At 59.5% G+C, this 57404-nt stretch carries 52 protein-coding genes and 1 pseudogene (1 of these 53 running past the window's edge); 28 read left to right on the plus strand and 25 right to left on the minus strand.

The genetic code is table 11. From position 1 onward, the window contains the following. Nucleotides 1–29 precede the first annotated feature (29 nt). Nucleotides 30–1229 (minus strand): tyrosine--tRNA ligase, encoded by a 1200-nt coding sequence (gene tyrS, locus HU727_RS23560; protein ID WP_186532871.1) that lies wholly within the window; start codon nt 1227–1229, stop codon nt 30–32. Nucleotides 1230–1441: 212 nt separating this feature from the next. Between tyrS and HU727_RS23565 the strand changes: the two genes are divergently transcribed. Continuing rightward, on the plus strand, nt 1442–2866 hold the full coding sequence (locus HU727_RS23565; RefSeq protein ID WP_186532872.1) for a peptidoglycan DD-metalloendopeptidase family protein: 1425 nt from the start codon (nt 1442–1444) through the stop codon (nt 2864–2866). Nucleotides 2867–2869: 3 nt separating this feature from the next. Continuing rightward, nucleotides 2870–3961, plus strand: coding sequence for an anhydro-N-acetylmuramic acid kinase (locus HU727_RS23570; protein ID WP_186532873.1), 1092 nt, complete (start codon nt 2870–2872; stop codon nt 3959–3961). 69 nt (nt 3962–4030) lie between these two features. Here the strand turns inward: HU727_RS23570 and erpA are convergent, their stop codons facing one another. Next, complete coding sequence (gene erpA / locus HU727_RS23575) at nt 4031–4381, minus strand: iron-sulfur cluster insertion protein ErpA (protein WP_007918905.1); 351 nt, start codon at nt 4379–4381, stop codon at nt 4031–4033. A gap of 147 nt (nt 4382–4528) precedes the next feature. Next, nucleotides 4529–5563 carry an N-acetyl-gamma-glutamyl-phosphate reductase gene (argC, locus tag HU727_RS23580; protein WP_186532874.1) on the minus strand — a complete coding sequence of 345 codons (1035 nt, stop codon included), beginning with the start codon at nt 5561–5563 and terminating at the stop codon, nt 4529–4531. Between the two features lie 134 nt (nt 5564–5697). On the opposite strand from argC, the gene hemJ reads away from it, so the two are divergent. The 6 genes from hemJ (at nt 5698) to coq7 (ending at nt 10182) form a co-directional block, all read left to right on the plus strand. Next, nucleotides 5698–6126, plus strand: coding sequence for a protoporphyrinogen oxidase HemJ (gene hemJ, locus HU727_RS23585; RefSeq protein ID WP_186532875.1), 429 nt, complete (start codon nt 5698–5700; stop codon nt 6124–6126). A gap of 32 nt (nt 6127–6158) precedes the next feature. Further along, the gene (locus tag HU727_RS23590; protein ID WP_186532876.1) at nt 6159–7127 is read left to right on the plus strand and encodes an NAD(P)H-dependent flavin oxidoreductase; all 969 of its coding nucleotides are present in this window, start codon (nt 6159–6161) and stop codon (nt 7125–7127) included. A gap of 79 nt (nt 7128–7206) precedes the next feature. Next, entirely contained in the window at nt 7207–8157 is a 951-nt protein-coding gene (locus tag HU727_RS23595; RefSeq protein WP_186532877.1) for a DUF805 domain-containing protein, read from the plus strand. Between the two features lie 61 nt (nt 8158–8218). Then, entirely contained in the window at nt 8219–9007 is a 789-nt protein-coding gene (locus tag HU727_RS23600; protein WP_186532878.1) for an SDR family NAD(P)-dependent oxidoreductase, read from the plus strand. Between the two features lie 56 nt (nt 9008–9063). Next, nucleotides 9064–9402, plus strand: coding sequence for a histidine triad nucleotide-binding protein (locus HU727_RS23605; RefSeq protein ID WP_110603586.1), 339 nt, complete (start codon nt 9064–9066; stop codon nt 9400–9402). 132 nt (nt 9403–9534) lie between these two features. After that, nucleotides 9535–10182: a 2-polyprenyl-3-methyl-6-methoxy-1,4-benzoquinone monooxygenase gene (gene coq7, locus HU727_RS23610; RefSeq protein WP_186532879.1), complete on the plus strand. Its 648-nt coding sequence runs from the start codon at nt 9535–9537 to the stop codon at nt 10180–10182. Between the two features lie 111 nt (nt 10183–10293). Here coq7 and speD read toward each other — a convergent pair whose 3' ends face one another. Next, entirely contained in the window at nt 10294–11088 is a 795-nt protein-coding gene (gene speD / locus HU727_RS23615; RefSeq protein WP_024014530.1) for an adenosylmethionine decarboxylase, read from the minus strand. A 237-nt stretch (nt 11089–11325) separates the two neighbouring features. Beyond that, nucleotides 11326–11748, minus strand: coding sequence for an OsmC family protein (locus tag HU727_RS23620; protein WP_046045394.1), 423 nt, complete (start codon nt 11746–11748; stop codon nt 11326–11328). 237 nt (nt 11749–11985) lie between these two features. Here HU727_RS23620 and crp point away from each other — a divergent pair, with 237 nt between their 5' ends. After that, nucleotides 11986–12630 carry a cAMP-activated global transcriptional regulator CRP gene (crp, locus tag HU727_RS23625; protein ID WP_186532880.1) on the plus strand — a complete coding sequence of 215 codons (645 nt, stop codon included), beginning with the start codon at nt 11986–11988 and terminating at the stop codon, nt 12628–12630. Nucleotides 12631–12640: 10 nt separating this feature from the next. Here crp and HU727_RS23630 read toward each other — a convergent pair whose 3' ends face one another. From HU727_RS23630 to HU727_RS23645, 4 genes are all read right to left on the minus strand, one after another. Beyond that, on the minus strand, nt 12641–13342 hold the full coding sequence (locus HU727_RS23630) for a lipoate--protein ligase family protein (protein WP_186532881.1): 702 nt from the start codon (nt 13340–13342) through the stop codon (nt 12641–12643). A 127-nt stretch (nt 13343–13469) separates the two neighbouring features. Then, complete coding sequence (trpC, locus tag HU727_RS23635; RefSeq protein WP_186532882.1) at nt 13470–14309, minus strand: indole-3-glycerol phosphate synthase TrpC; 840 nt, start codon at nt 14307–14309, stop codon at nt 13470–13472. Next, entirely contained in the window at nt 14306–15355 is a 1050-nt protein-coding gene (trpD, locus tag HU727_RS23640) for an anthranilate phosphoribosyltransferase (RefSeq protein ID WP_186532883.1), read from the minus strand. The genes trpC and trpD overlap by 4 nt, the downstream gene beginning before the upstream one ends. A gap of 9 nt (nt 15356–15364) precedes the next feature. Further along, nucleotides 15365–15958, minus strand: coding sequence for an aminodeoxychorismate/anthranilate synthase component II (locus HU727_RS23645; RefSeq protein WP_186532884.1), 594 nt, complete (start codon nt 15956–15958; stop codon nt 15365–15367). 407 nt (nt 15959–16365) lie between these two features. Between HU727_RS23645 and estP the strand changes: the two genes are divergently transcribed. Together estP and HU727_RS26195 are read left to right on the plus strand one after the other, a co-directional pair. Continuing rightward, nucleotides 16366–18273, plus strand: coding sequence for an esterase EstP (gene estP / locus HU727_RS23650; RefSeq protein WP_186532885.1), 1908 nt, complete (start codon nt 16366–16368; stop codon nt 18271–18273). Nucleotides 18274–18341: 68 nt separating this feature from the next. Then, nucleotides 18342–18428 (plus strand): annotated as a pseudogene (locus HU727_RS26195) (metal ABC transporter ATP-binding protein); the annotation flags it as partial. Between the two features lie 17 nt (nt 18429–18445). Here HU727_RS26195 and trpE read toward each other — a convergent pair. The 10 genes from trpE to HU727_RS23700 all read right to left on the minus strand — a co-directional run bounded on the left by trpE (nt 18446) and on the right by HU727_RS23700 (nt 30892). After that, entirely contained in the window at nt 18446–19927 is a 1482-nt protein-coding gene (gene trpE / locus HU727_RS23655) for an anthranilate synthase component I (protein ID WP_186532886.1), read from the minus strand. Between the two features lie 70 nt (nt 19928–19997). Beyond that, nucleotides 19998–20816, minus strand: coding sequence for a phosphoglycolate phosphatase (locus HU727_RS23660; protein WP_186532887.1), 819 nt, complete (start codon nt 20814–20816; stop codon nt 19998–20000). Next, the gene (gene rpe / locus HU727_RS23665) at nt 20813–21487 is read right to left on the minus strand and encodes a ribulose-phosphate 3-epimerase (RefSeq protein ID WP_186532888.1); all 675 of its coding nucleotides are present in this window, start codon (nt 21485–21487) and stop codon (nt 20813–20815) included. Before rpe ends, HU727_RS23660 begins: the two co-directional genes overlap by 4 nt. Nucleotides 21488–21601: 114 nt before the next feature. Further along, on the minus strand, nt 21602–22750 hold the full coding sequence (locus HU727_RS23670) for an iron-containing alcohol dehydrogenase (RefSeq protein WP_186532889.1): 1149 nt from the start codon (nt 22748–22750) through the stop codon (nt 21602–21604). A 286-nt stretch (nt 22751–23036) separates the two neighbouring features. Further along, on the minus strand, nt 23037–23861 hold the full coding sequence (locus HU727_RS23675; protein ID WP_186532890.1) for an ABC transporter permease: 825 nt from the start codon (nt 23859–23861) through the stop codon (nt 23037–23039). 12 nt (nt 23862–23873) lie between these two features. Further along, on the minus strand, nt 23874–25121 hold the full coding sequence (locus HU727_RS23680; RefSeq protein ID WP_186532891.1) for an ABC transporter permease: 1248 nt from the start codon (nt 25119–25121) through the stop codon (nt 23874–23876). A 178-nt stretch (nt 25122–25299) separates the two neighbouring features. Next, complete coding sequence (locus tag HU727_RS23685) at nt 25300–26343, minus strand: ABC transporter substrate-binding protein (protein ID WP_186532892.1); 1044 nt, start codon at nt 26341–26343, stop codon at nt 25300–25302. Nucleotides 26344–26393: 50 nt separating this feature from the next. Next, a complete protein-coding gene (locus HU727_RS23690) occupies nt 26394–27518 on the minus strand; it encodes an ABC transporter ATP-binding protein (RefSeq protein ID WP_186532893.1) in 1125 nt (374 codons plus the stop codon). 332 nt (nt 27519–27850) lie between these two features. Beyond that, nucleotides 27851–28480: a response regulator gene (locus HU727_RS23695; protein WP_186532894.1), complete on the minus strand. Its 630-nt coding sequence runs from the start codon at nt 28478–28480 to the stop codon at nt 27851–27853. An 18-nt stretch (nt 28481–28498) separates the two neighbouring features. Next, nucleotides 28499–30892, minus strand: a complete 2394-nt coding sequence (locus tag HU727_RS23700) for a PAS domain-containing sensor histidine kinase (RefSeq protein ID WP_186532895.1) — start codon at nt 30890–30892, stop codon at nt 28499–28501. A gap of 73 nt (nt 30893–30965) precedes the next feature. Between HU727_RS23700 and HU727_RS23705 the strand changes: the two genes are divergently transcribed. Next, the gene (locus tag HU727_RS23705; RefSeq protein ID WP_186532896.1) at nt 30966–31955 is read left to right on the plus strand and encodes an alpha/beta hydrolase family protein; all 990 of its coding nucleotides are present in this window, start codon (nt 30966–30968) and stop codon (nt 31953–31955) included. 118 nt (nt 31956–32073) lie between these two features. On the opposite strand, the gene HU727_RS23710 is transcribed toward HU727_RS23705, so the two are convergent. Genes HU727_RS23710 through HU727_RS23720 form a run of 3 tightly spaced genes read right to left on the minus strand, consistent with a single transcriptional unit; the run spans nt 32074 to nt 34530 of the window. Then, a complete protein-coding gene (locus tag HU727_RS23710) occupies nt 32074–32841 on the minus strand; it encodes a TerB family tellurite resistance protein (RefSeq protein WP_186532897.1) in 768 nt (255 codons plus the stop codon). Nucleotide 32842: 1 nt separating this feature from the next. Next, nucleotides 32843–33514, minus strand: a complete 672-nt coding sequence (murU, locus tag HU727_RS23715) for an N-acetylmuramate alpha-1-phosphate uridylyltransferase MurU (protein ID WP_186532898.1) — start codon at nt 33512–33514, stop codon at nt 32843–32845. Then, nucleotides 33511–34530, minus strand: a complete 1020-nt coding sequence (locus HU727_RS23720; RefSeq protein WP_186532899.1) for an aminoglycoside phosphotransferase family protein — start codon at nt 34528–34530, stop codon at nt 33511–33513. Before HU727_RS23720 ends, murU begins: the two co-directional genes overlap by 4 nt. A gap of 130 nt (nt 34531–34660) precedes the next feature. On the opposite strand from HU727_RS23720, the gene HU727_RS23725 reads away from it, so the two are divergent. From HU727_RS23725 to HU727_RS23775, 11 genes are all read left to right on the plus strand, one after another. Next, nucleotides 34661–37462 (plus strand): LPS-assembly protein LptD, encoded by a 2802-nt coding sequence (locus tag HU727_RS23725; RefSeq protein WP_186532900.1) that lies wholly within the window; start codon nt 34661–34663, stop codon nt 37460–37462. Continuing rightward, nucleotides 37443–38759, plus strand: coding sequence for a peptidylprolyl isomerase SurA (surA, locus tag HU727_RS23730; RefSeq protein ID WP_186532901.1), 1317 nt, complete (start codon nt 37443–37445; stop codon nt 38757–38759). Before HU727_RS23725 ends, surA begins: the two co-directional genes overlap by 20 nt. Beyond that, nucleotides 38756–39745, plus strand: a complete 990-nt coding sequence (gene pdxA / locus HU727_RS23735) for a 4-hydroxythreonine-4-phosphate dehydrogenase PdxA (protein ID WP_186532902.1) — start codon at nt 38756–38758, stop codon at nt 39743–39745. The genes surA and pdxA overlap by 4 nt, the downstream gene beginning before the upstream one ends. Beyond that, nucleotides 39742–40560, plus strand: a complete 819-nt coding sequence (gene rsmA, locus HU727_RS23740) for a 16S rRNA (adenine(1518)-N(6)/adenine(1519)-N(6))-dimethyltransferase RsmA (protein ID WP_186532903.1) — start codon at nt 39742–39744, stop codon at nt 40558–40560. The genes pdxA and rsmA overlap by 4 nt, the downstream gene beginning before the upstream one ends. A 113-nt stretch (nt 40561–40673) precedes the next feature. Beyond that, entirely contained in the window at nt 40674–41054 is a 381-nt protein-coding gene (gene apaG / locus HU727_RS23745) for a Co2+/Mg2+ efflux facilitator ApaG/CorD (protein ID WP_186532904.1), read from the plus strand. After that, nucleotides 41054–41935, plus strand: a complete 882-nt coding sequence (locus HU727_RS23750; protein ID WP_186532905.1) for a symmetrical bis(5'-nucleosyl)-tetraphosphatase — start codon at nt 41054–41056, stop codon at nt 41933–41935. The genes apaG and HU727_RS23750 overlap by 1 nt, the downstream gene beginning before the upstream one ends. Before the next feature lie 33 nt (nt 41936–41968). Beyond that, nucleotides 41969–42298, plus strand: a complete 330-nt coding sequence (gene glpE, locus HU727_RS23755) for a thiosulfate sulfurtransferase GlpE (RefSeq protein WP_186532906.1) — start codon at nt 41969–41971, stop codon at nt 42296–42298. Between the two features lie 296 nt (nt 42299–42594). Continuing rightward, the gene (locus tag HU727_RS23760) at nt 42595–44517 is read left to right on the plus strand and encodes a PrkA family serine protein kinase (RefSeq protein WP_186532907.1); all 1923 of its coding nucleotides are present in this window, start codon (nt 42595–42597) and stop codon (nt 44515–44517) included. 114 nt (nt 44518–44631) lie between these two features. Then, complete coding sequence (locus HU727_RS23765) at nt 44632–45903, plus strand: YeaH/YhbH family protein (RefSeq protein ID WP_039757709.1); 1272 nt, start codon at nt 44632–44634, stop codon at nt 45901–45903. After that, nucleotides 45900–47462, plus strand: coding sequence for a SpoVR family protein (locus HU727_RS23770; protein WP_186532908.1), 1563 nt, complete (start codon nt 45900–45902; stop codon nt 47460–47462). The genes HU727_RS23765 and HU727_RS23770 overlap by 4 nt, the downstream gene beginning before the upstream one ends. 63 nt (nt 47463–47525) lie before the next feature. Then, nucleotides 47526–48749: a multifunctional CCA addition/repair protein gene (locus HU727_RS23775; RefSeq protein WP_186532909.1), complete on the plus strand. Its 1224-nt coding sequence runs from the start codon at nt 47526–47528 to the stop codon at nt 48747–48749. Nucleotides 48750–48838: 89 nt separating this feature from the next. On the opposite strand, the gene folK is transcribed toward HU727_RS23775, so the two are convergent. Next, the gene (gene folK, locus HU727_RS23780) at nt 48839–49354 is read right to left on the minus strand and encodes a 2-amino-4-hydroxy-6-hydroxymethyldihydropteridine diphosphokinase (protein ID WP_186532910.1); all 516 of its coding nucleotides are present in this window, start codon (nt 49352–49354) and stop codon (nt 48839–48841) included. After that, nucleotides 49345–49701 (minus strand): dihydroneopterin aldolase, encoded by a 357-nt coding sequence (gene folB, locus HU727_RS23785; RefSeq protein WP_186532911.1) that lies wholly within the window; start codon nt 49699–49701, stop codon nt 49345–49347. Before folB ends, folK begins: the two co-directional genes overlap by 10 nt. 74 nt (nt 49702–49775) lie before the next feature. On the opposite strand from folB, the gene plsY reads away from it, so the two are divergent. Further along, nucleotides 49776–50345, plus strand: a complete 570-nt coding sequence (gene plsY / locus HU727_RS23790; RefSeq protein WP_186532912.1) for a glycerol-3-phosphate 1-O-acyltransferase PlsY — start codon at nt 49776–49778, stop codon at nt 50343–50345. Nucleotides 50346–50368: 23 nt separating this feature from the next. Here plsY and tsaD read toward each other — a convergent pair whose 3' ends face one another. After that, complete coding sequence (gene tsaD, locus HU727_RS23795) at nt 50369–51394, minus strand: tRNA (adenosine(37)-N6)-threonylcarbamoyltransferase complex transferase subunit TsaD (RefSeq protein ID WP_186532913.1); 1026 nt, start codon at nt 51392–51394, stop codon at nt 50369–50371. A 199-nt stretch (nt 51395–51593) separates the two neighbouring features. Between tsaD and rpsU the strand changes: the two genes are divergently transcribed. The 4 genes from rpsU to HU727_RS23815 form a co-directional block, all read left to right on the plus strand. Next, complete coding sequence (gene rpsU / locus HU727_RS23800; protein ID WP_002551877.1) at nt 51594–51809, plus strand: 30S ribosomal protein S21; 216 nt, start codon at nt 51594–51596, stop codon at nt 51807–51809. Between the two features lie 485 nt (nt 51810–52294). Next, complete coding sequence (gene dnaG / locus HU727_RS23805) at nt 52295–54259, plus strand: DNA primase (RefSeq protein ID WP_186533029.1); 1965 nt, start codon at nt 52295–52297, stop codon at nt 54257–54259. A 67-nt stretch (nt 54260–54326) separates the two neighbouring features. Then, the gene (rpoD, locus tag HU727_RS23810) at nt 54327–56174 is read left to right on the plus strand and encodes an RNA polymerase sigma factor RpoD (RefSeq protein WP_186532914.1); all 1848 of its coding nucleotides are present in this window, start codon (nt 54327–54329) and stop codon (nt 56172–56174) included. 126 nt (nt 56175–56300) lie between these two features. Next, nucleotides 56301–57404: the 5' portion of a bifunctional diguanylate cyclase/phosphodiesterase gene (locus HU727_RS23815; RefSeq protein WP_186532915.1), read on the plus strand. 2643 nt of this gene lie beyond the right edge of the window; the window shows 1104 of its 3747 coding nt (coding positions 1–1104); it begins with the start codon at nt 56301–56303; its stop codon lies beyond the right edge, outside the window.

Consider the following 57404-nt stretch of genomic DNA (forward strand, 5'->3'; position numbering starts at 1 on the left):
AAATTTGCCGTCAACCCCTATTTACAACTTTATTCAGATTTCAACGTGATGCGTGCAAAAGCCTTCTTGCCGGCCTGGCAAACATGCGTCGCGCCCAGTACATATATAAAGGAGCGATCAACTACCTCACCATCAACACGCACTCCGCCGGCAGCCAGCAGATCCCGTGCCGCGGCCGAGTTCTTCACCAGGCCTGCCTTATTAAGGACAGCAGCGATAGGCATGTCTTCAGCCGAAGCCAGCTCGATCTCCGGCAAATCATCCGGTAGCTCACCATCCTTCATACGGTTACCCGCGCCACGATGAGCGTTTGCCGCAGCTTCATCACCATGGAAACGCGCAACGATTTCTTCAGCCAGCTTGATCTTGATGTCCCGCGGATTCGCGCCGGCCTCAACGTCAGCCCGCAATGCATTGATCTCATCCATGGAGCGGAAGCTGAGCAACTCGAAGTAACGCCACATCAGCACATCCGGAATAGACACCAACTTGCTGTACATCACACCCGGCGCTTCCTGAATACCGACGTAGTTGCCCAGAGACTTGGACATCTTCTTCACGCCATCCAGACCTTCAAGCAACGGCATGGTCAGAATGCACTGAGCCTCCTGATCATAACCCCGCTGCAGCTCACGCCCCATCAGCAAGTTGAATTTCTGGTCGGTTCCGCCCAGCTCGACATCCGCACGCAGCGCTACCGAGTCATAACCCTGCACCAGCGGATAAAGGAACTCGTGGATAGCGATTGGCTGATTAGTGGTGTAGCGCTTGTCGAAGTCATCGCGCTCGAGCATGCGAGCAACGGTGTACTGCGAAGTCAGACGGATGAAATCCGCCGGACCCATCTTGTCCATCCAGGTGGAATTGAAAGCAACTTCGGTTTTCGCTGGATCGAGGATCTTGAAGACCTGGGTCTTGTAGGTCTCGGCATTTTCCAGAACCTGCTCACGGGTCAGCGGCGGACGCGTAGCACTCTTGCCACTGGGGTCACCGATCATCCCCGTGAAGTCACCTATAAGGAAGATCACCTGATGCCCCAGCTCCTGGAACTGGCGCAGCTTATTAATAAGCACGGTGTGACCCAAGTGCAGATCCGGAGCGGTAGGATCGAAACCAGCCTTGATACGCAGCGGTTGGCCGCGCTTGAGCTTCTCGACCAGCTCGGACTCGACCAACAGTTCTTCCGCACCACGTTTAATCAGCGCTAGCTGCTCTTCAACCGACTTCATAACAGACCCGCAAGGCTCAGATTCAAAGGGAACCAACCATACAAGAACGCGCGTCAATTACAAGTTTTGCCCGGCGCACGGACACCAATCCACGGACAGAAAGCCTGTAGACTTGCTTCAGAGATGATTTGGTTATATTTTATACAGTTATTTCATCTTCATCATGTCATTCATCTTTTCCAATTCATCTATTTCAAAGTCAAAAATTACCTATGACCACAGAACCGTCTAAAGCGCCCCCGCTTTACCCGAAGACCCACCTGCTTGCCGCAAGTGGAATCGCCGCCCTTCTCAGCCTGGCGCTCCTGGTATTTCCATCCAGCGATGTTGAAGCCAAAAAGACAACCCTGAGTCTTGAACTGGAAAGCCCTGCTGAACAACTGACACAAGATCAAGACGCTGCTGACGCGGCTCAAGCCACAAACGAGCCCGCAGCCTCACCTTTTGCACAAATCGAAAACAGCGACGAAAACGCACCGCAAACTGCTGAAACCGCGCCAGCACCTGCTCCACTTGCAGAAAAACCGAAAGAGCCCGGCCACCGTGAAGTCGTCGTATCCAAAGGCGACACGCTGTCTACCCTCTTTGAAAAGGTCGGCCTGCCGGCGGCGTCCGTCCATGAAGTGCTTGCCAGTGACAAACAAGCCAAACAGTTCAGCCAGCTCAAGCGCGGCCAGAAGCTCGAATTCGAACTGAGCCCGGAAGGTCAGTTGACCAGCCTGCACAGCAAGGTCAGTGACGTAGAGACCATTACCCTGACCAAGAACGACAAGGGCTATTCGTTCAACCGTGTCACCGCCAAACCAACCGTTCGCACCGCTTACGTCCACGGCGTTATCAACAGCTCGCTGTCACAGTCGGCTGCGCGCGCCGGCCTCTCCCACAGCCTGACCATGGACATGGCCAGCGTCTTCGGCTACGACGTCGATTTTGCGCAGGACATCCGTCAGGGCGACGAATTCGATGTGATTTACGAGCAGAAAGTCATCAACGGCAAGGCTGTCGGCACCGGCCCGATCCTGTCCGCGCGCTTCACCAACCGCGGCAAGACTTACACCGCCGTTCGCTACACCAACAAGCAAGGCAACAGCAGTTACTACACCGCCGATGGCAATAGCATGCGCAAGGCCTTCATCCGTACGCCGGTTGACTTCGCCCGCATCAGCTCGAAGTTTTCCATGGGCCGCAAACATCCGATCCTCAACAAGATCCGCGCTCACAAAGGCGTTGATTATGCAGCGCCACGGGGCACGCCAATCAAGGCTGCCGGTGACGGCAAGGTGCTGCTCGCCGGCCGTCGTGGCGGTTATGGCAATACCGTAATCATTCAACACGGCAATACTTACCGTACGCTATACGGCCACATGCAAGGCTTTGCCAAAGGCGTTAAAACCGGCGGTACCGTCAAGCAGGGCCAGGTGATTGGCTATATTGGCACTACAGGCCTTTCTACCGGCCCGCATTTGCACTATGAGTTCCAGGTCAACGGCGTGCACGTCGACCCTCTGGGCCAGAAGCTGCCGATGGCCGATCCAATCGCCAAGTCTGAGCGTGCTCGCTTCCTGGCGCAGAGCCAGCCGCTGATGGCGCGCATGGATCAAGAGAAGGCCACGATGCTGGCTTCGAGCAAGCGTTAAGCCATGGCCCTGTATATCGGTGTGATGTCCGGAACCAGTCTCGACGGGCTGGACATTGCCCTGATCGAACAGACCTCGGCGATCAAACTGATCGCCACACACTACATTCCCATGCCTGAATCCCTGCGCGCCGAGCTGCTTGGCTTATGCGCCAGCGGCCCCGACGAGATTGCCCGTTCTGCGATAGCCCAGCAAAACTGGGTGCAACTCGCCGCCTCGGGCATTAATACCCTCCTCGCTCAAGAGCAGCTGAAACCCGACGCCATCCGCGCCATTGGGAGTCACGGCCAGACCATCCGCCACGAACCGGCGCGTGGATTTACCGTGCAGATTGGCAATCCGGCCCTGTTGGCCGAGTTGACCGACATAACCGTCGTCAGTGATTTCCGCAGTCGCGATGTGGCAGCCGGCGGTCAAGGCGCGCCTCTGGTTCCGGCCTTCCACGAAGCTTTGTTTGAAGAGCGCACCGGTAATCAGGCGGTCTTGAATGTCGGCGGTTTCAGCAATCTCAGTCTGATTGAGCCGAACAAGCCTGTAGCCGGTTTCGACTGTGGCCCCGGGAATGTTCTGATGGATGCCTGGATTCAGCAGCAGCGCGGCGAGAACTATGACCGAGACGGGCTATGGGCGGGCACAGGCACTGTTCAACCGGCCCTGCTCAAGGCCTTGCTCAGCGACCCTTTCTTCACTACCAAGGGTCCGAAGAGTACGGGCCGCGAAGTGTTCAATCTGTCCTGGCTGGAACAGCATCTTTCGCGTTTGGCGCCTTTCGCTGCGCAAGACGTGCAGGCCACGCTGCTCGAACTGACTGCGCTGACGATCGTCGAATCGCTGCAAAGCGCCCAGACGGACACCCAGGAACTGCTGGTCTGTGGCGGCGGCGCGCACAATCGAACGCTCATGAAGCGCCTGGCGGAGCTATTGCCCAACGCCAAGGTCGCCAGCACCGCCACCCATGGTGTTGACCCGGACTGGGTAGAAGCCATGGCTTTCGCCTGGCTCGCCCATTGCTGCCTGGAGGGGATCGCCGCCAACCGCCCGAGTGTCACTGGCGCCCGCGGCCTGCGGTTACTCGGCGCCATCTACCCGGCATAAGCTCCACAAACGAAAACGCCGCAGATCCGAAAGGCTCTGCGGCGTTTTGCTGTGTACAGTGAAGCGCGATCAGATCGAGAACGAAGATCCGCATCCACAGGTGGTGGTGGCGTTAGGGTTCTTGATCACGAAACGCGAACCCTCCAGGCCTTCCTGGTAATCCACTTCGGCACCGGCCAGGTACTGAAAGCTCATCGGATCAACCACCAGACTCACACCTTCGCGCTCCACGATGGTGTCGTCATCGGCCACATCTTCATCGAAGGTAAAACCGTATTGAAACCCTGAACAACCGCCGCCCGTAACGAATACGCGCAGCTTCAAGCGATCATTCCCCTCTTCATCGACCAGGCTCTTCACCTTGTGCGCAGCACCTTGAGTGAATTGCAAAGCCGTGGGGGTGAAGGATTCGACGCTCATGCTGACTATCTCCCGGCGTTACGCCGCCATAATGCGTGATGACGCGCATTATCCGCTTGTCCTAGAAAATTGGTCAACTATTAGAGGAGCAGCGGCAAGCTTCAAGCGGTGAGCTTCAAGCTTGCGACTTACAACTGGTAGCTGCTTCTAAGGCAGCATGCCGGCGTGGGACAGACCGAAGCGCTCATCCAGCCCGAACAGAATGTTCATGTTCTGCACCGCCTGGCCCGAGGCGCCTTTGACCAGATTGTCGATTACCGAAAGTACCACCACCAAGTCAGCGTCCTGGGGACGATGCACGGCGATACGGCAGACGTTGGCACCACGCACGCTACGAGTTTCCGGGTGACTGCCCGCCGGCATAACGTCGACGAACGGCTCGTTGGCGTAACGCTTTTCAAACAGCGCCTGCAGATCCACCGAACGATCAACCACGGTTGCGTAGAGCGTGGAGTGAATACCGCGAATCATCGGCGTCAGGTGCGGCACAAACGTCAGACCGACTTCCTTGCCCGCCGCACGACGCAGGCCTTGGCGTATTTCTGGCAAATGACGGTGACCTTTTACCGCATAAGCCTTCATGCTTTCCGATGTCTCGGCATACAGAGAACCGACGGCCGCTCCCCGACCGGCACCGCTGACACCCGACTTGCAGTCGGCGATCAGGCGTGAAGCGTCGGCCAGACCCGCCTCAAGCAATGGCAGGAAACCCAGTTGTGTTGCGGTTGGGTAGCAGCCCGGTACAGCGATCAAACGCGCGTTCCGGATCTGCTCACGATTGACTTCCGGCAACCCATAAACCGCTTCATCGAGCAGCTCCGGCGCGCCGTGCGGCTGGCCGTACCATTTGGCCCATTCGTCGGCATCCTGCAGGCGGAAGTCAGCCGACAGGTCGATGACTTTAGTGCCCGCTGCGAGCAGTTCGCCTGCCAGTGCGTGGGCCACGCCATGGGGAGTCGCAAAGAACACCACATCGCAAGCACCGAGGGTTTTGATGTCCGGCACGCTGAACGCCAGGCCGTCGTAATGGCCGCGCAGGTTTGGGTACATGTCAGCGACGGCGAGACCGGCCTCGGATCGGGAAGTGATCACCACCACTTCTGCCTGCGGATGCTGTGCCAACAGACGCAGCAGTTCGACACCGGTGTAACCCGTGCCGCCGACGATACCGACCTTGACCATAAACCTGCCCTCAACGAACCCACTGGAAAGCCGTCGATAATAGGGGCCGCGCGCGCCTGCGACAACCGCCAAGGTGACGCGCGGACGCTCAAGCCTCTACTATCTGGCTACCGTGAATGAGGGAATAACCAAAAATGCTCTATCTATGGCTCAAAGCGTTTCACATCGTCAGCGTCGTCTGCTGGTTTGCCGGACTGTTTTATCTGCCGCGCCTGTTCGTTTATCACGCACAAAGCGAAGACACGATCAGCAAAGAGCGCTTCAGCGTCATGGAGCGCAAACTGTATCGCGGCATCATGGGCCCGGCGATGATCGCTACGCTGATCTTCGGCGGCTGGCTGATCTACCTCAACCCGTCGCTCTTCAGCCAGGGCGGCTGGATCCACGCGAAACTGACCCTGGTCGTGTTGCTGATCGGCTACCACCACATGTGCGGCGCGCAGGTGAAACGCTTCGCTCGTGGCGAAAACACCCGCAGCCATGTCTTTTATCGCTGGTTCAATGAAGTGCCGGTTCTGATATTGCTGGCTATCGTAATTCTGGTCGTGGTCAAGCCGTTCTAACTTCAATCAGTACAGATCTCTGGGGTGTTCATATGTCGCTGCCCGCTCTGCTCGAACAACGTCTGCGTCTGCCCGTGGTGGCGGCGCCGATGTTCCTGATCTCCAATCCCGAACTGGTGCTCGCCTGCTGCTGCAACGGCGTGGTCGGCAGTTTTCCGGCGCTCAACCAGCGTGAAAGCAGTGGGTTCAAGGCGTGGCTGGAGCAGATCGAAGCGGGCCTCGCGACGCTGGAAAATCCGGCCCCTTATGCGGTAAACCTGATCGTTCACCACAGTAACCCGCGCTTACAGGCGGATCTGGACATCTGCGTCGAACACAAGGTACCGATCGTTATCACCAGCCTCGGCGCGGTGAAAGAACTGGTCGATGCGGTGCACGGCTATGGCGGCCTGGTTTTTCATGACGTCACCACGCGTCGCCATGCCGAGAAAGCCGCTGAAGCGGGTGTCGACGGTCTGATCGCTGTCGCGGCCGGTGCCGGTGGTCATGCCGGCACCTGGAGTCCGTTTGCGTTGATTGCCGAGATTCGTCAGTTCTTCGACAAGACGCTGCTGCTTGCAGGATGTTTGAACCACGGCCATGAGATTCTGGCCGCGCAGTTACTTGGCGCGGATTTGGCCTACTTCGGTACGCGATTTATTGGCACCACTGAAAGTCACGCGCCTGACGCTTATAAAGAGATGCTGCTGACAGCCAAGGCTGCCGACATCATTCATACTCCAGCGGTGTCAGGGGTGCCGGCCAGTTTCATGCGCCAGAGTCTGCAGGCTGCCGGTTTCGACATGGCGGCGCTGCAGGGCAAGGGCGAAGTAAACTTCGGCGACAAACTCAAACCAATCAATGACGAAGCCAAAGCCTGGAAGACCGTGTGGTCGGCAGGCCAGGGTGTCGGGCAGATCGATGATCTGCCGAGTGTGGATCAACTGATCGCACGTCTCGACGCCGAATATCGTCAGGCCCAGACGCACGCTGCACAGTTGCCACAACGCTGGCCTCGCTGAAAGAGACCCGGCCAGCCACAAGCGGGCTGGACTTACCCTGAATATCCGCCAATTCAATCGCGACAAGGATGCCTCGGCCATGAGCGAACCCCGTTACAAGATCGTCTTCGACGGCGCGCTCCAGCCCGGCGTCGACCTCACCACCGCCAAACTGGATCTGGCGGACCTGTTCAAAAGCGACGTGGCCGCCATTGAGCGCCTGTTCAGTGGCCGCGCCGTCGCCCTCAAGCGCGACCTGTCCCACAGCGATGCCCAGACTTATCTGCAAGCGCTGAACAAAACCGGGATCGACGCGCGGATTGAAACGGAAACCGCCATTGAGCTGAGTCTGGCAGACGTACATGAAAATCCCGCCGCAGTCACCGAGCCGGACTCACCCTATGCGCCACCGCGCGCAAGCGTCGGCGAAAATATGCCACCGTTTGCCGCACTCAAGCCATTCAGTGTCGAAGGCCGCATCGGTCGCCTGCGCTTTCTGGCATGGACCATGGTGTTGAGTCTGGTGACCCTTCCCATCGTCGGTGTGTTCGCCTTGCTTGCTTTGGGACTGGTCAGCGGCGACTCGACCACCGGACTGATCATCGGCGGGATTGTCGCGTTCTTCCTGTTCATCGGCTTCTTGATCGTCAGCATCCTCTTCAGCGTGCAGCGCCTGCACGATATCGGCTGGTCAGGCTGGCTCTGGCTGTTGAATCTGGTGCCGTTCGTGGGCGGCTTTTTCCCGCTGGTGATCATGGTCGTCCCCGGCAATAGCGGCGCCAACCGTTATGGTCCGCCACCTCCACCCAACAGCACGGCGGTCAAAGTGCTGTGCTCGTTGTGGATTGTGTTCTTGGCGCTGATTTTTGCCGGAGGGATACTCGGTGGGTTCTCGGCCGTCCAGCAGGAATACGAAAGCAACCTGGAAAGCAGTTATGACAGCGGCTCGGTGAACACCGATGAAATCGAGGTCGAGGTCGAACCCCCGGCAATTTCCGCGGACGATGCAGCCGAAGCGGCGCAGCCCCCTGTAGACTCTGCGAAAGAATGAACAGCGCTCCCCGCCGTGACAACCGCGTCACTGGCGCGGAGCTGTTGCGATGGAGAATTGCATGACCCGTTACGCTCTGATCACTGGCGCCTCCAGCGGCATCGGCCTTGCCATGGCCGAAGCGCTAGCCCGGCGCGGCCGCAGCCTGATTCTGGTGGCAAGACAGCGTGATCAGCTGGAAAGTATTGCCATCGAATTGACCCAGCGCTTTGATGTGGAAGTGTTGTTTCGCGCCTGCGACCTCGGTGAACCCTTGCGCCTGTCCGGCTTTTTGCTGGAACTGGAAGAAGGAGACCGGCAGATAGACCTTCTGGTCAATTGCGCCGGCATCGGCACGTGCGGCCCGTTCCTGGCGCAGGACTGGATGACCGAGCAGGACCTTATCGAGGTCAACATCCTCGCCCTCACCCGCCTGTGCCATGCGGTGGGTAACAGCATGGCGCTGCAGGGTGGCGGACAGATCTTGAACGTCGCCTCGGTGGCCGCTTACAGCCCGGGCCCGTGGATGAGCACTTATCACGCCAGCAAAGCTTACGTTCTGCACTTTTCTGAAGCCCTGCGCGTCGAGCTCAAGCAAAGCGGCGTGAAGGTGTCGGTATTGTGTCCCGGTCCGACCCGCACGGCGTTCTTTCGCACCGCGCAACTGAACAGCGAAAAAATCGAGAAAAGTGGCTCTATGATGAGTCCGGAAGAGGTCGCGCTGCATGCCGTGCGGGCTCTGGACAAAAACCGCGCGATCATCATTCCGGGACGACGCAACCGCTGGCGCGCGTTCCTGCCGCGATTGGGTTCACGCTGGCTCAATCGCACGATTGTCGGCATGGTCAATAAAACTTACTGCCCCCGCTAGAAAACGACTTCTAACGCGGCGCATTCGATTCAGCCCAACACAACGGAGAAACAGCAGTGGATACTCTGTTCACCAAGATCATCAACCGGGAAATCCCGGCCAGGATCATTTACGAGGACGACCAGGTTCTGGCGTTCCACGACATCGCCCCGCAGGCTCCGGTGCACTTTCTGGTGATCCCGAAGAAACCGGTGCGCACACTCAATGACCTGACCGAGGACGACAAGGCTTTGGCCGGGCACATTCTGTTCACTGCGCAGCGTCTGGCGCTGGAACTGGGTTGCGAGGAAGGCTTTCGCGTGGTGATGAATTGCAATGAACTCGGTGGACAGACTGTCTATCACATTCATATGCACGTGCTGGGTCAGCGCCAGATGAACTGGCCGCCGGGCTGAAGCGACCTGTGTGCAGGAGCTGCCGGTGGCTGCTCCTACAGGAAGCGTTTCAATTCTCGCCAATGACCCAGCGCAAACCTTCGCCGGCCGATTCGGTTAAACTGGCCGTCGAGATTCTTCCCGGAGGTCAGCATGACTACCCAACGTCACTACTCGCCCATTGACCGTCTGCTACTGCAAGCTGATGCCGCGATGCGTACTTTGCTGCCATTCAGTGGCCAACCGTACCGTCCGTCGCCAGCGATTTTGCAGCCGGAAACGCAAATGAGCGATGAAGACACCCGCCACGTCGCGGGCCTGATGCGCATCAACCACACCGGTGAAGTCTGCGCACAGGCGCTTTATCAGGGACAGGCGCTGACCGCAAAGTTGCCGCAGGTGCGCCAGGCCATGGAGCACGCGGCCGAGGAAGAGATCGATCATCTGGTCTGGTGCGAGCAACGCATTCACCAGTTGGGCAGCCACACCAGCATTCTGAATCCGCTGTTTTATGGCATGTCGTTCGGGATCGGCGCGGTGGCCGGTCTGATCAGCGATAAAGTCAGTCTCGGGTTCGTCGCGGCAACCGAGCATCAGGTGTGCAAGCATTTGAACGAGCATCTGGAGCAACTGCCGGCCGAGGATGAAAAATCCCGGGCGATTCTTGAGCAGATGCGCATCGATGAAGAACATCATGCGGAAAGTGCGCTGGATGCGGGCGGGTTTCGCTTTCCGGCGCCGGTGAAGTTCGGGATGAGTGTGTTGGCGAAGGTGATGACCAAGAGCACTTATCGGATCTGAGATGTGTATTGCCCGACACTGTCCCATCGCAGGCAAGCCAGCTCCCAGAGGGTTTTGTGTGAAGCATGAAAAAGGCGACCAAGAGGTCGCCTTTTTTTGTGCCTGGGAATCTTAGGTCGGCATGTTACGCGCGTAGAAGATTTCCAGCATTTCGTGTTTCACACGGTCGGTCACCTGGGCACGCTGCTCAGGCGAAAGATTGCTGGTAGCGTCGCCGAACAGGTAGTTGTCCAGTTCGAAGTTCTTCAGCAGCATTTTGGTGTGAAACAGGTTTTCCTGATACACGTTCACGTCGGTCATCTGATACGCGTCGCGCGTGTCTTCGGACAGGTAGTTCTGGATCGAGTTGATCTCGTGGTCGATGAAGTGCTTGTTGCCTTCCACGTCACGGGTGAAGCCGCGCACACGATAATCCACGGTCACGATGTCCGAATCGAACTGGTGAATGAGGAAGTTGAGTGCTTTGAGCGGTGAAATGACACCACAAGTCGACACATCGATATCCACACGGAAGGTCGCGATACCGTCGTCCGGATGGATTTCCGGATAGGTGTGCACCGTGATGTGGCTCTTGTCGAGGTGGGCCAGAATAATTTCGGGCAACGGGCCCGGCGATTCCTCGATCTGGCTGTCAGTCGGGGTTACCGGCTCTTCCGAAATCAGAATCGTGACGCTGGCGCCTTGGGGTTCATAGTCCTGACTGGCGATGTTCAGGATGTTGGCACCAATGATCTCGACAACTTCTGTGAGAATCTGCGTCAGGCGTTTCGCGTTGTACTCTTGATTGATGTACTCGACGTAAGCCTGCTGGTCCTGCGGGGTCTCCGCGTAGCAGATGTCATAGATGTTGAAGCTCAAGGTCTTTGTCAGGTTATTGAACCCGTGGAGCTTGAGTTTGCTTTTCACCGTTAAAAACTCTCTATGTATGCGGCGCAGCCGCGTGATCAAGCATGCCCGTCAAGTGCGAACAACGCACCTGCGTAGGACGGTTAACACCTCTTCGCGATGGCGATTTTGGTTATCTGTTCAGGCGGATGACCTGTCGGCTGACCGATCACTGCCCTGAAAAAAGTGGCGCATTATGCAGACGTCAGCGGGGGATCGCCAGAGTCTGCACAGCTTTTATGATAGTTGAATGTCGGTTCAGCCGAGTTCGATGATTTCGTAGTCATGGGTGATCGCCACGCCAGCGGCGCCGAGCATGATCGAGGCCGAGCAATATTTCTCGGCGGACAGCTCAATGGCACGCTTGACCTGGGCCTCTTTCAAGCCGCGGCCCTTGACCACAAAGTGCATATGGATCTTGGTGAAGACCTTCGGATCTTCAGTAGCGCGCTCGGCATCGAGGAAGGCTTCACAGCTTTCAACGGCCTGACGCGACTTCTTCAGGATGCTGACCACATCGAAATTGCTGCAGCCGCCGACACCCAGCAGAAGCATTTCCATCGGGCGGACCCCGAGATTACGGCCACCGGCATCCGGCGGACCGTCCATCACCACGACATGGCCGCTGCCGGATTCACCGAGGAACATGGCTTCGCCAGCCCATTGGATGCGTGCCTTCATCGCCCTGACTCCACTGTAAAAAAAAGGGTCGCCAGCTTAGCACAGCGCTTTGCCCCGGCAGGAATGAGGTCCTAGGACGGATGCCTTCTGGCTGTAGGTAATTTCTCGAATTTTCGACGAAGTGTCTGGTAAGCTGGCGCCAATTCGCTGGCGCCAAATTCGCCAGCCCTGTAGCGACCGCCTTCAGCGCCTCATAAAAACTCAAACATCACCGTGCAGTCTTTTCGGGATACAACCATGGTTGCTATTACCCCCACACCCAAAATCAAGAACATCGACAAGCTGTTGATGCATTGCCAGCGCCGTCGTCATGCGGCCAAGAGCAATATCATTTGCGCCGGCGACCGCTCGGACACGCTGTACTTCATTATCAAGGGTTCGGTCACCATCCTGATCGAAGACGACGATGGTCGCGAGATGATCATCGCTTACCTCAATGCCGGAGATTTCTTCGGCGAACTGGGGCTTTTCGAGCAAGCGGGCCAGGAGCAGGAACGCAGCGCCTGGGTGCGAGCCAAGATTGAATGCGAAACAGCGGAAATCAGTTACGCCAAGTTCCGCGAACTGTCGCAGCAGGATCCAGACATTCTTTACGCGCTCAGCGGACAGATCGCACAACGCTTGCGCAATACCACGCGCAAAGTCGGCGACCTGGCGTTTTTCGACGTCACTGGTCGAGTCGCCCGTTGCCTGCTGGAGCTTTGCAAACAGCCGGACGCAATGACTCATCCTGACGGCATGCAGATCAAAGTGACTCGTCAGGAAATCGGCCGGATTGTCGGTTGCTCGCGGGAAATGGTCGGTCGTGTGCTCAAGGATCTTGAAGAGCGCAATCTGGTCGACGTGAAAGGCAAGACCATGGTGGTCTTCGGTACGCGGTAAGCGCCTGATATCAGGCGCTGTAGATCTGCGCCAGCGTCAATCTGAACAATTCATCGAGACGCGCCAACGCCTGTGGCGCGTTGAATTTCTCATGCAGGGCGATGTGGCTCTCAGCCCTCACCCGCTGCTTCAGGCCGCAGGCTTCGTTGAAGCGATTGACCGCTGCAACCATCGATTCGCGTTCGTCATCCATCAGCATCGCACCGTGCACCAGGCCAACCGGACGCTGCCCGCCCTGACTCTGGCGCCAGCGCTGAGCAGTGCCGACCATTTTGCGACCGTCGAGATTGACGTTGAAGCGCCCATCGCAGAAAGCACCGTCGATTTCGCCCACTGATGACGTGCCGCCCAGTTCATCGAGCAACTGACAGATCGGATCGCACAAACGGCGGTAGGCGGTTTCGATGCGGTTCAGATCCCCTTCGCTGCGGGGCGGTGCGTAGACCAGTGCGATGTTGACGGTCGATGCAGATTGCGGGACGGGCTCACCGCCGGTCTCGCGCAGCAATACCGGCCAACCGGCGGCCGCCGAGACTTCGCAGGCATGATCGAAACCGGGCAGGCGATTGAGCCGGCGCGGCATGACCAGCGCGCGGTCGGTGGGTTGCCATAACAGCAGGCCGAACTCCGCGTCCCCGGCGCAGACCGACGCCAGCAAGTCTTGCTCGGCTTGCAGGCCGGATTCGATGGTCAAGGGGGTTGGCAGCGACATAACAGGCTCCGGCAACATGGAAATCTTTAGCGATTTCGATGGCCCCTTCGCGAGCAGGCTCGCTCCCACAGGAGGAAATGCATTCCAAATGTGGGAGCGAGCCTGCTCGCGAATGAGGTCGACTCGGTCAGTCGAGGGTCGAACCGCTTACGACTGGACCGCCACGCTCCGGGAAGAACAGGCGCTGCAACTCGGTGCCCGGATTCTCCGCGCGCATGAACGCTTCGCCGACCAGGAACGAATACACATCGCTGATTTCCATCAGTTCGACATCGGCGCGATTGAGAATGCCGCTCTCGGTAATCACCAGGCGATCACGCGGAATACGTGGCAACAGGTCCAGCGTCGTTTCCAGGCTGACCTCGAACGTATGCAGGTTACGGTTGTTCACACCTACCAGCGGCGTGTCGAGGGTTTTCAGCGCGCGCTCCAGTTCGTCACCGTCGTGCACTTCCACCAGCACATCGAGACCGACACCCTTGGCCACCGAGGCCAACTCAGCCATTTTCACGTCATCCAGCGCGGACACGATCAACAGCACGCAATCGGCGCCCAAGGCGCGGGCTTCAACGATCTGGTAAGGATCGATCATGAAGTCCTTGCGGATTACTGGCAGCTGACATGCAGCGCGGGCCTGTTGCAGATAAGCATCGGCGCCCTGGAAGAAATCGATGTCGGTCAGCACAGACAGACAGGTTGCCCCGCCTCTCTCGTAGCTTTTGGCGATGTCGGCCGGTACGAAGTCCTCGCGGATCACGCCTTTGCTCGGCGAGGCCTTTTTGATTTCGGCGATCACTGCAGGTTGTTTTTTCTTCGCTTGCGTCAGCAATGCCTGAGCAAAACCACGGGGTGCATCGGCCGCCTTGGCCAGACTTTCCAGCTCGCTCAGGCTGACACGAGCGCTACGCTCGGCGACTTCCTGAACCTTGCGCGCCAGAATGTTTTCCAGAACCGTCGGTACACTCATCCTTCATTCTCCACTTTGAATACCGCGGTAAAGGCACCCAGCTCCTCGAGTTTCTCCCGAGCGAGGCCGGTGTGCAGGGCATCGTGCGCAAGCTCGACGCCCTGTTTCAAACTGATGGCCAGGTCTGCCGCGTAGAGCGCCGCACCGGCATTGAGCACGATCATCTCGGCGGCTTTCTGGCCGTTTTCGGTTTTACGCTTGCCGAGGGCATCGCGGATCAGCGCCAGCGACGCTTCGGGGCCTTCGACCGACAAACCGTGCAGGCTCTGGCTCTTCATGCCCAGATCTTCGGGCTCGACCCAGTATTCGGTGATCTCGTTGTTTTTCAGCTCGGCGACGAAGGTCGGCGCGGCGAGGCTGAATTCGTCCAGGCCATCCTTGGAGTGCACCACCAGCACGTGTTTGCTGCCCAATCGCTGCAAGACTTCGGCCAGGGGCCGGCACAGCGCCTGAGTGAACACGCCCACCACTTGATGCTTCACGCCGGCCGGATTCGTAAGCGGGCCGAGCATGTTGAACAGCGTGCGCAGGCCGAGATCGCGGCGCGGGCCGGCAGCGTATTTCATCGCTTTGTGATGCGTCTGGGCAAACATGAAACCGATGCCGACGTTGTCGATGCAACGGGCAACCTGTACCGGCGTCAGGTTGAGATAGATGCCGGCCGCTTCCAGCAGATCGGCGCTGCCGCTTTTGCCCGACACTGCACGATTGCCATGCTTGGCCACGGTGCAACCGGCCGCTGCGACAACAAAGGAAGACGCCGTCGATACGTTGAAGATGTTGGCACCGTCGCCGCCGGTGCCCACCACATCGACCACGCCGTCGAGGGTCTTGAGTTCAACCTTATCGGCCAGCTCACGCATCACCGATACCGCGCCGACGATCTCGTCGATGCTCTCGCTCTTCATGCGCATGGCCATCATGAACGCGCCGATCTGTGCGTCGCTGCACTGGCCGGTCATGATCTCGCGCATCACGTCGCGCATTTCCTCGGTGCTGAGGTCGAGGTGATCGACGATACGGCTCAGGGCTGTCTTGATATTCATGGGAAGTCCTTAGCGCGTGCCGCCGGTTTGTTTGAGGAAGTTGGCAAACAGTTCATGGCCCTGCTCGGTAAGGATCGACTCAGGGTGGAACTGCACGCCTTCGATGTTCAGGGTCTTGTGACGCAGGCCCATGATCTCATCGACCGAGCCGTCATCGTGTTGCGTCCACGCGGTCAGCTCCAGGCAATCGGGCAACGTATCGTGCTTGACGATCAACGAGTGGTAGCGAGTAACGGTCAGCGGATGATTGAGGCCGGCGAAGACGCCCTTGTCCTCGTGGAATACCGGGCTAGTCTTACCGTGCATCACTTGGCGGGCACGCACTACGTCGCCGCCAAAGGCCTGACCGATGGATTGATGCCCGAGGCAGACGCCAAGGATCGGCAGTTTGCCGGCGAAGTGCTTGATCGCGTCGATGGAGACACCCGCCTCGGTGGGCGTGCAAGGCCCGGGGGACACCACGATGCGCTCGGGATTCAGCGCTTCGATTTCGGCGATGGTCAGCTCGTCATTGCGCACGACTTTGACCTCGGCACCCAGTTCGCCGAGGTATTGCACAACGTTGTAGGTAAAGGAGTCGTAGTTGTCGATCATCAGCAACATGGCGTTTCGAACCTCTTGAATTCTGACTTGATGACAGCCTTCAGATGACTTGCCCGCAGGGCGTTGCACGATGTCGGACGCGCAGGCGGCGCCGGCACAGCAGCATTTCAAACAGACAAGGAAGGCAAAGCGATACAGATCCGGCCAAGCCGGCAGAAAAGATTCAGGCGCGCCAACGCCAGCGGGCGTGTGCCTTGATGACTTGATCCAGAAGTTTGCTGGTGATCAACACGGGGAAGGTCTCGTTCATACGTTCCGGCACAGTAACTTAGCTGGGCGGAGCGTGCAATATGGCGGGGCCTGCGGGTTATAAAACCGAAGAAGGAATCGCGACCGATGGCAAAAGGCCGGAAGTTTTTGGTACTGTCGTTTCGTTCACCTACAACAATAAATAAACGGACTTGCTCATGATCAAACAGACGTTGTTTGTACCGCTGGCCGGTTGCCTGCTCGCACTGGCCTGTGCCCAGGCGAATGCCGCCCCCAATCCCTATTCGAATTTCGTGGTTTTTGGCGACAGCCTCAATGATGCCGGGACCTTCGCCGACGCGGGTGGCCCGGCGGGCTCCACCGAGCGCTACACCAACCGTACCGGGCCGGTGTATCAGGATGGCAGCGGTGAATCTTACTCGTTGAATTCCACGCAGTTGCTGGGTGGACGCCTTGGCTTCACGCCGGACCAGACAGCCTCTTCAAGTTCAGCAGTGCGTGCCGAAAATGGCCAGCCCGACGGCAACAACTGGGCGGTCGGAGGTTATCGCACCGACCAGATTCTCGATTCAATCACGACGCAATCGGCCACCGGCGAACGCACTCGCCCCGGTTATCTGCCTTCGAACGGTTTTCGCGCCGACCCGAATGCGCTGTATTACATTTCCGGCGGCGGCAATGACTTCCTGCAGGGGCGCATCCTGAGTCTGCCCCAGGCCAACGCCGCCGCCGACCGATTGGCTGACAGCGTGCAAACCCTGCAGACGGCCGGAGCCAAATACGTGATGGTCTGGCTGCTACCCGATGTCGGGCTGACCCCGGCTATCAACGGCACGCCGCTGCAGGCATTCAGCAGTACGCTCGCCACCCAGTTCAACAGCCAGCTGGTAACTCGTCTGCAAGGCATCAACGCCGAAGTCATTCCGCTGAATATTCCGGTGCTGCTGTCGGAGGTGTTTGCCGATCCGGGCCGTTTTGGCCTGGCCACTGATCAGAACCTGACGGCGACCTGTTTCAGCGGCGGCAGTTGCCCGGAAAACGCCCGCTACGGAATCAACAGCGCCACGCCGGACCCGACCAAACTGATCTACAACGACGGCGTGCATCCCACCGAGTCCGGACAAAAACTGATCGCCGACTACGCCTATTCCCTGCTCGCCGCACCGTGGGAACTGACGCTGCTACCGGAAATGGCTCACTCCACCGTCCGTGCGCATCAGGATGAACTGCGCAGTCAATGGCAGGCGGACTGGGAGAACTGGCAAGCGGTCGGCCAATGGCGCGCCCTTGTGTCGGCAGGCGGTCAGCATTTGGATGTCGACAGCCAAAGCAGTGGCGCCAGCGCCGACGGCAGCGGCTACAACCTCAACGTAGGCGGCAGCTATCGTCTGAATGACGCCTGGCGCGTGGGCGTCGCAGCGGGGTTCTATCGTCAGAATCTGGAAGCAGGACATAACGATTCGGACTACAAGCTGAACAGCTACATGGCCACAGCGTTTGCCCAGTTCCAGCAAAATCGCTGGTGGGCGGATGCGGCGTTGACCGGCGGCAAACTCGACTACGACAACCTCAAGCGCAAGTTCGACCTGGGCGCCAGCGAGGGCGCGGAAAAAGGCGATACCGACGGCAGCCTGTGGGCGTTCAGCACCCGCATCGGTTATGACATCGCCCAGCCGGGCAGCGAATGGCACCTGTCGCCGTTTGTCAGCGCCGATTACGCGAGTGTCGATGTCGACGGTTATTCAGAAAAGAGCAACCGTGCGACGGCGCTGACCTTTGATGACCAGACCCGCGATTCGAAACGCCTGGGCCTGGGGATCCAGGGCAAGTACAACTTCACGCCACAAACCCAGGTGTACGGTGAATACGCGCATGAGCGTGAGTACGAAGATGACGTGCAGAAGGTCAACATCGCGCTCAACACCCTGCCGGCCAACGACTTCACCCTCGAAGGCTACACGCCGGCCAGTCACCTGAACCGCTTGAGCCTGGGCGTCAGCCACAAGCTCACCGCTGATCTGGCGCTGCGTGGCGGTTATTCGCTGCGCAAAGACGATGAATTTACCCAGCAGGGCTTGAATGTTGGGGTGGTGTTGGATTTTTAGATCGCAGATGTAAAAAAAAGCGGCGCCCTTACAGGCGCCGCTTTTTTATGCCCCAACACAAACCCCATGTGGGAGCGAGCCTGCTCGCGAAGGCGCTGGGTCAGCCAACATCAACGCTGACTGACACACCCTCTTCGCGAGCCAGCTCGTTCCCACATGGGAACTTCGTGTCTCAGGCGTCCGGAGTCTGCTCGGCCAGGGCCACGGCGCGGAACATTGCGCGGCGCTTGTTCAGGGTTTCTTCCCATTCCAGCGCTGGCACCGAGTCGGCGACGATGCCGCCACCGGCCTGAACATGCAGTTCACCGTTCTTGATCACCGCCGTGCGGATCGCAATCGCAGTGTCCATGTTGCCGTTCCAGGCGAAGTAACCCACTGCGCCGCCATACACGCCACGCTTGACCGGCTCAAGTTCGTCGATGATTTCCATCGCACGAATCTTCGGCGCGCCAGATAGGGTGCCGGCCGGCAGAATCGCCCGCAATGCATCCATCGCTGTCAGCCCGGCTTTCAACTGGCCGGTGACGTTGGAAACGATGTGCATCACGTTGGAGTAACGCTCGATTACCATCTTCTCGGTGAGTTTCACCGAACCGATTTCCGAAACACGACCGGTGTCGTTACGGCCCAGATCGATCAGCATCAAGTGCTCGGCAATCTCTTTTTCGTCCGACAGCAGGTCTTCTTCCAGCGCCACATCCGCCTCTTCGGTCGCGCCACGTGGGCGGGTGCCGGCGATAGGGCGCACAGTGATCAGGTTGTCTTCGACCCGCACCAGCACTTCCGGCGAACTGCCGACCACATGGAAATCGCCGAAGTTGAAAAAGTACATGTACGGCGTCGGGTTGAAGCAACGCAGTGCGCGGTACAGATCGATCGGCGCAGCCTTGAAGTCGATCGACATGCGCTGCGACGGCACAACCTGCATGCAATCGCCGGCCAGGATGTATTCCTTGATCGTATCGACGGCTTTTTCGTAATCGCTCTGGGTAAAACTCGAACGGAACACGGGGTCAGCCGATTGCTGCTTGCTGAAATCCAGGCCACGGCGTGGGGTAATCGGCTGGCGCAATTGCTCGAGCAAATCCTGTAGACGCGCCTGGCCTTGCTCGAAAGCATCATCCCGGGAAGGATCGGCCAGCACGATTGCGTGCATCTTGCCGGCCAGGTTGTCGAAGACCACGACGGCGTCGGAGACCATCAGCAGAATGTCCGGCACGCCCAGCGGATCGGGATTGGGGCACTTGCCCAGACGCTTCTCGACATAGCGCACGCAGTCGTAGCCGAAGTAACCGACCAGGCCACCGTTGAAGCGCGGCAGACCGGCGATGGTCGGCACGTTGTAGCGCGCCTTGAAGGTTTCGACGAATGCCAGCGGATCTTCAACCTCGTGGCTTTCGGTTTCGACGCCGTCGACCGTGATGCTCACGTGATGATCATGCACCCGCAGCACGGTGCGGCACGGCAGGCCGATGATCGAGTAACGACCCCACTTCTCGCCGCCCTGAACCGATTCCAACAGGTAGGAGTTGGGCTGGTCGGCGAGTTTCAGGTAGATCGACAGCGGCGTGTCGAAGTCGGCCAGGGTTTCGCAGGCCAGCGGGATGCGGTTGTAGCCGTCAGCGGCCAGACGCAGGAATTCTTCGCGGATCATAGGGTGCCTCGTGGTGTGAGGTGCAATCGGTCAGGTATGCAAACGTGCCGGCAGGCCGGCCAGAAATCAGTCAGGCGCGCCAACGCCAGCGGGCCAGGGCCTTGATGACTTTCATCCAGAGTTTGCGAGTGACCACCACGATGGCGTTTCCAGAAGGGGGCTGAACAGCGTCGGGCAACGTTATCTCAGCGGCTGTAACGAGGCAACCGGGAATTAGCTTGCGCAGATCGTCGATCACCAGAGCCGGGGATTCCTCGGCAATCGGTCGGCCATGGTTGTAGCCGTAGCTCAGCGCCACACACTTGACGCCCGCCGCTTTCGCCGCCAGCACATCGCTGCGCGAGTCGCCGACGAACAGCGATTGCGAGGCCGGGATGTTGGCCATTTTCATCACGAAGAACAGCGCCGCCGGGTCGGGTTTTTTCTGCGGCAGGGTGTCGCCGCCGATGATCCACTTGAAGTAGCGGCCGATTTTCATCTGATCCAGCAGCGGCGCGACGAAACGCTCCGGCTTGTTGGTGATCAACGCCATGGCCACGCCTTGTTTGTGCAGCCATTTGAGGGTATCGCGCACGCCGGGATAAACCACGGTCAGCTCATGGCTGGCGCCGTAGGCGTCCATGAAGATTTCCAGTGCACGCTCGGCCTCGGCGTCATCCACGGCCGAATGATCGATGCCACCGGCCAGCGCCCGGCGCACCAGCACCGGCGCGCCGTTGCCGACCCACTCGCGCACCGATTCGATGCCCGCAGGCTCGCGGCCAAGGGAGAGCAGCATGGTATCCACCGCGGCTGCCAGGTCTGGTACCGAATCGATCAGCGTGCCATCCAGATCGAACATCACCAGCCGCGGCAGTTTCCCCGGGAACAACTGCTCGAAACCGCTCATGGGCGCGCCAGTGCCAGTTCGGAACGCATCTTCTCGATGACTTCCTGATAGTTCGGCGCATTGAAGATTGCCGAGCCGGCGACAAACGTGTCGGCGCCAGCGGCGGCGATTTCACGGATGTTGTTGACGTTGACGCCACCGTCGATTTCCAGACGGATGTCGCGCCCCGAAGCATCAATGATCGCCCGCGCTTCGCGCAGTTTGTCGAGGGTGCCGGGGATGAACTTCTGCCCGCCGAAGCCCGGGTTGACGCTCATCAGCAAGACCATGTCGACCTTGTCGATCACGTACTTGAGCACGTCCAGCGGGGTTGCCGGGTTGAACACCAGACCGGATTTGCAGCCGCCCTCGCGGATCAGTTGCAGGGAGCGATCGACGTGCAGCGTGGCTTCCGGGTGGAACGTGATGTACGTGGCGCCGGCCTCGATGAAGTCGCCGACGATGCGATCCACCGGGCTGACCATCAAGTGCGCGTCGATCGGCGCGGTGACGCCGTATTTGCGCAATGCCGCGCAAACCATCGGCCCGATGGTCAGGTTCGGCACGTAGTGGTTGTCCATGACGTCGAAGTGAACGAAGTCGGCGCCGGCGGCAAGAACGTTGTCCACTTCCTCGCCGAGGCGGGCGAAGTCGGCGGAAAGGATCGACGGAGCAATTACGAAGGGCTGCATGACGCACCTGTTCTGAGCTAAATCACGATGGCGCGCATTGTATACCTCAAGTTTGTGCGCACGCACCGTGACCGCGATGATTGGGTTGTGCCATGAGCGCGGCCCGGCTTCGGTTCAGTAGGCGGCGCGGTAGATCTTCTCGATGTCGACGGCGCTGAGTTTGCGCGGATTGTTGCGCATCAGACGCTCAATGCCGGCGGCCTCGACAGCCATCGCCGGGATCGCCTCTTCCGGCACGCCGAAACTGCGCAGCCCGGCGGGGATTTCCACCGCCGCACACAGCTCGGCCATCGCCTGCACGGCTTTGTCCGCCGCTTCGTTGGCGCTCAGGTGAGCGGTTTTCACGCCCATGGCTTCGGCAATATCCTGCATGCGTTCGACGCAGGCCATTTTGTTCCAGGTCATGACATACGGCAGCAGCAAGGCGTTGCTGACCCCGTGGGCAATGTTGAACCGCCCGCCCAGCGGATAGGCCAGCGCATGCACCGCGCCCACTCCGGCATTGCCGAACGCCATGCCGGCCATCAGGCTGGCAGTGGCCATGTCTTCGCGCGCCTGCAGGTTCGCGCCATTGGCGTAGGCCTTGGGTAAAGCATTGGCGATCAGCTTGATCGCGCCGATGGCGAGGGCATCGGTGATCGGTGACGCGTTCACCGACAGATAGGATTCGATGGCGTGCACCAGCGCATCGACGCCGCTGGCGGCAGTGACGCTGCGTGGGCAGGTCAGGGTCATTTGCGGACTGACCAGCGCCACGTCCGGCAACAGATAATCACTGACAATGCCTTTCTTCAGCTGCGCTACCTTGTCCGAGAGAATCGCGACGTTGGTCACCTCCGAACCGGTACCGGCCGTGGTCGGGATGGCGATCAGTGGCGGGCCTTTGCGCGGCACCTGATCAACGCCGAACAGGTCTTCCAGCGCACCGTGGTAACCGGCGTAGGCGGCGACACTCTTGGCAATGTCTATGGCGCTGCCGCCACCAAGGCCAATCAAGCCGTCGTGCCCTCCTTCGCGGTAAGCGCGCATGCAATCTTCGACGATGGCGATTTCCGGGTCGGGCAGCACGCGGTCGAAAATTTCGTACTCACGCCCGCCGAGCTGCACCAGGGCCAGTTCAACGGTGCCGGATTTGACCAGCGCGGCGTCGGTAACGATCAGTGGGTTGTCGACGTCCAGCCGCGTGAGCTCGGCCGCCAGCTGTTCGATGGCTGCGGCGCCGGTGATCAGTTTGTGAGCGATCTTGAACTGGGACAGACTCATCGGGCGCAGCCTCTTATAGAGATAGGAGCTGAGCACAAGATTAGCTGGGGATTTGGGGTTGTCTGCTATTCAGGGTGTGAATGGCTGACCGGTAAAAGATCAAGAGCCCCTCACCCTAGCCCTCTCCCGGAGGGAGAGGGGACTGACCGAGTTGTCTCTCGAAGTACATCGACCTGAATTACCGAGTTTGAACTCCGGCCGCGAAAGCCACGAAGATCTACTCCCTTCCCCCTCGCCCCCTTGGGGGAGAGGGCTGGGGTGAGGGGGTAAGCTTTTGACCTTGATCCTAGACTTGTGCGGTGCGCAGTTTCTCGCTGCGGCCGCGTAGCCATTCCAGGGTCAGCAGCAGGATGACCGAGAATGCGATGAGCAACGTCGCAGCAGCGGCAATCGTCGGGCTGAGGTTCTCGCGGATCCCGCTGAACATCTGCCGAGGCAACGTCGCCTGCTCGGGACCGGCGAGAAACAGCGTCACCACCACCTCATCAAACGATGTCGCGAACGCAAACAGCGCCCCGGAAATCACCCCCGGCGCAATCAGCGGCAAGGTCACCCGACGGAACGCCGTCAACGGCGATGCCCCGAGGCTGGCCGCTGCCCGCACCAGATTGTGGTTAAAACCCTGCAACGTCGCCGACACAGTAATGATCACAAACGGCACACCCAGCACCGCGTGCACCACGATCAGCGAAAAGAAGCTGTTGCCCAGGCCCAGTGGCGCAAAAAACAGGTAGCTCGCCACACCGATGATCACCACCGGCACCACCATCGGCGAAATCACCAGCGCCATCACCAGCGCTTTGCCTGGAAAGTCGCCACGGGTCAGGCCGATCGCCGCCAGCGTGCCGAAGATCATCGCCAGCACGGTCGCGGCCGGGGCGACGATGATGCTGTTCTTCAGGGCGCGCATCCATTCGGCCGAGGCGAAGAAGTCGTGGTACCACTGCAATGAGAAGCCCTGCAGCGGATACACCAGGAAACTGCCCGAGTTGAACGACAGCGGCACGATCACCAGCACCGGCAAGATCAGAAACAACAGGATCAGGCCGCAGAGAATCCGCAGGCTGTAGAACCACACCCGTTCGATGGGCGACATGTAAGGACTCAGCATTTCCTATTCCCCTTAGCTCAGGCGCAGGCGACTGGCGCCGACCAGCCAGCTGTAAATCAGATAAAGCACCACGGTCGCCAACAGCAGCAAACCGCCCAGCGCCGTGGCCATGCCCCAGTTGATGCTGGTGTTGGTGTAGAACGCGACGAAGTAGCTGACCATCTGATCGTTCGGGCTGCCGAGCAGCGCCGGGGTGATGTAGTAGCCGATAGCAAGAATGAACACCAACAGGCAACCGGCGCCGACTCCGGCGTAGGTCTGTGGGAAATACACCCGCCAGAAACTGGCGAACGGGTGGCAGCCGAGCGAGATCGCGGCGCGCATGTAGGTTGGCGAGATGCCTTTCATCACGCTGTAGATGGGCAGGATCATGAACGGCAGCAGGATGTGCACCATCGAGATGTACACGCCGGTGCGGTTGAACACCAGTTCCAGCGGTTTATCGATGATGCCCATCGCCAGCAGCGCACTGTTGATCAAACCACCGGATTGCAGCAACACGATCCAGGCCGCCACCCGCACCAGAATCGAAGTCCAGAACGGCAGCAGCACCAGAATCATCAACAGGTTGCTCTGGCGCGAAGGCAGGTTCGCCAACAGATAAGCCAATGGATACGCGAGCAACAGGCAGATCACGGTAATTACCAGGCCCATCCAGAACGTGCGAGCGAAGATGTCGAGGTAGATCGCCTGATCCGGCGTGGCCGGGGCCAGTTCGCCGAGGTCGTCGATGCGGTGATCGACCGATGCCAGCAGGTAATAAGGCGTGATGCTGCTGGTGTTACGTTTCACCGCTTGCCAGTAGGCAGGGTCGCCCCAGCGCTCGTCGAGCGCTTCCAGGGCTTCTTTATAGGAGGCCGGTTCGCTGGCGAAAGGCAGCGCGCGGGCGGTTTTGGTCAACAGGCTGCGATAGCCGGCCAACTCCATGTTCAAGCGCTTGGACAGATCGCCCAGCGTCTGGTTCTTGCGTGCTTGGGCGAGATCTTCGCTGGCAGCCTTGTAGACCGGTTCGGCGGGCAGGCCGCGGCCGTCCCAACCGGCGATGGCCGCCACGGTGCGCGGCATGCCGCCGACCACTTCCGGGTTGCCGACGCTTTTATAGAGCAGCGCCACGATGGGTACCAGAAACACCAGCAGCAGAAACAGCACCAGCGGCGCAATCAGCGCCTGGGCTTTCCAGCGGTTGACCCGCTCGGCGCGCTTGAGCTTCTGCTTCAAGGTGGGGCTGGCGCCCTCGTTCAGGGGAACGGCGATGGCCATGACGTACTCCGCAAATCTCTGATCGTTACAGAGGCGGCGAACCACCTCTGTTGCGTTGAAACACAGCAACCTGTGGGAGCGAGCCTGCTCGCGAAGAGGCCAGCACATTCAAAATCCATGCTGGCTGATCTAGCGCTTTCGCGAGCAAGCTCGCTCCCACAGGAGAGCGAGCCCTCGGTTATTTCGCAGCCCAGGAATTGAAGCGCTGCTCCAGTTGCTCACCGTTGTCAGCCCAGAAGCTGACGTCGATCTGCACCTGGTTGGCGATGTTTTCCGGCGTGGTCGGCATGTCCTTCAGGACATCCTTGTTCAGCAGCGGCACGGCCTGGGTGTTGGCCGGGCCGTAGGCGATGTTTTCCGAGTAGGTCTTCTGCTGTTGCGGCTGCACCGAGAAGGCGATGAATTTCTTCGCAGCTTCGGCACGCTTGGCGTCAAGGCCTTTGGGAATGGCCCAGGCATCGAAGTCGTAGATGCCGCCGTTCCACACCACTTTCAGGTTGGATTCTTTCTGCACCGCCGCGATGCGACCGTTGTAGGCCGAGCTCATGACCACGTCGCCGGACGCAAGGTACTGCGGCGGTTGGGCGCCAGCCTCCCACCACTGGATGCTTGGCTTGAGCTCATCAAGTTTCTTGAACGCACGGTCCTGACCGCCCTTGCTGGCCAGCTCCTTGTAAACGTCTTTCGGCGCAACGCCATCCGCCATCAGCGCGAATTCGAGGGTGTATTTGGCGCCCTTGCGCAGGCCGCGTTTGCCCGGGAATGTCTTCGTGTCCCAGAAATCCGCCCAACTGGTCGGTGCGGTTTTCAGCTTGTCGGCGTTGTAGGCCAGCACGGTCGACCAGACGAAGAAGCCCACGCCGCACGGCTGGATCGCGCCTTTGACGTAGTCTTCTGTCTTGCCGAACAGCGCCGGGTCGAGTTGCTCGAACATGTCTTCATCGCAGCCACGGGACAGTTCCGGCGATTCGACTTCCACCAGATCCCAGGACACGCTTTTAGTGTCGACCATGGCCTTGACCTTGGCCATTTCACCGTTGTACTCGCCGGCCACGATCTTGCCGTTGCCTGCTGCTTCCCACGGCGCATAGAAGGCTTTGACCTGCGCGGCCTTGTTCGCCCCGCCAAACGACACTACGGTCAAATCCGGGCCGGCGGCCATCGCGCTGGCCGCACCCATCAGGCCCATAGTCAGGGCGGTGAACTTCAGGGATCTCAACATTTATTGTTCTCTCCACGTGCAGGGTTGGTGTTGGTATTGCCGCGGGGCGCTTAATGCGCCTCTGAAAGAGGGTCGAGCGCGCGAACGTGCTCGACTTGCCAGCCAAGCGGAACCACGTCGCCGACACTGAGCGCGGGATCGAGCTCGGCAATCGGTTGTTTCACGAAGAAGTCGGTCTTGCCGCAGACTTCCAGGCGCACCCGGACGTGGTCGCCCAGATAGATGAATTCCGCCACCCTCCCTGAGAAGCGGTTGACGCATTGATCGCTGGAACCGTTGAGACTGACCCGCTCCGGGCGAATCGACAGAGTCACCGGCTCGCCGGTCTGGCCGACATTCACCGCCAGCGCCTCGACCTTTTCGCCCCGACCCAGCTCGACCACACAGCGCTCGCCGCTCTGGCTGAGCAGTCGCCCGTTGAGGCGATTGTTCTCGCCGATGAAGTTGGCGACGAAGGTGTTTTTGGGTTCTTCGTAAAGCGTGCGCGGCGGGGCGATCTGCTGAATCTCGCCTTGATGGAATACCGCGACACGGTCGGACATGGTCAGCGCTTCGCCCTGATCGTGGGTCACGTAGACCACAGTCACGCCCAGACGCTGGTGCAAATGCTTGATCTCCATTTGCATGTGTTCACGCAGCTGTTTGTCGAGGGCGCCGAGGGGTTCGTCCATCAACACCAGTTGCGGTTCGAACACCAGCGCGCGAGCCAGGGCCACACGCTGCTGTTGACCACCGGACAACTGCGCCGGGTAGCGCGAGGCGAATGCGTCGAGCTGGACCATGCTCAGGACTTTTTTCACCTTATCGCTGACGTCGCTTTTGTTCAGGCCACGCACGGTCAACGGAAAGGCGAGGTTTTCGGCGACGGTCATGTGCGGGAACAGCGCGTAGTTCTGGAACACCATGCCGATGTCACGCTTGTGCGGCGGCACGTTGTTGATCGAGCGTCCGGCGAGAAGGATTTCCCCGGCGGTCGGCGTCTCGAAACCGGCGAGCATCATCAGGCTGGTGGTCTTGCCGGAACCGGACGGCCCGAGCAGGGTGAGGAATTCGCCTTTGCGGATTTCCAGGTTGAGGTCTTTGACGATCAGGTTCTCGCCGTCGTAGCTCTTCTGCACTCCACGAAAGCTGACCAGCACATCGCTGGCCCCTGCGTTTGAATCGACCTGGCTCATACCCGCACCTTTGTTATTGATGACTGCTTGTTCATCAAGCCTAGTGGTTGCCCACAGGCGCGCAAATCGGGGCGCAGGAGAGAATCGCTTAAGCCGGATGGAAGATTGAGGGTAGGGATCGCCCTACAAGGATGGCGCTAATGGATAAGGCAGTGGCAAGCGGTTAGCTGCAAGCCCTAAGTAAAGGCTAAAGCGGCTGTCGTTAATGGATATGTCAACTCAGAACCTGTGGGAGCGAGCCTGCTCGCGAATGCGGTGGGTCATCAAACCGATTGGCTGGCTGTTACACCGCTTTCGCGAGCAGGCTCGCTCCCACAGGAGGACGGTGATGGTCAGAGAAGTTTGTGTTCCATCGCGTACTTCACCAGCTCGGCCAGCGAGGTAATGTTGAGCTTTTGCATCAGCCGCGCCTTGTGGGTGCTGATGGTTTTGCTGCTCAGGGCCAGTTGCTGGGCGATGTCATTGACGTTGGCACCCTGGGCCAGACGTTCGAAAACCGAGAACTCACGTTCGGACAAAAGCGAATGCAGCGGTCGGGCATCGGTCAGGCCAACTTCGAAAACCATGCGATCCGCCAGGTCTGGATCAATGTATCGCCCCCCCGCCGCCACTTTGCGAATCGCCGTAAGCAGCAGCGCCGGATCGCTGTCCTTGGTCGCGTACCCCGCCGCGCCGACCTTCAACGCTCGCGCGGCCATCTGCGCCTCGTCGTGCATCGACAGCACCAGAATCGCCGGTGGATTGTTCAGCGCACGGATGCGCGGGATGGCTTCCAGTCCGTTGACCCCAGGCATGGAGATATCCAGCAGCACCACTTCACAGGGTACGCTGCGCAGGGTTTCGAGCAGTTGCTCACCATTGCTCGCCTCCCCCACCACGAGCAAATCCTTGGCCAGGCCGATCAATTGCTTGATGCCTTCGCGAACGATGGTGTGGTCTTCGGCTACCAGTACACGGATCACTTGGTTCTCCTCGATATTTTAGCGATCTACCGGCACCCAGACCTTCAGGCTGGTGCCCTCCCCCGGCTCACTCTCCAGCACCAGACGCCCGCCCATGATCAACACGCGTTCGCGCATGCCGACCAGGCCAAACGACGTTGGCCGTTCGGCGGTGGCGACGAACCCTGTGCCATCGTCGCTGACCGTCAGACACAACTCGTCATCTTCAAGCGCCAGCGTCAGTTCCACAGTATGCGCCTGGGCATGGCGCATCACATTCGTCAGCGCCTCCTGCAGAATCCGGAACAGCCCCACAGCCTTGGCATCGCTGAGCGCCGGCAGATTGTCCGGCACCCGCACCAGACACGGTATCTGCGTGCGCGCCTCGAAGCGCCGCGCCTGCCACTCGATCGCCGAAGCAATGCCGGCATCAAGAATCGGTGGGCGCAACGCCGTCGCCACATCGCGCACCAGCTGGAACAACTGAGCGATCAAGCGCTTCATGCTGTTGAGGCGCTCGTTCAGGCCCGGATCCAGTTGCGCGTAGGCCAGTTCGCACATCGATGTTTCCAGTTTCAGCACCGTCAGCATCTGCCCGAGTTCATCATGGACTTCACGGGCGATTCGCGCCTTCTCTTCCTCACGCACACTCTCAAGGTGCGCCGACAGTTCGCGCAGTTGCTCGCGCGAAGCCGCCAGTTCCAGCTCGATGCGCTTGCTTTCGCTGATGTCCCAGACGATGCCGTCCCACACGTAGGCGCCGTCCTCCAGCTGGCGGGTAATCGCCTTGATTTCAGCCCAGCGCTGCTCACCTTGTCGTGTGACGATGCGGCCCTGCCACGACCAGTCGCTGTCGGTGTCCAGCGCCTGATCCTGAGTTCGGTGATAACTGGCCTTGTCGTCCGGGTGCACCAGACTGCGCAGGCCCATGTCGCGATGAGCGATGGCCGCCGGCGCGTAGCCGACCAGACTTTCGCTGCCCTCACTGATGTAGGCGAAATCGATCTGTCCGGTGACCGGCGCCCGCTCCAGACGAAACACCAGGCCCGGCACATTGGCGGCGATGCCTTGCAACCGCGCTTCGCTTTCCTGCAAAGCAGCGAGCGCGCGCCGGCGATCGGTGACATCGGTGAGGTAGACCACCAGATATTCGCTATCGCGAAAGCGTAGGAAACTCAGGGATACGTCCGCCGGCAACACGCTGCCGTCGGCGCGCAGGCAACTGGTTTCGAAACTCAGCGGGCCTTCTTCGCTGGCCCGCGCGCGCTTCCACAGGTTGAGCCAGCGGTCCATGTGCAGGCCAGGCTCGACGTCGATCAGCGGCCGCTCGATCAGCCCGCCCGAGGGATAACCGAGCATGTTTTCCGCCGCACGGTTGGCGTAGCGCACGTGGCTGTCCCAGTTGACCCAGAGAATGCCGACGGTGCTTTGATCGATGGAAAACTGCGTCAGCCGCAACGCCTCTTCGCTCGCCGCACGCAGTGCGATGTCCTCGCGCGCGCTGAGCAAGCGCTGTTCGAGGCTGCGCTGTTGGCGCCGCTGCCAGAACACGATCGCCACGCAGCTGAGCAACATCACCGCGAACAGCAGGCTGAGGTTCTGCCAGAACCCCGGCGACTCGGAAAGCCGCGGGTATTTGGGCTGCAGCCATTGGTTGTGCAATTGCTCCAGATCCTTTGCGGGAATCGCGCGCAACGCGCTCTGGATGATACCGGCCAGTTCCGGCCAGTCGCGCCGTGAGGCCACGCGCAATAATTGCGGCAGGCCGATATCGCCGACCACCACCAGTTCGGCGAACTCAGGCTCTACCGATAGCCGCCCCAACTGTGCTTCATCGACGACTGCGTACGACGCCTGCTGACTTAACAGCAATTGCAATGCCTGGCGCTCCAGCGGCACGCCTTGCAGATTCAAGTGCGGATAATTGCTGCGCAGGTAATCGGCAGTGGTGCTCGGCATGCGCACAGCGACGCGAGTCTGGCTGTCGAGTTTTTCCAGATCGACAGTACCACTGGCTTTTTGATCGCTGACTACCAGTTGCGGCACGCGCATGTACGGATCGGAAAACTGCCATAGGCGCAGGGCACTCGGGGTTTGGCTCAGGCCCGGGGCAAGGTCGATTTCGCCCTCGCGCAAAGCACTTTCCAACTGCGCGAGATCCGGAAAGTTGCGCCAGCTCAATTCCACGCCCAGCGTTTTGGCCAGCAGTTTCATCAACTCGACGTTGGCTCCCGACAGTCGCTGCAAGCGTCGGTCGTAGGTCGCGTACGGTGCCTGCAGAACAAGACCGACGCGCAATTCGCTGTGCTGCGCCAGCCATCGCTGTTGGTCTGGCGACAGTTGCGCAGCATTTGACGGTGGCGCAGGCGCCGCCCATCCCATCAAGGGAAACCACAACCAGCCGATAACCCACAGGCAGCAAAATCGCTTCATTGAAGTCTCATACACTGACAAATTCTGACCAACCCATTAGGCTGCCGGGATACTTTCTGGCCTGGAATAACCGATGCCCTCTGTCTACCGCCTGGCAATGCCAGCATTGTGCCTGTTGCTGATCCTGCCTTGTGCGTTTTCCGTCGAAGCCGCCGATCCCGCGCCAGCCGCCACGGCGGAAAAAACCGCCGAGGAAAAACCGGCCGAACGCCAGCCACTGCTAGAGCGTAGTCAGGAAGAGGCCGCCGCACTGCAACGTAAACTGCCGGCGCAAGAGCAGCAACAATTGCAGGCTGGCAGCGACACATTCCTTGCCCTGTGGAAACCGGCTAACACCGCCGAGCCCAAAGGTGCGGTGATTATCGTCCCCGGTGCAGGCGAAACCGCTGACTGGCCTCAGGCAGTCGGTCCGTTGCGCCGTAAACTGCCTGATGCCGACTGGAGCAGCCTGAGCATCACCTTGCCTGATCTGCAGGGCGACGCCATCGCCCCGCGCGTGATCGAACCCAGCGCTGCGCCGAAAGCCCCGGAAACCGGGAGCAAAGACGCCACTACCGCGCAACCGATCGAACAAGCCGCTGGCGGTGAAGCGGAAGTCGCTGAACAGGTCGTGGCCGAAACCACCGAAGAACAAGCCAAGGCTGATGCCGAGCGCATTTTCGGACGGATCGACGCGGCAATTGCCTACGCCGAACAACAGAGCGCACGCAGCATTGTCGTGCTCGGGCATGGCACCGGCGCCTACTGGGCGGCGCGCTTTCTGAGCGAGCGGCAAACGCCGCAGGTTGAGAAACTGGTCATGGTTGATGCGCAGGCACCAGCCAAGGCCCTGCCGCCACTGGCAGAACTGACCCCGACCTTGAAGCTGCCGACGGCGGATATTTTCTACATGGACAAAGCGCTGGATCGTAACGCCGCGCTGGAGCGCATGCAGGCGAGCAAGCGCTTGAAGACGTCGGCGTTCAGCCAGGTTGCGCTCAAGGCATTGCCTGACAAGAACGCCGAGCAGGAGCAATTGTTTCGGCGGGTGCGTGGGTGGTTAAGCCCTCAGGTTGTTGACTGAGCGTTGAACCGCGCTGCCCCTATTCGCGAGCAGGCTCGCTCCCACATTGAATGCAGCTCAACATGTGGGAGCGAGCCTGCTCGCGAAGGGCCAAGCGCAGGAGGCACGCTTCTAACGCTTAGCGAAAATCCCGCCGTTCCCGAATCAATGTGTACGCGTTATGCAATTCACGCGTCCTCTCGGTCGCCTCGCGCACTTGCGCCGCCGTCGCGCCGCTCCCAGCGATCTTGTCCGGATGATGCCGACTGAGCAATCGCCGGTAGGCGTGCTTGATCTGTGCCGGCTCACTGCTCGCCGACACCCCGAGCAATTTCATTGCCGCCTGATACGTTACCGCCGCACTGACGATCGGCCGCTTGCCCGGTTCGTAATCGCTGGCCAGCGCCTGCACTTGCTGCGGCGTCCAGCCCAGCCACTTGCCCCACTGCGCCAGCAACTCGCGCTCGCTGACACCGGCGCGACCGTCAGCCCAGACCATCCGCCAACAGGCACGCAATACACCTTCGGCCGCGTGAGGCTGAGCACTGAGACGGCGCAGATAACCGCGCAGATTGTCGCTGCCGGACTTGCCGCGATTGAACGCGGCGATGGCGCGGCGTGTCGCCGGCTCGCTCATTTCCAGCGCACGCATCTCGTGGCGTGCCTGCTGGATATGCCCGTCAGTGACGCGCCCGTCGCTTTTTGCCAGACGCCCGAGCAACACGAACAGCAGCTCATCGTTGCGCAGCATCGGCCGGCCACCGAGCTTTTCCCGTAAATGCCCCCAGCTCTGCAAGTGCAGACGCCGATCCAGCGCCTGCCCCAACAGTGCCCCAAGCATGGCCCCCGGGATGCTGGCGATCGCCAACCCCACCCCGGCTCCAATCAGAGTCCCTGGCCACAGCATCTCAGCGACTCGCTTCTATCAGGGTTTCAGCTTCAGCCAGACGCTCGTGGGTGCCGACATCCACCCAGTGCCCCTTCAGCCGCTCGCCCGTGACCTGGCCGGCGGCCATGGCTTTACGCAGCAGCGGTGCGAGTTTGAAGGCACCATCACTGCAACCGTCGAACAACTGCGGGTGAAGCACGGCGATGCCGCTGTACGTCAACGTCTGTGCATCAGCCTCGCCGTCCTGCACGTTGCCGTCCACCAGCGAGAAATCACCGCTTGGGTGATGCGCCGGGTTGTCCGCCAGCACCAGATGCGCCAGGCCGTTGATCGGCTGGTGCAGCACGCTGAAGTCGTAATCGGTCCAGATATCGCCGTTGACCACCAGAAACGCATCGTCACCGAGCAGCGGCAGCGCACGGAAAATCCCGCCGCCGGTTTCCAGCGGCTCGCCTTCCGGTGAGTACTGAATGCTCAGGCCGAATCGCGAACCGTCGCCCAGATAATCTTCGATCTGCTGTCCGAGCCAGGCGTGGTTGATCACGATTTCATGGAAACCTGCGGCCGCCAGGGCGCGCAGGTGATATTCGATCAACGGCACGCCGCCGGCACGCACCAGCGGTTTCGGCGTGGTCAGGGTCAGCGGGCGCATGCGCTCGCCTTTACCCGCCGCCAGAATCATTGCCTTCATGCCGTCGCTCCAGCACGCAAGCTGCTGAACAACGCTTGCAGTTCCGCCAGTTCGGGACGACGCGCGATCACCGCTTCTATATAAGAGAAGAAACGTGGCACGTCCGCGAGGTAGCGTGGCTTGCCGTCGCGGTGACAGATGCGCGCGAAAATGCCGATGACCTTCAAATGACGCTGCACGCCCATCAGATCGCTGGCGCGCAGAAAGTCTTCGAAATCAGCCTGCACGGGAATGTCCAGCGCCGAGGCTTGCTGCCAATAACTTTCCAGCCAACCGCGTACACGCTCTTCAGGCCAACTGAGGAAGGCGTCTTTGAACAGGCAAGTCACGTCGTAAGTCACCGGGCCATAGACCGCGTCCTGAAAATCCAGCACACCAGGGTTCGGCTCGCTGAGCATCAGGTTGCGCGGCATGTAGTCGCGGTGCACCAGTACTTTCGGCTGGGCCAGCGCGCTGTCGATCAACAAGTCACTAACTTGCTGCCACTGCTGTTGCTGGGCGGCATCGAATTCGACGCCAAGCTCACGCTTGACGTACCACTCAGGGAACAACTCCAGTTCACGGCGCAACAAGGCGACGTCGTAGCTCGGCAACGGCGCAACCATTGGCAACTGTTGAAAAGCCAACAGTGCTTGCAAGGCATCGTGGAATAACGCGTCGGCATTTTCGCCATCGATCACGTCGAGATAGGTCTTGTTGCCCAGGTCATTGAGCAAAAGAAAACCGCGATCGAGGTCTTCGGCATAAATTTTCGGCACATTTATTCCGGATTTCGCCAGCAGAAAGGCGATATCCACGAACGGTTTGCAGTTTTCCTGCGGTGGCGGCGCGTCCATCACGACGAAGCTGCGACCGCCGCCCTCCCACCGGAAGTAACGGCGGAAACTCGCGTCGCTACTGGCCGCGATCAACGTGGCCGGGGGCACGGCGCCCCAGCCCTGCTCGGCAAACAGCTTTGCCAACTGTTCATCGAGCCAAACTTTCAGGTGTTGCAAGCGTACATCTTGGTCAGGCATTGCAAGGGTCTCCGACGGCGCTAGCCGTCAAGCGGGTCATGCTTTATTATCCAGCATCTTTTTCAGACCATCGAGAGGCGTGCGGCCCACACCGCGGGCAGATGGCACGCAGGAAGCCCGGACTAATAAGATGGCATTGAAATCCCCCGCGTTTCGTAAAAAATTTCCGTTGTTGGTAACCGGCAGTCTGCTGGCTATGCAACCTCTGGCCAGTCAATTCGTTGTTGCCGCCGAGCAGTATGACTGCTCCGTCTCGGCTTCGGGTGGCTGGGACTGTGCGCCCAAGTCGCCCGCCGCGGCGTTGCCGCCGCGTCCGGTGCATGACGGCAGTGCCGTCAGCGCCGCCGGTGACACCCCGGCCGACAACGGTTCCAGCGCAGAGACCGGCCCGAAAACCGCTCTGGTCACCGAAGCCAAGGGCCGTGGCCTGAAATCCCGTAGCGAAGACTACAGTCACCTCGACTGGGTTCCGCGCGAGAAGCTCACTGCCGCGCAACTGGCCGAAACCGGTCCTTACTGCTCTGGTTCCTATATCGAACCAATTCGTCCCGGCATGAATGACAAGACGAATAAAAGTGACGCGCCGACCTTCATCGGTGCCAAAGCGTCGCGTTATGAGCAGGACACCCAGGTCGCCAGCCTCGCCGGTGACGTGATCATGCGACAGGGCAGCATGCAGGTCGAAGCCGACGAGGCGAACCTGTATCAGGCCGAAAGCCGCGGCGAACTGGCCGGCAACGTACGCATCCGCGACAACGGTGCGCTGATCGTCGGCGACCACGCCGATGTGCAGCTCGACACCGGTGAAGCCAAGGTCGACAACGCCGAATACGTGATGCACAAATCACGCATCCGCGGTAACGCGCTGTACGCCAAGCGCGCCGAAAACGCGATCATCCGCTTGAAGGACGGCACGTACACCACGTGCGAACCGAACAGCAATGCGTGGCAGCTCAAAGGCAACAACATCACTTTGAACCCGGCCACCGGTTTCGGTACCGCGACCAACGTGACGCTGCGCGTAAAAGACATTCCGATTCTGTACACGCCGTACATCTACTTCCCGATCGACGACCGTCGCCAGTCGGGCTTCCTGCCGCCGACCATCGGCAGCGGCACCGACACCGGCTTCATGCTGGTCACCCCGTATTACTTCAACCTGGCGCCTAACTACGACGCCACGTTGTATCCGCGTTACATGAGCAAGCGCGGCATGCTGGTGGAAGGCGAGTTCCGCTACCTGACCAAATCGAGTGAAGGTCAGTTCGGTGCCGCGTATCTGAATGACGAAGATGACGAACGCAAACGCCAGAGCGATTACAAAGACACTCGCTACATGTACAACTGGCAGCACAAGGGCGGTCTCGACTCCCGTGTGCTCACAGAAGTTGACTACACCAAGATCAGCGATCCGTATTACTTCCAGGATCTGCAGACCGATCAGATTGGTGTGAAGAGCGACGATTTCGTCAATCAGCAGGGCGCTGTCACTTATCGTGGCGACAGCTATACCGCACGCTTGAACGCCCAGCAGTACCAGCTGGCTACCGTTTCCAACATCACCCCGTATGGTCGCCTGCCGCAGATCACGTTCAATGGTCAGCTGCCGTACCATCCGGAAGGTCTGAATTTCGACTACGAAACCGAGTTGGTGCGTTTCGACCGTGACCTGCGCAGCGGCACGTTTGTACAGGAAGACGGCGTCACCACCGAGTCGCGCCTGGACAACAACATCACCGGTCTGGCCCGTGCCAACGGCGATCGTCTGAACCTGAAGCCTGGCGTCAGCCTGCCGATGAACTGGACGTATGGCTTCCTGAAGCCTTCGCTCAAATACCAGTACACGCAATATCAGCTCGATCTGGATAACACCGGCAAGTCGCAGATCGATGCGATGAGCGCTGAGCAAAGAAAGCTCAACGGCGAGTTCGACACCAACCAGAACCGCGGCGTACCCATCGCCAGCATCGACGGTGGTCTCTACTTCGATCGCAACACGTCCTACTTTGGCAAGAACTACCGCCAAACGCTGGAACCACGCCTCTTCTACCTCTATGTACCGGAGAAAGATCAGGAAGACATTCCAGTATTCGACACCAGCGAATACACCTTCAACTACGCCTCGCTGTTCCGCGACAACCGTTTCTCAGGCGCCGACCGTGTCGGCGACGAGAACAAACTGTCGCTGGGCGTGACCAGCCGCTGGATCGAAGACAACGGTTTCGAACGTCAACGCATCAGTGTGGGCCAGGCCTTGTACTTCAAGGATCGCAAGGTTCAACTGCCAGGCATCGCGTTCAACGATCGTGACGACGCGAAATCCAACGTTTCGCCTTACGCGCTGGAATACGAATACCGCTGGAACCGCGACTGGCGCACCACGGCCGATTACAACTGGGATCCGGACAGCCGCAGCCCACGTTCCGGCAGCGCGATGTTCCACTACCAGCCTGAAGACAACCCGAACAAGGTCGTCAACGTCGGTTACCGCTATCGCAACGACCAGGTCCGTTACGACCAGAACACCGGCCGATGGACTGTGGGCGGCGGTGACTACGGCACCCCGGGTCAGCCTGGCTACGTGAAGGACTACTACAAGATCCAGCAGCATGACTTCTCGGTCATCTGGCCGATCGTTCCGCAGTGGAACGCCATCAGCCGCTGGCAGTACGACTACAACCGCAACCGTACGCTGGAAGCTTTCGGTGGTTTCGAATACGACAACTGCTGCTGGAAACTGCGTCTGATCAACCGTTACTGGGTTTCCTATGACGAGTTCAGCCAGGAAGCTCCGCAAAACGAAAAAGGCGACCATGGCGTCTTCCTCCAAATTGTTCTGAAGGGACTCGGCGGCCTGACTGGCGCCAAGGTAGAGAGCTTCCTCGACAAAGGCATTCAAGGTTATCGTGAACGTGAAGACCAAGCTTTCTGATTGTCTGCGCCCGCTGATGCTGGGCGCGTTGTTCCTGGGTACGGCGGCCAACGCCGCCGTACAACCGATCGATAAGGTGGTGGCGATCGTCGACAACGACGTGGTCATGCAGAGCCAACTGGACCAGCGCGTTCATGAAGTTCAGCAGACCATCGCCAAGCGCGGTGGTGGCTCGCCGCCACCGGGCGTGCTGGATCAGCAGGTGCTCGAGCGCCTGATCGTTGAAAACCTGCAACTGCAGATCGGCGAACGTTCCGGCATCCGCATCACCGACGAAGAGCTCAACCAGGCGGTTGGCACCATTGCCCAGCGCAACAACATGAGTGTTGATCAGTTCCGCGCTGCGCTGGCTCGCGATGGCTTGTCCTATGACGACGCCCGCGAACAGATCCGCCGCGAAATGGTCATCAGCCGTGTGCGTCAGCGCCGCGTGGCCGAACGCATCCAGGTCTCCGAACAGGAAGTGAAGAACTTCCTCGCCTCCGACCTGGGCAAGATGCAGTTGTCCGAAGAATTGCACCTGGCCAACATCCTGATCCCGACCCCGGAAAGCGCCAACTCTGAAGCGATTCAGAACGCCGCGCGTCAGGCCATGGAGGTTTACCAGCAGCTCAAGCAAGGCGCTGACTTCGGTCAGATGGCCGTTGCCAGATCCGGTAGCGACAACGCCCTGGAAGGCGGCGAGATGGGCTGGCGTAAAGCCGCACAGTTGCCACCGCCGTTCGACCGCGAGCTGAGCAGCATGGCCGTCGGCGACATCACTCAGCCTGCACGTACTCCGGGCGGCTTCATCATTCTGAAGTTGCTGGGCAAACGTGGCGGCGAAGCCCAGATGCGCGACGAAGTGCATGTGCGCCACATCCTGGTCAAGCCAAGTCCGATTCGCGACGAAGCCAAGACCAAGGCACTGGTTCAATCGCTGTATGACCGCATCACCGCTGGTGAAGACTTTGCCGAGCTGGCGAAAAACTACTCGGAAGATCCGGGTTCCGCCCTCAACGGCGGCGACCTGAACTGGATCGACCCGAACGTGCTGGTGCCGGAATTCCGCGAAGTGATGGCTTCGACACCACAAGGTCAGCTGTCCAAGCCATTCCAGACCCAATACGGCTGGCACGTGCTGGAAGTCCTCGGCCGTCGCGCCACTGACAGCACTGAACAGGCCCGTGAGCAGCAAGCCATGACCGTACTGCGTAATCGCAAATACGACGAAGAGCTGCAAACCTGGCTGCGTCAGATCCGCGATGAAGCGTACGTAGAGATCAAACTCCCTGGTGCAGACCAGGCAGCGCAGTGAAACCCAAGCGTTTCGCGCTGACACCCGGCGAACCAGCCGGCATTGGTCCCGACCTGTGCCTGCTGCTCGCCTCGCAAGCCCAGCCACATCCCCTGATTGCCATCACCAGCCGCGACCTGCTCCTTGAGCGGGCCGCGCAGCTGGGGCTGGCTGTCACTTTGCTGGATGTAGGGCTCGACCGTTGGCCTGATGCTCCGGCGCCGGCCAACAGCCTGTACGTCTGGGATACTCCACTCAGCGCCCCCGTGGTCGCGGGACAACTGGACAAGGCCAACGCGGCTTTCGTCCTCGAAACCCTGACCCGTGCCGGCAATGGCTGCCTGAAGGCTGACTTTGCCGGAATGATCACCGCACCGGTCCACAAGGGCGTGATCAACGAGTCCGGCATCGCGTTTTCCGGACACACCGAATTCCTCGCTGACCTGACTCACTCCGCACAAGTGGTGATGATGCTCGCCACCCGCGGCTTGCGCGTAGCGCTGGTCACCACTCACCTGCCGCTGCGCGAGATTGCCGATGCGATCACTGCGGAACGACTGGAGCGGGTCACGCGGATTCTGCACGCCGACCTGCAAGACAAATTCGGCATTGCCCAGCCGCGAATCCTGGTGTGCGGACTCAACCCGCACGCCGGTGAAGGCGGACATCTGGGCCATGAAGAAATCGACATCATCGAACCGACATTAGAGCGCCTGCGCGGCGAGGGCATGGACCTTCGTGGCCCGCTGCCTGCCGACACTCTGTTTACCCCCAAATATCTGGAGCACTGCGATGCAGTGCTGGCGATGTACCACGACCAGGGCTTGCCCGTGCTGAAGTACAAAGGCTTCGGCGCTGCCGTCAACGTGACGCTCGGCCTGCCGATCATCCGCACGTCGGTCGACCACGGCACCGCCCTCGATCTGGCCGGCAGCGGCAAGATCGACACCGGCAGCCTGCAAGTCGCCCTGGAAACCGCCTACCAGATGGCCGAGACCCGTTTATGAACGAGCAATACCAACACAAGGCGCGCAAACGCTTTGGCCAGAACTTCCTGCACGATGCCGGCGTTATCGACCGCATCCTGCGCTCCATCCATGCCAAACCCGACGATCGTCTGCTGGAAATCGGCCCGGGCCAGGGTGCCCTGACCCAGGGTTTGCTCGGCTCCGGCGCGCAACTCGACGTGGTCGAACTCGACAAGGATCTGATCCCGATCCTCAACCAGCAGTTTGCCGGCATGAGCAATTTCAACCTGCATCAGGGCGATGCGCTGAAATTTGACTTCAATACGCTCAACGCCGCGCCGAACAGCCTGCGCGTAGTGGGCAACCTGCCGTACAACATCTCGACACCACTGATTTTCCACCTGCTGAACAACGCCGGCATCATTCGCGACATGCATTTCATGCTGCAGAAAGAAGTGGTCGAGCGTCTGGCTGCAGGTCCGGGTGGCGGTGACTGGGGTCGCCTGTCGATCATGGTCCAGTATCACTGCCGCGTGGAACATCTGTTCAACGTCGGCCCGGGCGCGTTCAACCCGCCGCCGAAGGTCGACTCAGCGATCGTTCGTCTGGTGCCGCATGCGGTATTGCCGCACCCGGCCAAGGACCATCGCCTGCTTGAGCGTGTCGTTCGTGAAGCGTTCAATCAGCGCCGCAAAACCCTGCGCAATACGCTCAAGCAATTGCTCAGCAATGCCGAGATCGAAGCCGCCGGCGTTGATGGGAGCCTGCGCCCGGAACAACTGGATCTGGCCGCTTTCGTACGCCTGGCCGACCAGCTGGCGGTACAAGTCCCCGTCACCCCCGCCGTCGACTGATTGGCGATGCGCGCTATCGGGCAGAACACCACTCTGGTTTACTGCCCGATACTTGCCTAGACTGATTCCCCATCAGCTACGCCCCGCGTTCCGCTTCGTTAAGGCCTTCTTGCATGTCCGATTCCCGTTATCAGGTTGATGTCAGCGTCGTTACCCACTATCTGGCAGACCAATCGCAACCCGAACACGACCGCTTTGCCTTCGCCTATACCATCACCGTGAAGAACAACGGCCAGCTTGCGGCCAAGCTGTTGTCGCGGCACTGGGTGATCACAGATGGTGACGGCCATGTCGAGGAAGTTCGCGGTGAAGGCGTCGTCGGCCAGAAGCCGCTGATCGCCGTCGGCGAGAGCCATACCTATACCAGCGGCACGGTGATGACCACCAAGGTGGGCACCATGCAGGGTACTTATGAAATGGTCGCCGACGACGGCAAGCATTTCGCTGCGATCATCAAGCCGTTTCGCCTCGCCGTGCCGGGAGCCCTGCACTGATGACGACGTACGCCGTCGGTGACCTGCAAGGCTGCCTCGAACCGCTCAAATGCCTGCTCAGGCAAGTCGCCTTTGATCCGGCACTCGATCGGCTGTGGCTGGTCGGTGATCTGGTCAACCGTGGCCCGCAATCCCTGGAGACCTTGCGCTTTCTATATGGCATGCGCGAATCGCTGGTTTGCGTGCTCGGCAATCACGACCTGCATTTGCTGGCCGCCGCGAAAAAAATTGAGCGCTTGAAGAAAAGCGACACCTTGCGCGAAATCATCGAGGCGCCCGACGGCCCGCAACTGATGGAATGGTTGCGCCAGCAGAAGCTGATGCATTACGACGAAATGCGCGATGTCGCCATGGTCCACGCCGGCATCCCGCCTCAGTGGTCGCTGCGCCGGGCATTGAAGTGCGCGGCCGAAGTCGAGACCGCCCTGCGCGACGACAACGTTTTCCCCGCCTACCTCGACGGCATGTACGGTAACGAGCCGGCGAAATGGGACAACGATCTCAAAGGCATCGACCGTCTGCGCGTGATCACCAATTACTTCACGCGCATGCGCTTCTGCACCGCAGAAGGCAAGCTCGACCTCAAGAGCAAGGAAGGCCTCGACACCGCCCCGCCCGGCTACAAGCCGTGGTTCCAGCACAAGGAACGCAAAACCCGAGGCCTGCGCATCATCTTCGGTCACTGGGCGGCACTCGAAGGCAATATTCATGAGCCGGGCATCTCGGCGCTGGACACCGGTTGCGTCTGGGGCGGCAGCTTGACCCTGATGAACGTCGACAGCGGCGAGCGTCTCTCGTGCAAATGCGATGAACACGGCGGCCTCGCGCCCTCCTTCGCGCCATCTATCCCCGAATCTTCGCCAGTCGGCGCACCGCGTTAGACTGCACATTCAGTTGAGCAACAGGAATACGCCATGACCGAATTCAAACGAATCCCTCCCGAGCAGGCCCAGGCCCTGCGTGAGCAAGGCGCAGTCGTCGTCGATGTGCGCGATCCGCAAACCTATGCTGCCAGCCATATTCCCGGCTCTCAGCACCTGGACAACCACTCCATTGCCGATTTCATCCGCAACGCCGACCTCGATGCGCCGGTAGTAGTGGTCTGCTATCACGGCAACTCCAGCCAAAGCGCTGCCGGCTACCTGATCAGCCAAGGCTTCACCGACGTCTACAGCATGGATGGCGGCTTCGAGCTGTGGCGTACGATTTATCCGTCGGAAACCGCGCAGGAAGCTGCCGAATAATTTTTTTGTCACGCGCAGGCCCCGGCTCCCGTGGCCCTGCGCGGAGCAGACGAACGGTCTGCCACAACTAATTACGTATCTCGCCTTTACCTCCTGAATTCCCAACTATCCTTAAGCGCAGGCCATCCAAATCAGGGGAGAGCCGGTACACCGGCGCGCGGGTCATCGGGAGTAGCTTTCGCGGTTTGTCTACCGTGGGAGAATTCTGGGGGGTAAACAGCAGCTGCCACAGCGGCTGCTGCCAGCATCGACTGAGTGATCCGGCGTCGGCTCCACGTATCGAGCGAGGTGACGTCATGAGTATCTTTAGCCACTTCCAACAACGCTTCGAATCCACACGCCAGGAGGAATTCTCCCTTCAGGAGTACCTGGAGCTGTGCAAAAAGGATCGCAGCGCCTATGTATCCGCCGCCGAGCGCCTGTTATTGGCGATCGGCGAACCGGAGCTGCTCGACACTTCGGCCAACTCGAGGCTGTCGCGCATCTTCTCCAACAAGGTGATCCGCCGTTATCCGGCCTTTGAAGACTTCCACGGGATGGAAGAATGCATCGACCAGATCGTCTCGTATTTCCGCCACGCCGCCCAGGGCCTGGAAGAGAAGAAACAGATCCTCTATCTGCTCGGCCCCGTCGGTGGCGGTAAATCGTCCCTGGCCGAGAAGCTCAAACAACTGATGGAAAAAGTGCCCTTCTACGCCATCAAGGGCTCGCCGGTCTTCGAATCGCCGCTAGGTCTGTTCAACGCCACTGAAGATGGCGCAATCCTCGAGGAAGATTTCGGCATCCCCCGGCGCTACGTGAACACCATCATGTCGCCGTGGGCGACCAAGCGCCTGGCCGAGTTCGGCGGCGACATCAGCCAGTTCCGCGTGGTCAAGCTGTACCCGTCGATCCTCAACCAGATCGCAGTGGCCAAGACCGAACCCGGTGATGAGAACAACCAGGACATTTCCGCGCTGGTCGGCAAGGTCGACATACGCAAACTGGAGGAATTCCCACAGAACGACGCCGACGCCTACAGCTACTCCGGTGCGCTGTGCCGGGCCAACCAGGGCCTGATGGAATTCGTCGAAATGTTCAAGGCGCCGATCAAGGTGCTGCACCCGCTGCTGACCGCCACTCAGGAGGGCAACTACAACAGTACCGAAGGCCTGGGCGCGATTCCGTTCACCGGGATTCTGCTTGCTCACTCCAACGAATCGGAGTGGCACACCTTCCGCAACAACAAGAACAACGAGGCATTCATCGACCGGATCTACATCGTCAAGGTGCCGTACTGCCTGCGCGTCAGTGATGAAGTGAAGATCTACGACAAACTGCTCTTCAACAGCTCGCTCGCCAAGGCCCATTGCGCACCGGACACCTTGAAGATGCTCGCGCAGTTCACCGTGCTGTCGCGCCTCAAGGAGCCGGAAAACTCCAATATTTATTCGAAAATGCGTGTCTACGACGGCGAAAACCTCAAGGACACCGATCCGAAGGCCAAGTCGATTCAGGAATACCGGGATTCGGCAGGCGTCGACGAAGGCATGAACGGTCTGTCGACCCGCTTCGCCTTCAAGATTCTGTCCAAGGTTTTCAACTTCGACCCGCATGAAATCGCCGCCAACCCGGTGCATTTGCTCTACGTACTGGAACAGCAGATCGAACAGGAACAGTTCCAGGCCGAGACCCGAGAGCGCTACCTGCGCTATCTGAAGGAATACCTGGCACCGCGCTACATCGAATTCATCGGCAAGGAAATCCAGACCGCGTACCTGGAGTCCTACAGCGAATACGGCCAGAACATCTTCGACCGCTACGTGCTGTACGCGGATTTCTGGATTCAGGATCAGGAGTATCGCGATCCGGAAACCGGCGAAATCCTCAACCGCGTGGCGCTGAACGAGGAACTGGAAAAAATCGAAAAACCGGCCGGCATCAGCAATCCGAAAGACTTCCGTAACGAAATCGTCAACTTCGTGCTGCGCGCCCGAGCCAATAACAACGGCAAGAACCCGACCTGGCTCAGCTACGAAAAACTGCGGGTGGTCATCGAGAAGAAAATGTTCTCCAACACCGAAGACCTGTTGCCTGTCATCAGCTTCAACGCCAAGGCCAGCAAAGAGGACCAACAGAAACACAACGACTTTGTCACACGCATGGTTGAACGTGGCTACACCGATAAACAGGTACGGCTTCTTTCCGAATGGTACCTGCGGGTCCGGAAGTCGCAGTGAGGCAGCTGCAAGCTTCTAGCTTCAAGCTGCAAGAGAGCGTCAATCCGTAAATATTCGGGACCGCTTCTACTTGCAGCTTGCAGCTCAAAACTTGAAGCTCCCCGGAGGGGCCTTATGAGCTATGTGATCGACCGACGCCTCAATGGCAAGAACAAGAGCACGGTGAACCGTCAGCGCTTTCTGCGGCGATACCGTGACCACATCAAAAAGGCTGTCGAAGAGGCAGTCAGCCGGCGCTCCATTACCGATATGGAGCACGGTGAACAGATCAGCATTCCCGGTCGCGACATCGATGAACCGGTGCTTCACCATGGTCGCGGTGGCAAGCAGACCGTGGTTCATCCCGGCAACAAGGAATTCACTGCCGGTGAACACATCGCCCGCCCCCCGGGTGGCGGCGGTGGACGCGGCCCGGGCAAGGCCGGCAATTCCGGCGAGGGTATGGACGAGTTTGTCTTCCAGATCACGCAGGAGGAGTTTCTCGAGTTCATGTTCGAAGACCTCGAACTGCCGAATCTGGTCAAACGCAACCTGACCGGCACCGATACCTTTAAAACCGTACGCGCAGGCATCAGTAACGAGGGCAACCCGTCACGGATCAATATCATCCGCACGCTGCGCTCGGCGCACGCGCGTCGTATAGCCCTGTCCGGCAGCAGCCGGGCCAAACTGCGCGAAGCCAAGGAAGAACTGGCGCGGCTCAAGCGCGAAGAACCGGACAACTTCGGTGATATTCAGGAACTCGAAGCCGAAATCGAGAAACTCAGCGCGCGTATTCATCGCGTGCCTTTCCTCGATACCTTTGATTTGAAATACAACCTGCTGGTCAAACAGCCCAACCCCAGTTCCAAAGCGGTGATGTTTTGCCTCATGGACGTGTCCGGCTCGATGACCCAGGCAACCAAGGACATCGCCAAGCGCTTTTTCATCCTGTTGTACCTGTTCCTGAAACGGAACTACGACAAGATCGACGTGGTGTTCATTCGTCACCACACCAGCGCACGGGAAGTGGATGAAGAGGAGTTTTTCTATTCACGGGAGACCGGCGGCACCATCGTTTCCAGCGCATTGAAATTGATGCAGGAAATCATGGCCGAGCGTTACCCGAGCAACGAATGGAATATCTATGCGGCGCAGGCGTCCGACGGCGACAACTGGAACGACGACTCGCCCATTTGCCGTGACATTCTGATCAACCAGATCATGCCGTTTGTGCAGTATTACACGTACGTTGAGATCACCCCGCGCGAACATCAGGCCTTGTGGTACGAATACGAACGCATCGCCGAAGCCTTCTCTGACACGTTTGCCCAACAGCAACTGGTCTCGGCCGGAGATATCTATCCGGTCTTCCGTGAACTCTTCCAGCGCAGGTTAGTGACATGACCGCCAAAGAGCAGAAGCGCCAACCCATTTCCACCGGCTCCGAATGGACATTCGAGCTGATCCAGACCTACGACCGCGAGATCGCCCGTATCGCGGCCCGTTATGCGCTGGATACCTACCCTAACCAGATCGAAGTGATCACCGCCGAGCAGATGATGGATGCCTATGCGTCGGTGGGCATGCCGCTGGGTTACCACCACTGGTCCTACGGCAAACACTTCCTCAGCACTGAGAAATCCTACAGTCGCGGGCAGATGGGGCTGGCCTACGAGATTGTGATCAACTCCGATCCCTGCATCGCCTATCTGATGGAAGAAAACACCATCTGCATGCAGGCCCTGGTGGTGGCTCATGCCTGCTATGGCCATAACAGTTTCTTCAAGGGCAACTACCTGTTCCGCACGTGGACGGACGCCAGTTCGATCATTGATTACCTGGTGTTCGCCAAGCAGTACATCATGCAGTGCGAGGAGCGCCACGGCATCGATGCCGTGGAGGATCTGCTCGACTCCTGCCATGCCCTGATGAACTACGGCGTCGACCGTTACAAACGTCCCTATCCGATTTCCGCCGAGGAAGAGCGCCGGCGGCAGAAGGATCGCGAAGAGCACCTGCAGAAGCAGATCAACGATCTGTGGCGCACCATTCCCAAAGGCGCGGACAAATACAGCGAAAAGGACAACGCGCGCTTCCCAGCCGAACCACAGGAAAACATCCTGTATTTCATCGAAAAGCACGCGCCACTGCTGGAGCCGTGGCAGCGCGAGATCGTGCGCATCGTGCGCAAGATTGCGCAGTACTTCTATCCGCAGCGCCAGACACAAGTGATGAACGAAGGCTGGGCGACGTTTTGGCATTACACGCTGATGAATGACCTGTATGACGAAGGCCTGGTTACGGACGGCTTCATGATGGAGTTCCTGACGTCGCATACCAGCGTGGTTGTCCAACCGGGCTTCGACAGCCCTTACTACAGCGGCATCAACCCCTATGCACTGGGTTTCGCGATGTACCGAGATATTCGTCGCATCTGCGAAGAGCCTACCGACGAGGATCGCCACTGGTTCCCCGAACTTGCCGGCAGTGACTGGCTGTCGTCGATCAAGTTCGCCATGAGCAGCTTCAAGGATGAGAGTTTCATCCTGCAGTACCTGTCACCGAAGGTCATTCGTGATCTGAAGCTGTTCAGCATCCTTGACGATGACCAGAAGGACGACCTGCTGGTACCGGCGATTCATGACGAGGTTGGCTACCGTATCATCCGCGAAACCCTGGCTGCGCAGTACAACCTCGGCAATCGTGAGCCTAACGTGCAGATCTATAGCATCGATCGGCGCGGCGACCGTTCCCTGACCCTGCGTCACCAGCAGCACGACCGCAAGCCATTGGGCGACTCCACGGACGAAGTACTCAAGCACCTGCACCGCTTGTGGGGCTTCGATATTCATCTGGAAACCCTGCAGGGCGACCAGATCATGAAAACCCATCACGTGCCGCCGCGCAGTGAACATGGCGAAGGGGATTACGGTCGGCTTGATCTTGCCGTCATTCATCTTTGACCCGGTTTCCACCTCCGAAAGTCTGACGCAAGGGTTATCCTGTCGGACTGACGGAGGTTTTTTATGCAGGTTTACAAAGTTGGCGGCGCAGTACGTGATCGCCTGTTGGGGTTACCGGTCACGGACATCGACCGGGTCGTGGTCGGCGCGACCACCGAAGAAATGCTCGCCAAGGGGTTCCGGCCAGTAGGCGCGGATTTCCCGGTGTTTCTCCACCCGCGCACCGGGGAGGAATACGCCCTCGCGCGCACTGAACGCAAAAGTGGGCGCGGTTACGGCGGCTTCACGTTTTACGCAAGTCCCGAAGTCACGCTGGAAGAAGACCTGATTCGTCGCGACCTTACGATCAATGCCATGGCGGAGGACGATCAGCTCAATCTGACCGATCCGTACCATGGCCAACGTGATCTTGAAGCGCGAATCCTGCGCCACGTTTCCCCGGCCTTCGCCGAAGATCCCCTCCGAGTGTTGCGTGTTGCCCGCTTTGCGGCCCGATATGCCGGACTGGGGTTTACCGTTGCGCCAGAAACACTCGACCTGATGCGTCAGCTCAGCGAATCCGGCGAACTGCAAGCGCTGACCGCCGAACGCAGCTGGAAGGAAATCTCCCGCGCACTGATGGAAGATCAGCCTCAGGTGTTCATCGAAGTGTTGCGAGAATGTGACGCCCTCAAGGTATTGATGCCGGAAGTCGACGCCTTGTTCGGCGTGCCGCAGCCGGAGACTCATCACCCGGAAATCGACACGGGCCTGCACACCTTGAGCGTGCTTGCGCAATCAGCCCTGCACAAGCAGCCACTGACGGTGCGCTGGGCCTGCCTTCTGCACGACTTGGGCAAAGGCCTGACGCCGCAAGAGGAGTGGCCGCAACACATCGCCCACGAACATACCGGCCTTAAGCTGATCAAAGCGGTCAACGAGCGCTTCAAAGTTCCCAGGGATTGCCAGGAACTGGCAATGCTGGTCGGGCAATATCACACCCATGGGCACAGAGCCCTCGAGCTGAAGGCTTCCACGCTACTGGAGTTACTGCAGAGCTTCGATATTTACCGTCGGCCGCAGCGTTTCGAGGAGTTTATCGCTGCGTGCGAGATGGATGCGCGTGGCCGCAAGGGTCTGGAGCAGCGCAGTTATCCACAGGCCGATTATTTGCGCGGTGCCGCAACCGCAGCACGCAGCGTCGCGGTGCAGCCGTTACTGGAAAAGGGATTCAAGGGGCCGGCACTGGGCGAAGCACTTCAGCGTGAGCGGCTCAAAGCGTTGAAGATCTATAAAGACAACGCTTGAAGGAAGATCAAAAGATCGCAGCCTTCGGCAGCTTCTAGAGAGGAATTCGCGTTTCCCTGTAGGGCTGCCGAAGGCTGCGATCTTTTGCTTTAAAGATTCGACGGAGTCAGTTGCTGCCCATTCCATTCGAATGAAACCGGCGCCAGCACCTGTTCAATCTGCGCTTCGGCCCACAACGTTGCGAAACTCTTTCCTACGCCTGGATGCACCCGCTCGGGGGCGATCAGCGAAAGCGGCCAGAGTACAAAAGCGTTTTTTAGAATTTCTGCTCGCGGCAATATCAAACCGTCGAAGTTACCGACCAGATCGCCGTACAGCAGCACGTCGATATCCAGCGGCAGGCCTTTGCGATCCGGGGCATAACGGCCGTTATCCGCTTCGATGAATTTCAGCCGCCGATCCAGCTCCATCAACGGCAAATCGGTATAAGCCGAGACCACGAAGTTGAAGAACGGCCCGCTCTTGATGCCCACCGGCTGGCTTTCAAACACCGCCGAACAGCGGACGTCCACCAAAAAACCGGCCAGCGCATCGAGGCCAGCACGCAAGTGGGTTTCGCGCTCGATATTGCTACCGAGCCCGAGATAGACCTGAGTCAGCGACATCCGCGCTCGATCTCCACACCCACGCCGCCCTTGGCCGCCGGCACAGCGCCTGGCTTGGTCAGCTTCAGCCGCACCCAGGTGATCTTGAATTCGGTCATGAGCACTTCAACCAGCCGCTCGGCGAAGGTCTCGACCAGTTGAAACTGCGCCTGCTCGGCAAAGGCCTGAATGCGCGTGGAAACGCTGGCGTAGTCGAGTGCCAAAGCCAGGTCATCACCTGCGGCGGCCGGGCGGTTGTCCCAGGCGAAGCTCAAATCAAGGCGCAGACATTGACGGATGCCGCGCTCCCAGTCGTAGGCACCAATCACGGTATCGACTTCCAGGCCCTCGATAAACACTCTGTCCAAGCACTTTTCTCCGCTGCACGACAAGGGCGCAATGCGCCGTTAGAATCAGGGCGTCCTCGCCCGGAATAGTTAGCATGTTTTGGTTACTGGCGATTCTCGCCTACCTGCTCGGCTCGCTGTCCTTCGCCATTTTGCTCAGCCGCCTGACCGGAAACCCGGACCCGCGAATGAGTGGCTCGGGCAATGCCGGCGCCACCAACATGCTGCGTCTGGTCGGTCGCAAACTGGCGATCCTGACCCTGGTGGGTGATCTACTCAAAGGCTTGCTGCCAGTACTGATTGCCTCGGCAGCAGGCCTCTCGCTGCAGGATCAGGCCTGGATCGGCGTTTGCGCCGTGATCGGTCACCTGTTCCCACTGTATTTTCGCTTCCGCGGCGGCAAAGGTGTCGCCACCGCTGCCGGCATGCTGGTGGGCCTGTATCCACCCGCCGCGTTGCTGGCAGTGTGCGCCTGGCTGCTGACGTTCTACCTGACCCGCACCAGCTCGCTGGCGGCGCTGATTGCCACGCCGCTGACCCTGCCGTTGCTGGCCTGGCAGGAGCCGAAAGCCTTGCTGCCCATGAGCGCGTTGACCCTGCTGATTGTCTGGCGTCATCGCGGCAATCTACGCGACCTGTTTGCCGGGCGCGAACGGCATTTTTAAATACCGTCCGGTCAAGCGGCTCCTCACAACGCCGACAACTGCTCCATCGGCCATCGCGCCTGAACCGTAATCGCCAGACTTTCCTGCTGACCGGCCTTCAAGCGCTGGCAACCGGCAAACGCGATCATTGCGCCGTTGTCGGTGCAGAACTCGGGACGCGCATAGAACACATCGCCTTTCATGTCGCCGAGCATCTTCTCCAGCGAAACCCGCAACGCCTTGTTGGCGCTGACGCCGCCGGCAATCACCAGACGCTTCATGCCCGCCTGTTTCAGGGCGCGCTTGCACTTGATGGTCAAAGTCTCCACCACGGCCTGCTGGAATGCCAGCGCGATGTCGCAACGGGCTTGTTCACCGTCGTCCCCGGCGCTGACGCATTGCTGCCAGGTGTTGAGGGCGAAGGTTTTCAGGCCGCTGAAGCTGAAGTCCAGCCCTGGGCGATCACACATCGGGCGCGGAAAAGTGAAGCGTCCTGCGACACCCTTCTCGGCCAGTTTGGCGATCTCCGGCCCGCCGGGATAATTGAGGCCCATCATCTTCGCGGTCTTGTCGAAGGCTTCGCCGGCCGCATCGTCGAGTGTTTCGCCGAGCAGGCTGTATTGGCCGATGCCATCCACCTGGACCAACTGTGTATGACCGCCTGAAACCAACAAAGCGACGAACGGGAATTCTGGTGGTTTCGGCTCCAGCATCGGTGCGAGCAGGTGGCCTTCCATGTGATGCACGCCGAGCGCCGGAATGCCCCAGGCAAACGCCAGCGCCTGAGCGCAGGATGCACCGACCAACAGCGCGCCGACCAGGCCAGGGCCTGCGGTGTAGGCAATCGAATCGATCTCGGTCGGCACACAGTCGGCCTCGGCCAACACCTGACGAATCAAGGGCAGCATGCGTTTGACGTGGTCACGCGAGGCCAGCTCCGGCACCACACCGCCATAGGCGCGGTGCAGGTCGATCTGACTGAACAGCGCGTCGGCCAGCAGACCGCGCTCACTGTCATATAATGCGACGCCGGTTTCGTCGCAGGAGGTTTCTAATCCCAGTACTAGCATGGGTTTGCGCCTTGTTTAGGCTGAATTCGAAGGCGCGCATAATAGTCCCCGCGTGATGCCCCGACCAGCGGTTTTCGATCAGAGGCTTTGCATTCCGAGCGATGAGGGGTTAACATCCGCAACCCTTAAAAACCGACGTCTTCAAGTGCTCTTTTGCCGCGAGGATGTTGACCCCGGTAATGAATGAAGGTAGCTCTGGATGCCAGCCGTCAAAGTAAAAGAGAACGAACCCTTCGACGTAGCTCTGCGTCGTTTCAAGCGCTCCTGCGAAAAAGCCGGTGTACTGGCTGAAGTTCGTAGCCGCGAATTTTACGAGAAGCCAACTTCTGAGCGTAAGCGCAAGGCAGCAGCTGCTGTTAAGCGTCACGCCAAGAAAGTTCAGCGCGAACAGCGCCGCGCCGTTCGTCTGTACTAATACACAGACGTTCGTAGCAAGCTTCTTGCCTAAGCCCGGCCCTCAGCCGGGCTAATGGCATTTGCGTAAAACGCTTGAGTTTCACCGTCGAAGCCGCCGATGCGACCGAGACAAATCTGCTTCACCGCGTCAGGCCTGGCTCTTTTGCCAGCGGTGCACGTCTTTTCTGACGAGCCTTTCAAGGCTACTGACGAGCACACCCACTGATTCCTCTTACGACGATCAGCCCAAGGCACCTGCATGCGTGCCCGCTTTATTGAGCTATCCGAGGCCTGTAACCGGCCGTCAGCGGATTCAGCGCAACACTTTCAAATAGTCGAAGACTGATAGGTACTCACGTCAGTGGATCTTCGGCAGATACACTTCCCGACAGCGATCACGCAGACAACACCGGTCGAGCCGCACACCTTGTGCGCTTCCAGCAATGACCCGTGTCCGCCAGCCTTTCGCATCGGACTTATTGCAGCGCAGACGACGAGAACGCCATGGCCGGGCTGATTCCCCAGAGCTTCATTGACGACCTGCTGAACCGCACCGACATCGTCGACGTGGTCAGCTCGCGCGTGCAATTGAAGAAGGCCGGCAAGAACTACACCGCCTGTTGCCCGTTTCACAAAGAGAAAACTCCGTCGTTCAGCGTCAGCCCCGACAAGCAGTTCTATTATTGCTTCGGCTGCGGCGCCGGCGGCAACGCCCTCGGTTTTCTCATGGATCACGACAATCTGGACTTCCCCCAGGCCGTCGAAGATCTGGCCAAAGCCGCCGGCATGGAAATCCCCCGCGAAGAAAGCGGCCGGGAGCGCAAACCACGGCAGCCGACCGACTCGCCGCTGTACCCGCTGCTGACCGCCGCCGCCGACTTTTATCGCCAGGCACTAAAGAGTCATCCATCGCGCAAGGCGGCGGTGGATTACCTCAAGGGACGCGGCCTGACCGGCGAGATTGCCCGGGATTTCGGCCTTGGCTTTGCGCCGCCGGGCTGGGACAACCTGCTCAAGCATCTGAGCAGCGACACGCTGCAACAGAAGGCAATGATTGAAGCCGGCCTGCTGATCGAGAACGCCGAAACCGGCAAACGCTATGATCGCTTCCGTGATCGCGTGATGTTTCCGATCCGTGACAGCCGGGGAAGGATCATCGCCTTCGGCGGTCGCGTACTGGGCGACGACAAACCGAAATACCTGAACTCACCGGAAACCCCGGTTTTCCATAAAGGCCAGGAACTCTACGGCCTCTATGAAGCGCGCAAGAACAACCGCAACCTTGACGAGATCATTGTCGTCGAGGGCTATATGGACGTCATCGCCCTCGCCCAGCAAGGCTTGCGCAATGCCGTTGCGACACTGGGGACTGCGACCAGCGAAGAACACTTGAAACGCCTGTTTCGCGTCGTCCCGAACGTTTTGTTCTGCTTCGACGGCGACCAGGCCGGGCGCAACGCAGCGTGGCGCGCACTGGAAGCAACACTGCCATGCCTGCAGGACGGGCGCCGCGCGCGGTTCCTGTTTTTGCCCGAGGGCGAAGACCCGGACACACTGGTTCGAGCCGAAGGCACCGACGCCTTCAAAGCACGCATCAACCAACATGCGCAGCCGCTGGCCGATTATTTCTTCCAGCAACTGATCGAAGAAGCCGACCCGCGCTCGCTGGAGGGCAAGGCACACATGGCCACCCTCGCCGCGCCGCTGATCGATAAGGTGCCGGGCGCAAACCTGCGCATTTTGATGCGTCAGCGCCTGACCGAGATTACCGGCCTGAGCAGCGAGACCGTCAGCCAGCTGGTACAGAGCGCGCCGCAGGAAGCGCCGCCCGCCTACGATCCGGGCATCGATTACGACGCCATGCCGGATTACAGCGACTACCATCAGCCGCAGTCACAGGACATGTATGCGCCGCAGCAGGAGTGGACGCCGAAGAAACCCGGCGCCGGCGGCAAGAAGTGGGACAAAAAACCCTGGGACAAGAATGGCAAGCGTGGCGCTGATCGGGAGCAGCAGCGTCCGCGCACCCCGATCGGCGTCGAATCGCCTACGCTGACAGCCCTGAGAACACTGCTCCATCACCCGCAACTGGCCAAACGCGTCGAAGACGCCGGGCACATTGCCGATGAAAATCAGACCAACGCCCAGCTACTTGTGGCGCTGCTCGAAGCCGTACAGAAGAATCCCAAGCTAAACTCATTTCAGTTGATCGCGCGATGGCACGGCACTGAACAGGGTCGCTTGCTCAAGGCACTTGCAGAAAAGGAGTGGCTGATTGACGGAGATAACCTTGAACAACAGTTTTTCGACACCATTACTAGCTTGTCAGCCCGCCAACGCGAGCGAAATCTGGAACAACTGCTCAGGAAAGCGCGACAAAGCGAACTGAGCATTGAAGAGAAAAATCAACTGCGCGACCTTTTAAGTCGCAATGTTTCCGCATCAAACCCGACCTCAACTGGCGCGTGAGGTCATAGCTCAGGTATAATCCTCGGCTTGTTTTTTGCCCGCCAAGACCTTCAGTGGATAGGGTGTTATGTCCGGAAAAGCGCAACAGCAGTCTCGTATTATTGAGTTGATCAAACTGGGTCGTGAGCAGAAGTATCTGACTTACGCCGAGGTCAACGACCACCTGCCCGAGGATATTTCAGATCCGGAGCAGGTGGAAGACATCATCCGCATGATTAACGACATGGGGATCCCCGTACACGAGAGTGCTCCGGATGCGGACGCCCTTATGTTGGCCGACGCCGATACCGACGAGGCCGCTGCGGAAGAAGCAGCCGCTGCGTTGGCGGCGGTGGAGACCGATATCGGTCGCACCACTGACCCGGTGCGCATGTACATGCGTGAAATGGGTACGGTCGAGCTTCTGACCCGTGAAGGCGAAATCGAAATCGCCAAGCGGATCGAAGAAGGCATTCGTGAAGTGATGAGCGCGATCGCGCACTTCCCTGGCACGGTTGACCACATTCTCTCCGAGTACACCCGCGTCACCACCGAAGGTGGTCGCCTGTCCGACGTCCTGAGCGGTTATATCGACCCGGACGACGGCATCGCGCCGCCAGCGGCAGAAGTGCCGCCGCCGGTTGACCCGAAAGCCGTCAAGGCGGACGACGAGACCGACGACGATGAAGCCGACTCTTCCGATGACGAAGAAGAAGCCGAAAGCGGTCCGGACCCGGTCATTGCTGCCCAGCGTTTCGGCGCCGTGGCTGACCAGATGGAAATCACCCGCAAGGCCCTGAAAAAGCACGGTCGTCACAACAAGGCAGCGGTTGCCGAGTTGCTGGCCCTGGCCGAGCTGTTCATGCCGATCAAACTGGTGCCGAAGCAATTCGAAGCCCTGGTCGAGCGTGTGCGCGGTGCCCTGGATCGCCTGCGTCAGCAAGAGCGCGCGATCATGCAGCTGTGCGTACGTGATGCACGTATGCCACGCGCCGATTTCCTGCGTCAGTTCCCGGGCAACGAAGTCGACGAAAGCTGGTCCGACGCCCTGGCCAAAGGCAAGAGCAAGTACGCCGAAGCCATCGGCCGTGTGCAGCCAGATATCATCCGTTGCCAGCAGAAACTGATCGCGCTGGAAACCGAGACCGGCCTGACCATCGCCGAAATCAAGGACATCAACCGTCGCATGTCGATCGGTGAGGCCAAGGCCCGCCGCGCGAAGAAAGAGATGGTTGAAGCCAACCTGCGTCTGGTGATCTCGATCGCCAAGAAGTACACCAACCGCGGCCTGCAATTCCTCGATCTGATCCAGGAAGGCAACATCGGCCTGATGAAAGCGGTGGACAAGTTCGAATACCGTCGTGGTTACAAGTTCTCGACTTATGCCACCTGGTGGATCCGTCAGGCGATCACTCGCTCGATCGCCGACCAGGCCCGCACCATCCGTATTCCGGTGCACATGATCGAGACGATCAACAAGCTCAACCGTATTTCCCGGCAGATGTTGCAGGAAATGGGTCGCGAACCGACCCCGGAAGAGCTGGGCGAACGCATGGAAATGCCTGAGGACAAGATCCGCAAGGTATTGAAGATCGCCAAAGAGCCGATCTCCATGGAAACGCCGATCGGTGATGACGAAGACTCCCATCTGGGCGACTTCATCGAAGACTCGACCATGCAGTCGCCAATCGATGTCGCCACGGTTGAAAGTCTGAAAGAAGCGACCCGCGAAGTGCTGTCCGGCCTCACTGCCCGTGAAGCCAAGGTACTGCGCATGCGCTTCGGTATCGACATGAACACCGACCATACGCTCGAAGAAGTGGGCAAACAGTTTGACGTAACGCGTGAGCGGATCCGTCAGATCGAAGCCAAGGCGCTGCGCAAGCTGCGCCACCCGACGCGAAGCGAGCATCTGCGCTCCTTCCTCGACGAGTGATACCAGAACCCCCGGCCCAGGCCGGGGGTTTTGTTTTATGGCAGATTAAATTCCCCGCCCCACCCTCCCCGCCGCATACCCCGTCTACACTCGAAACAATCACCCCCGAGCCATAACGAGAGCGTTATGCCCAGACTGGCGCCCGTGCTTCTTCTGTTGTCATTGATGATCTGCACCGCCACGGCTGACGCGCTGACTCTCACCGACGAAGAACGTAGCTGGCTGGCGGCTCACCCCGATTTGCGCCTGGGTGTCGATGCGTCGTGGCCGCCCTTCGAGTTCCGTGACGATCAGAACCGTTATCAGGGCCTGGCCGCCGACTACATCGACGTGATCCGCCAACGATTGGCGGTCAAGCTCACACCCATCGAGCCGGTGAGCTGGACCGTGGTGCTGGAGCAGGTGAAAAAGGGCAAAATCGACTTGTTGCCGGGCATCATGTCCACTCCGGAACGGCAGACCTACCTTGCGTTCACGCGCCCCTACCTCGACTTCCCGATTGTAATCCTCGCCCATGTCGGTGGGGCCCAGCCGCGCAAAATCGACGACTTGTACGGTTTGAAAATCGCCGTGGTGGAAAACTACGCGCCCCACGAACTGCTTCGCACTCATCACCCCGACCTGAATCTGGTCGCCATGCCCAATGTCAGTTCGGCGCTGCAGGCACTGGCGACCGACGAAGTTGACGCGGTGGTCGGCGACCTCGCGTCCAGCGTCTGGAGCCTGCGCCAGCTCAAGCTCGACGGCCTCTACGTCAGCGGCGAAACGCCGTATCGCTATCAACTGGCGATGGCCGTGCCGCGCGACAATAAGGTGCTGGTGGGCATTCTCGACAAAGTCCTCGCTGACATGTCGCCTGCGCAGATCAGCAGCATCCAGGAACACTGGGTCGGCAACGTCCTCGACCACCGCACATTCTGGTCCGATCTGCTGATCTATGGCCTGCCTGGGCTGTTGCTACTGATGACAGTGCTTGCCGTGGTCATTCGCATCAACCGGCGCCTGAGTTCGGAAATCACCCGACGCATAGACCTCGAACAGGAGCTGCGCAGCAGCGAGTATCACTATCGCGGCCTGGTGGAAAGCCTGTCGGCCATCGCCTGGGAAGCGCGGATGAGCGACTTCACCTACAGCTATGTCTCGCCTCACGCTGAAGACTTGCTCGGTTATCCACAGTCTCACTGGCTGATTCCGGGATTCTGGCACAACATCATTCACCCCGCCGACCTG

It is taken from the genome of Pseudomonas khorasanensis (assembly GCF_014268505.2).
Classification (GTDB): Bacteria; Pseudomonadota; Gammaproteobacteria; order Pseudomonadales; family Pseudomonadaceae; genus Aquipseudomonas; species Aquipseudomonas khorasanensis.

What these genes read in the sequence shown, in the direction of transcription:
- hemJ (WP_186532875.1), top strand. Translation starts at nt 5,698, where the DNA reads ATGCTCTATCTATGGCTCAAAGCGTTTCACATCGTCAGCGTCGTCTGC.
- HU727_RS23680 (WP_186532891.1), bottom strand. Translation starts at nt 25,121, where the DNA reads ATGGCCATCGCCGTTCCCCTGAACGAGGGCGCCAGCCCCACCTTGAAG.
- trpC (WP_186532882.1), bottom strand. Translation starts at nt 14,309, where the DNA reads ATGAGTGTACCGACGGTTCTGGAAAACATTCTGGCGCGCAAGGTTCAG.
- HU727_RS23690 (WP_186532893.1), bottom strand. Translation starts at nt 27,518, where the DNA reads ATGAGCCAGGTCGATTCAAACGCAGGGGCCAGCGATGTGCTGGTCAGC.
- HU727_RS23670 (WP_186532889.1), bottom strand. Translation starts at nt 22,750, where the DNA reads ATGAGTCTGTCCCAGTTCAAGATCGCTCACAAACTGATCACCGGCGCC.
- HU727_RS23760 (WP_186532907.1), top strand. Translation starts at nt 42,595, where the DNA reads ATGAGTATCTTTAGCCACTTCCAACAACGCTTCGAATCCACACGCCAG.
- plsY (WP_186532912.1), top strand. Translation starts at nt 49,776, where the DNA reads ATGTTTTGGTTACTGGCGATTCTCGCCTACCTGCTCGGCTCGCTGTCC.
- HU727_RS23685 (WP_186532892.1), bottom strand. Translation starts at nt 26,343, where the DNA reads ATGTTGAGATCCCTGAAGTTCACCGCCCTGACTATGGGCCTGATGGGT.
- HU727_RS23700 (WP_186532895.1), bottom strand. Translation starts at nt 30,892, where the DNA reads ATGAAGCGATTTTGCTGCCTGTGGGTTATCGGCTGGTTGTGGTTTCCC.
- estP (WP_186532885.1), top strand. Translation starts at nt 16,366, where the DNA reads ATGATCAAACAGACGTTGTTTGTACCGCTGGCCGGTTGCCTGCTCGCA.
- HU727_RS23570 (WP_186532873.1), top strand. Translation starts at nt 2,870, where the DNA reads ATGGCCCTGTATATCGGTGTGATGTCCGGAACCAGTCTCGACGGGCTG.
- HU727_RS23775 (WP_186532909.1), top strand. Translation starts at nt 47,526, where the DNA reads ATGCAGGTTTACAAAGTTGGCGGCGCAGTACGTGATCGCCTGTTGGGG.
- crp (WP_186532880.1), top strand. Translation starts at nt 11,986, where the DNA reads ATGGTTGCTATTACCCCCACACCCAAAATCAAGAACATCGACAAGCTG.
- HU727_RS23565 (WP_186532872.1), top strand. Translation starts at nt 1,442, where the DNA reads ATGACCACAGAACCGTCTAAAGCGCCCCCGCTTTACCCGAAGACCCAC.
- rpe (WP_186532888.1), bottom strand. Translation starts at nt 21,487, where the DNA reads ATGCAGCCCTTCGTAATTGCTCCGTCGATCCTTTCCGCCGACTTCGCC.
- HU727_RS23765 (WP_039757709.1), top strand. Translation starts at nt 44,632, where the DNA reads ATGAGCTATGTGATCGACCGACGCCTCAATGGCAAGAACAAGAGCACG.
- murU (WP_186532898.1), bottom strand. Translation starts at nt 33,514, where the DNA reads ATGAAGGCAATGATTCTGGCGGCGGGTAAAGGCGAGCGCATGCGCCCG.
- HU727_RS23630 (WP_186532881.1), bottom strand. Translation starts at nt 13,342, where the DNA reads ATGTCGCTGCCAACCCCCTTGACCATCGAATCCGGCCTGCAAGCCGAG.
- folK (WP_186532910.1), bottom strand. Translation starts at nt 49,354, where the DNA reads ATGTCGCTGACTCAGGTCTATCTCGGGCTCGGTAGCAATATCGAGCGC.
- HU727_RS23590 (WP_186532876.1), top strand. Translation starts at nt 6,159, where the DNA reads ATGTCGCTGCCCGCTCTGCTCGAACAACGTCTGCGTCTGCCCGTGGTG.
- HU727_RS23725 (WP_186532900.1), top strand. Translation starts at nt 34,661, where the DNA reads ATGGCATTGAAATCCCCCGCGTTTCGTAAAAAATTTCCGTTGTTGGTA.
- HU727_RS23660 (WP_186532887.1), bottom strand. Translation starts at nt 20,816, where the DNA reads ATGAGCGGTTTCGAGCAGTTGTTCCCGGGGAAACTGCCGCGGCTGGTG.
- HU727_RS23620 (WP_046045394.1), bottom strand. Translation starts at nt 11,748, where the DNA reads ATGAAGGCACGCATCCAATGGGCTGGCGAAGCCATGTTCCTCGGTGAA.
- HU727_RS23675 (WP_186532890.1), bottom strand. Translation starts at nt 23,861, where the DNA reads ATGCTGAGTCCTTACATGTCGCCCATCGAACGGGTGTGGTTCTACAGC.
- HU727_RS23595 (WP_186532877.1), top strand. Translation starts at nt 7,207, where the DNA reads ATGAGCGAACCCCGTTACAAGATCGTCTTCGACGGCGCGCTCCAGCCC.
- dnaG (WP_186533029.1), top strand. Translation starts at nt 52,295, where the DNA reads ATGGCCGGGCTGATTCCCCAGAGCTTCATTGACGACCTGCTGAACCGC.
- coq7 (WP_186532879.1), top strand. Translation starts at nt 9,535, where the DNA reads ATGACTACCCAACGTCACTACTCGCCCATTGACCGTCTGCTACTGCAA.
- HU727_RS23720 (WP_186532899.1), bottom strand. Translation starts at nt 34,530, where the DNA reads ATGCCTGACCAAGATGTACGCTTGCAACACCTGAAAGTTTGGCTCGAT.
- apaG (WP_186532904.1), top strand. Translation starts at nt 40,674, where the DNA reads ATGTCCGATTCCCGTTATCAGGTTGATGTCAGCGTCGTTACCCACTAT.
- glpE (WP_186532906.1), top strand. Translation starts at nt 41,969, where the DNA reads ATGACCGAATTCAAACGAATCCCTCCCGAGCAGGCCCAGGCCCTGCGT.
- rpoD (WP_186532914.1), top strand. Translation starts at nt 54,327, where the DNA reads ATGTCCGGAAAAGCGCAACAGCAGTCTCGTATTATTGAGTTGATCAAA.
- HU727_RS23705 (WP_186532896.1), top strand. Translation starts at nt 30,966, where the DNA reads ATGCCCTCTGTCTACCGCCTGGCAATGCCAGCATTGTGCCTGTTGCTG.
- trpD (WP_186532883.1), bottom strand. Translation starts at nt 15,355, where the DNA reads ATGAATATCAAGACAGCCCTGAGCCGTATCGTCGATCACCTCGACCTC.
- trpE (WP_186532886.1), bottom strand. Translation starts at nt 19,927, where the DNA reads ATGATCCGCGAAGAATTCCTGCGTCTGGCCGCTGACGGCTACAACCGC.
- tsaD (WP_186532913.1), bottom strand. Translation starts at nt 51,394, where the DNA reads ATGCTAGTACTGGGATTAGAAACCTCCTGCGACGAAACCGGCGTCGCA.
- rsmA (WP_186532903.1), top strand. Translation starts at nt 39,742, where the DNA reads ATGAACGAGCAATACCAACACAAGGCGCGCAAACGCTTTGGCCAGAAC.
- tyrS (WP_186532871.1), bottom strand. Translation starts at nt 1,229, where the DNA reads ATGAAGTCGGTTGAAGAGCAGCTAGCGCTGATTAAACGTGGTGCGGAA.
- rpsU (WP_002551877.1), top strand. Translation starts at nt 51,594, where the DNA reads ATGCCAGCCGTCAAAGTAAAAGAGAACGAACCCTTCGACGTAGCTCTG.
- argC (WP_186532874.1), bottom strand. Translation starts at nt 5,563, where the DNA reads ATGGTCAAGGTCGGTATCGTCGGCGGCACGGGTTACACCGGTGTCGAA.
- HU727_RS23710 (WP_186532897.1), bottom strand. Translation starts at nt 32,841, where the DNA reads ATGCTGTGGCCAGGGACTCTGATTGGAGCCGGGGTGGGGTTGGCGATC.
- HU727_RS23600 (WP_186532878.1), top strand. Translation starts at nt 8,219, where the DNA reads ATGACCCGTTACGCTCTGATCACTGGCGCCTCCAGCGGCATCGGCCTT.
- HU727_RS23645 (WP_186532884.1), bottom strand. Translation starts at nt 15,958, where the DNA reads ATGTTGCTGATGATCGACAACTACGACTCCTTTACCTACAACGTTGTG.
- HU727_RS23770 (WP_186532908.1), top strand. Translation starts at nt 45,900, where the DNA reads ATGACCGCCAAAGAGCAGAAGCGCCAACCCATTTCCACCGGCTCCGAA.
- HU727_RS23750 (WP_186532905.1), top strand. Translation starts at nt 41,054, where the DNA reads ATGACGACGTACGCCGTCGGTGACCTGCAAGGCTGCCTCGAACCGCTC.
- erpA (WP_007918905.1), bottom strand. Translation starts at nt 4,381, where the DNA reads ATGAGCGTCGAATCCTTCACCCCCACGGCTTTGCAATTCACTCAAGGT.